General features: G+C 42.5%; 39 protein-coding genes and 1 rRNA gene (1 of these 40 running past the window's edge). 23 read left to right on the top strand and 17 right to left on the bottom strand.

The features are described from left to right. The first annotated feature begins 3 nt into the window (after positions 1 to 3). Positions 4 to 118: ribosomal RNA gene (gene rrf, locus L1267_RS12535) — 5S ribosomal RNA — on the top strand. 356 nt (positions 119 to 474) lie between these two features. Here rrf and L1267_RS12540 read toward each other — a convergent pair. From L1267_RS12540 to L1267_RS12565, 6 genes are all read right to left on the bottom strand, one after another. Next, complete coding sequence (locus tag L1267_RS12540) at positions 475 to 630, bottom strand: hypothetical protein (protein ID WP_235383071.1); 156 nt, start codon at positions 628 to 630, stop codon at positions 475 to 477. Further along, a complete protein-coding gene (locus L1267_RS12545; RefSeq protein ID WP_235383072.1) occupies positions 623 to 1,339 on the bottom strand; it encodes a hypothetical protein in 717 nt (238 codons plus the stop codon). Before L1267_RS12545 ends, L1267_RS12540 begins: the two co-directional genes overlap by 8 nt. Positions 1,340 to 1,430: 91 nt before the next feature. Further along, positions 1,431 to 2,708, bottom strand: a complete 1,278-nt coding sequence (locus tag L1267_RS12550) for a LysM peptidoglycan-binding domain-containing protein (protein ID WP_235383073.1) — start codon at positions 2,706 to 2,708, stop codon at positions 1,431 to 1,433. Positions 2,709 to 2,826: 118 nt separating this feature from the next. Beyond that, on the bottom strand, positions 2,827 to 3,366 hold the full coding sequence (locus L1267_RS12555; protein WP_235383074.1) for a hypothetical protein: 540 nt from the start codon (positions 3,364 to 3,366) through the stop codon (positions 2,827 to 2,829). An 85-nt stretch (positions 3,367 to 3,451) separates the two neighbouring features. Continuing rightward, a complete protein-coding gene (locus L1267_RS12560) occupies positions 3,452 to 4,756 on the bottom strand; it encodes a sensor histidine kinase (protein WP_235383075.1) in 1,305 nt (434 codons plus the stop codon). 3 nt (positions 4,757 to 4,759) lie between these two features. Beyond that, entirely contained in the window at positions 4,760 to 6,163 is a 1,404-nt protein-coding gene (locus L1267_RS12565) for a sigma-54-dependent transcriptional regulator (protein WP_235383076.1), read from the bottom strand. A gap of 230 nt (positions 6,164 to 6,393) precedes the next feature. Between L1267_RS12565 and L1267_RS12570 the strand changes: the two genes are divergently transcribed. The 3 genes from L1267_RS12570 to L1267_RS12580 are packed head-to-tail and all read left to right on the top strand — an operon-like array spanning position 6,394 to position 10,758. Then, the gene (locus L1267_RS12570; RefSeq protein WP_235383077.1) at positions 6,394 to 7,647 is read left to right on the top strand and encodes an efflux RND transporter periplasmic adaptor subunit; all 1,254 of its coding nucleotides are present in this window, start codon (positions 6,394 to 6,396) and stop codon (positions 7,645 to 7,647) included. A gap of 11 nt (positions 7,648 to 7,658) precedes the next feature. Continuing rightward, entirely contained in the window at positions 7,659 to 8,360 is a 702-nt protein-coding gene (locus tag L1267_RS12575) for an ABC transporter ATP-binding protein (RefSeq protein WP_188729333.1), read from the top strand. A gap of 1 nt (position 8,361) precedes the next feature. Then, on the top strand, positions 8,362 to 10,758 hold the full coding sequence (locus L1267_RS12580) for an ABC transporter permease (RefSeq protein ID WP_235383078.1): 2,397 nt from the start codon (positions 8,362 to 8,364) through the stop codon (positions 10,756 to 10,758). A gap of 578 nt (positions 10,759 to 11,336) precedes the next feature. Here the strand turns inward: L1267_RS12580 and L1267_RS12585 are convergent. Further along, positions 11,337 to 11,864, bottom strand: coding sequence for a sugar O-acetyltransferase (locus L1267_RS12585; RefSeq protein ID WP_235383079.1), 528 nt, complete (start codon positions 11,862 to 11,864; stop codon positions 11,337 to 11,339). A 155-nt stretch (positions 11,865 to 12,019) separates the two neighbouring features. On the opposite strand from L1267_RS12585, the gene L1267_RS12590 reads away from it, so the two are divergent. Both L1267_RS12590 and glmS read left to right on the top strand, forming a co-directional pair. Next, positions 12,020 to 12,790 carry a DeoR/GlpR family DNA-binding transcription regulator gene (locus tag L1267_RS12590; RefSeq protein WP_235383080.1) on the top strand — a complete coding sequence of 257 codons (771 nt, stop codon included), beginning with the start codon at positions 12,020 to 12,022 and terminating at the stop codon, positions 12,788 to 12,790. Positions 12,791 to 12,885: 95 nt separating this feature from the next. Next, positions 12,886 to 14,706: a glutamine--fructose-6-phosphate transaminase (isomerizing) gene (gene glmS / locus L1267_RS12595; RefSeq protein ID WP_135923059.1), complete on the top strand. Its 1,821-nt coding sequence runs from the start codon at positions 12,886 to 12,888 to the stop codon at positions 14,704 to 14,706. Positions 14,707 to 14,749: 43 nt separating this feature from the next. On the opposite strand, the gene L1267_RS12600 is transcribed toward glmS, so the two are convergent. Next, entirely contained in the window at positions 14,750 to 17,053 is a 2,304-nt protein-coding gene (locus L1267_RS12600; RefSeq protein WP_235383081.1) for a TonB-dependent receptor, read from the bottom strand. A 214-nt stretch (positions 17,054 to 17,267) separates the two neighbouring features. On the opposite strand from L1267_RS12600, the gene L1267_RS12605 reads away from it, so the two are divergent. After that, complete coding sequence (locus L1267_RS12605; RefSeq protein WP_235383082.1) at positions 17,268 to 18,470, top strand: helix-turn-helix domain-containing protein; 1,203 nt, start codon at positions 17,268 to 17,270, stop codon at positions 18,468 to 18,470. Between the two features lie 26 nt (positions 18,471 to 18,496). Here the strand turns inward: L1267_RS12605 and L1267_RS12610 are convergent, their stop codons facing one another. Then, entirely contained in the window at positions 18,497 to 19,966 is a 1,470-nt protein-coding gene (locus L1267_RS12610; protein ID WP_235383083.1) for a M20 family peptidase, read from the bottom strand. 272 nt (positions 19,967 to 20,238) lie between these two features. Here L1267_RS12610 and L1267_RS12615 point away from each other — a divergent pair, with 272 nt between their 5' ends. Beyond that, positions 20,239 to 21,366, top strand: a complete 1,128-nt coding sequence (locus L1267_RS12615) for an alpha/beta hydrolase (protein WP_235383084.1) — start codon at positions 20,239 to 20,241, stop codon at positions 21,364 to 21,366. Between the two features lie 169 nt (positions 21,367 to 21,535). After that, positions 21,536 to 22,837, top strand: coding sequence for a DEAD/DEAH box helicase (locus L1267_RS12620; protein ID WP_235383085.1), 1,302 nt, complete (start codon positions 21,536 to 21,538; stop codon positions 22,835 to 22,837). Positions 22,838 to 22,898: 61 nt separating this feature from the next. Here L1267_RS12620 and L1267_RS12625 read toward each other — a convergent pair whose 3' ends face one another. The 3 genes from L1267_RS12625 to L1267_RS12635 form a co-directional block, all read right to left on the bottom strand. After that, the gene (locus tag L1267_RS12625; protein WP_235383086.1) at positions 22,899 to 26,114 is read right to left on the bottom strand and encodes a S41 family peptidase; all 3,216 of its coding nucleotides are present in this window, start codon (positions 26,112 to 26,114) and stop codon (positions 22,899 to 22,901) included. Positions 26,115 to 26,282: 168 nt separating this feature from the next. Next, positions 26,283 to 26,528 carry a DUF3297 family protein gene (locus tag L1267_RS12630; RefSeq protein ID WP_171040424.1) on the bottom strand — a complete coding sequence of 82 codons (246 nt, stop codon included), beginning with the start codon at positions 26,526 to 26,528 and terminating at the stop codon, positions 26,283 to 26,285. A gap of 85 nt (positions 26,529 to 26,613) precedes the next feature. Beyond that, positions 26,614 to 27,078, bottom strand: coding sequence for an energy transducer TonB family protein (locus L1267_RS12635; protein ID WP_135923052.1), 465 nt, complete (start codon positions 27,076 to 27,078; stop codon positions 26,614 to 26,616). 179 nt (positions 27,079 to 27,257) lie between these two features. Between L1267_RS12635 and L1267_RS12640 the strand changes: the two genes are divergently transcribed. The 3 genes from L1267_RS12640 to tkt all read left to right on the top strand — a co-directional run bounded on the left by L1267_RS12640 (position 27,258) and on the right by tkt (position 32,597). Next, a complete protein-coding gene (locus tag L1267_RS12640; RefSeq protein WP_235383087.1) occupies positions 27,258 to 29,342 on the top strand; it encodes a TonB-dependent siderophore receptor in 2,085 nt (694 codons plus the stop codon). After that, complete coding sequence (locus L1267_RS12645) at positions 29,332 to 30,477, top strand: DUF1624 domain-containing protein (protein ID WP_138557853.1); 1,146 nt, start codon at positions 29,332 to 29,334, stop codon at positions 30,475 to 30,477. The genes L1267_RS12640 and L1267_RS12645 overlap by 11 nt, the downstream gene beginning before the upstream one ends. Before the next feature lie 119 nt (positions 30,478 to 30,596). Further along, positions 30,597 to 32,597, top strand: a complete 2,001-nt coding sequence (tkt, locus tag L1267_RS12650) for a transketolase (RefSeq protein WP_235383088.1) — start codon at positions 30,597 to 30,599, stop codon at positions 32,595 to 32,597. Positions 32,598 to 32,718: 121 nt separating this feature from the next. Here tkt and tal read toward each other — a convergent pair whose 3' ends face one another. Then, complete coding sequence (gene tal / locus L1267_RS12655; protein WP_054552268.1) at positions 32,719 to 33,672, bottom strand: transaldolase; 954 nt, start codon at positions 33,670 to 33,672, stop codon at positions 32,719 to 32,721. A 231-nt stretch (positions 33,673 to 33,903) separates the two neighbouring features. On the opposite strand from tal, the gene L1267_RS12660 reads away from it, so the two are divergent. The 7 genes from L1267_RS12660 to L1267_RS12690 all read left to right on the top strand — a co-directional run bounded on the left by L1267_RS12660 (position 33,904) and on the right by L1267_RS12690 (position 42,882). Beyond that, positions 33,904 to 35,556, top strand: a complete 1,653-nt coding sequence (locus L1267_RS12660; RefSeq protein WP_235383089.1) for a ribulokinase — start codon at positions 33,904 to 33,906, stop codon at positions 35,554 to 35,556. Then, a complete protein-coding gene (locus L1267_RS12665) occupies positions 35,553 to 36,248 on the top strand; it encodes an L-ribulose-5-phosphate 4-epimerase (RefSeq protein WP_235383090.1) in 696 nt (231 codons plus the stop codon). The genes L1267_RS12660 and L1267_RS12665 overlap by 4 nt, the downstream gene beginning before the upstream one ends. Before the next feature lie 23 nt (positions 36,249 to 36,271). Beyond that, a complete protein-coding gene (gene araA / locus L1267_RS12670; RefSeq protein ID WP_235383091.1) occupies positions 36,272 to 37,771 on the top strand; it encodes an L-arabinose isomerase in 1,500 nt (499 codons plus the stop codon). 130 nt (positions 37,772 to 37,901) lie between these two features. Then, positions 37,902 to 38,486, top strand: coding sequence for an HAD family hydrolase (locus L1267_RS12675; RefSeq protein WP_235383092.1), 585 nt, complete (start codon positions 37,902 to 37,904; stop codon positions 38,484 to 38,486). Between the two features lie 71 nt (positions 38,487 to 38,557). Continuing rightward, the gene (locus L1267_RS12680; protein ID WP_235383093.1) at positions 38,558 to 39,769 is read left to right on the top strand and encodes an aldose epimerase family protein; all 1,212 of its coding nucleotides are present in this window, start codon (positions 38,558 to 38,560) and stop codon (positions 39,767 to 39,769) included. Between the two features lie 12 nt (positions 39,770 to 39,781). After that, positions 39,782 to 41,728, top strand: coding sequence for a family 43 glycosylhydrolase (locus L1267_RS12685; protein WP_235383094.1), 1,947 nt, complete (start codon positions 39,782 to 39,784; stop codon positions 41,726 to 41,728). Positions 41,729 to 41,862: 134 nt separating this feature from the next. Continuing rightward, on the top strand, positions 41,863 to 42,882 hold the full coding sequence (locus L1267_RS12690; protein WP_235383095.1) for a succinylglutamate desuccinylase/aspartoacylase family protein: 1,020 nt from the start codon (positions 41,863 to 41,865) through the stop codon (positions 42,880 to 42,882). A 214-nt stretch (positions 42,883 to 43,096) separates the two neighbouring features. On the opposite strand, the gene L1267_RS12695 is transcribed toward L1267_RS12690, so the two are convergent. After that, positions 43,097 to 43,531 carry a DUF4019 domain-containing protein gene (locus tag L1267_RS12695; protein ID WP_235383096.1) on the bottom strand — a complete coding sequence of 145 codons (435 nt, stop codon included), beginning with the start codon at positions 43,529 to 43,531 and terminating at the stop codon, positions 43,097 to 43,099. 494 nt (positions 43,532 to 44,025) lie between these two features. Between L1267_RS12695 and L1267_RS12700 the strand changes: the two genes are divergently transcribed. Beyond that, positions 44,026 to 44,976: a GGDEF domain-containing response regulator gene (locus L1267_RS12700; protein WP_138557851.1), complete on the top strand. Its 951-nt coding sequence runs from the start codon at positions 44,026 to 44,028 to the stop codon at positions 44,974 to 44,976. Positions 44,977 to 44,979: 3 nt separating this feature from the next. Here the strand turns inward: L1267_RS12700 and L1267_RS12705 are convergent, their stop codons facing one another. The 3 genes from L1267_RS12705 to L1267_RS12715 form a co-directional block, all read right to left on the bottom strand. After that, complete coding sequence (locus L1267_RS12705; RefSeq protein WP_235383097.1) at positions 44,980 to 45,399, bottom strand: hypothetical protein; 420 nt, start codon at positions 45,397 to 45,399, stop codon at positions 44,980 to 44,982. Positions 45,400 to 45,531: 132 nt separating this feature from the next. After that, positions 45,532 to 48,951: a LamG-like jellyroll fold domain-containing protein gene (locus L1267_RS12710; RefSeq protein ID WP_235383098.1), complete on the bottom strand. Its 3,420-nt coding sequence runs from the start codon at positions 48,949 to 48,951 to the stop codon at positions 45,532 to 45,534. Positions 48,952 to 49,305: 354 nt separating this feature from the next. Next, the gene (locus tag L1267_RS12715) at positions 49,306 to 50,268 is read right to left on the bottom strand and encodes a glycoside hydrolase family 43 protein (RefSeq protein ID WP_054562986.1); all 963 of its coding nucleotides are present in this window, start codon (positions 50,266 to 50,268) and stop codon (positions 49,306 to 49,308) included. 599 nt (positions 50,269 to 50,867) lie between these two features. Here L1267_RS12715 and L1267_RS12720 point away from each other — a divergent pair. From L1267_RS12720 to L1267_RS12730, 3 genes are all read left to right on the top strand, one after another. Continuing rightward, complete coding sequence (locus L1267_RS12720) at positions 50,868 to 53,684, top strand: TonB-dependent receptor (protein ID WP_235383099.1); 2,817 nt, start codon at positions 50,868 to 50,870, stop codon at positions 53,682 to 53,684. A gap of 273 nt (positions 53,685 to 53,957) precedes the next feature. Next, positions 53,958 to 55,295, top strand: coding sequence for an MFS transporter (locus L1267_RS12725; RefSeq protein ID WP_235383100.1), 1,338 nt, complete (start codon positions 53,958 to 53,960; stop codon positions 55,293 to 55,295). Between the two features lie 77 nt (positions 55,296 to 55,372). Further along, on the top strand, positions 55,373 to 57,671 hold the 5' portion of the coding sequence (locus L1267_RS12730; RefSeq protein ID WP_235383101.1) for a glycoside hydrolase family 127 protein. 146 nt of this gene lie beyond the right edge of the window; only the first 2,299 of its 2,445 coding nucleotides appear in the window; its start codon is at positions 55,373 to 55,375; its stop codon lies off the right edge, out of view.

Consider the following 57,671-nt stretch of genomic DNA (forward strand, 5'->3'; position numbering starts at 1 on the left):
TTGCTTGGTGACAATAGCGTTTTGGACCCACCTGACCCCATGCCGAACTCAGTAGTGAAACGAAACAGCGCCGATGATAGTGTGGCATTTGCCATGTGAAAGTAGGACATCGCCAGGCTCCAAATTAGAGAAAGCCCGATTCGAAAGAGTCGGGCTTTTTTGCGTCTGGAGCTGTCAGCCATGTAGGTTGGGTAGAGCGGAGCGAAACCCAACACGAGTTAGCGAGTTGCAAGTTAGCAAGGGTAAAGTTGAACTGTGTGGTTGTTTAGTACAGAGCCTCCCTCAGCAACAAACCCCGTAGGAGGCACTTCAGTGCCGAATCTAGACCATAACAAAAACATTCATGGCTAAAGCCATTCCTACGTGATAAGAATCTCAGACGTCAGATATTAGATGTCAGTTGATCTACCGGGTTGTTAGGTAACTGAGTCACCCTCAGCAACAAAACCCGTAGGAGGCACTTCAGTGTCGAATTCAGACCTTAACAAACACATTCACGGCTAAAGCCATTCCTACAAGTACACTTTGCCTAGAGCCTCCGGCAGAGGGAGACGCAGCAACAAACACCCACACCGCGCGGCTGATCGCTGACTGCTGAAAGCTGATAGCTGATAGCTCGGTGTCACTCACACTGCTCTATCTCTTTTACATCACCACGGCCATCGCTTAGGTAGCATTGTTCTAGCAACGAGCAGTAGCAGATCTCGGTTTTGATATTAAAGCGTTGGTCATTTACCTTGTCCCACTGAGTTGCATTGAAGCCTGTTTTCTTAAAACCAAAAAGATTAAGTTCAGCGCCTGAGGCTAATAATCGGTTATTACTAACGCCGGTATACAACCAACCAAATTTTTCAAAGAAATTTATCTCTGGTGACTCACTTTGCAACTTATTTAATTGCTCTTGGTAAGCATAGATATCAAAGCAGCAGTTCTTTATTACTTGAAATATCTCTGTATACGACTTTTCATCGTGGAAGAATTTTACATATTTAATAATGGCTGGGCCTGATCCTGAATTTTTAATGTAAAAAGTAATTTCTTCAGAATTTTTTTCTTCATCAAAATTCCCCGTCATCACTTCGAGCCATGGCCAGGTTGCGGCTTTTACTTGTCGTTCTGCGGCGCTGGCTTGCAAGTAAGTGGCATAAAAGGAGGCAGCGGAGATAATAATGGCACAGAGTGCGAGAAATAGGTTTAGCCGCTCGTTGGTAAACCATGCCTTGCGCTGGTTGCTGGCTGGTTGAGTGTTTTGCTGGGTGGTCTTTGTTTGCTCTTCAACGTTAGTGTCTTGTTCTGATTTAACGGTTGAACAACTTGCGTCCTGTTGCTGATTATCCATAATTTTTAGTTGTTGTTTTTATAGACTAACAAAGATACAACTTTAATTGGATAGATAAAAGAGACAGGGAGTAAAACTCCCTGATTTGGTATTAACTATTTGAGATAAATACGGTGAGCTTTTCACCCACTCTTAAGCTATCTCTTGAAAGGTTATTCCATTGTTTGAGTTTAGTGATACTGACTTTGTATTGCTTTGCTATCTTCCAAAGGCTGTCGCCAGATTTCACCTTATACTCGATTTGTTGATCAGCTAATTGCGGCAATATCAGTTTTTGACCAATACGAATGGTGTTTGTTTTTAGGTTATTGAAGGTTTTCAGCTGGCTAACTGTTACTTTATAGTTCTTTGCAATCACACTTAAGCTATCACCGCGTTTAACTGTGTAATGCTGCCACTGGCTATAATCATTGCTTTTTTGGTTAGCTAATAGAGTTCGATAACTTGCCTGCTGATCTTTTGGGACCACAATATGTGGCGCATCAATCACTGCTGGGTATCGGATAACGCCATGGTTTAGCTCTTCAAGCTCTTGCCATTTCGCTTTGTCTGCCAAGATCATTGCACCAGTTACTGGTAAGGTCGCAATAGCCTGCTCATTCTTAATCGCAGGGAATATCATTTTTTGGTGCTTTAATAATTGTGCTGCGGCCAGTAACTTAGGCACGTATTGTTTGGTTTGCGATGGTAGCTTTAAGCTAAAGAAGTCCGTCGACTTACCTTGTTTTTTATTACGAGCAATTGCCTGTAATACACGCCCTTCACCAATATTGTAGGCAGCAATAGCATGATACCAATCGCCATCAAAGCGTTTATAAAGGTATTCCATAAAATCCAAAGCTGCGCGGGTGCTGTCGATCACATCTTGGCGACCATCATACCAAGGGGTAATTTTTACTTTAAAGTATTTGGCGATTGAGGGGGTGAGTTGCCATAAACCCGATGCATGTTTGTGCGAATAGGCACTGGCATCAAAATCGCTCTCTATAAGCGGCATTAGAGCGAGTTCTATTGGTAAGTCACGGTTTTCTACTTCTGTAACGATATGATACAAATACGGCGCTGCACGGCGGCTTATTTCTTCCATGTAATTTGGATGAGTAAGGTACCAAGCAATGCGCTTTTGCACATCTGGGTGACTTGAATCGCTAAACTGTAGTTGAATGCGAATACGCTGCCATACGTCATCAAGTTCACTTGGTTTGAGCGGTGTCACCGCGTCTACTTGTGCTGTTTTAGCTTCTGCAACCACAGTGCCTGGATTGGCTTTGATGATGGGCTTCTTTTCGGGAAGTGACTCAGGGGCAGTCTGACAGCCTGTTACAATAAAAGAAATAACAACAAGGCCTAAAAATCGATTTAAAAACACGTATTAAAATACTCCGTTAACTTAGGTGCGGGTAAACTAAAGCGCCTAAGCTTAACATAGGGTGAGCTAAAAATGACCATTAGATTAACAGCTCGCTAACTTACTCACCCAATTGAAATTAAAACGAAATACTAACTTGTAACCCAGCATAACCATGGTTTTGTGCTTCCCAATAGCGGCTGTCTATTTCTCGGGCTCTGGCATAGATCTCTATTCTGAATGGCTTTGAGTCCACGCCCATACCCACACCGACATAGCCATCAATATTATTGTGGTCGTCATCATAGCGGTCGCTGTAGTCGTGGTCATCTCGGTCGTCGTATACGGCAAGCTCAATTAAATCTAAGCCCACTTCGCCATAGACAAAAAAGTCACTGAAATAGCCAAATTTGATGCCGCTATCTAAGGTGAGAAATGTCTCCCGATCACCTTTTTTAGTAAATACTTCTGCTGAGCCTAGTGCCGTTGTAAATGCTGCGCCGAAATTACTGTAGTTATTTTTAGCCATAACTTCGATGCCGGCTGAGGTGATTGAATCAGTACTATTATGCTCTGATTTAACAAACAGGTTCATATCTGGGCTGTCATAAATACCAGCAAAGCTTGTAGCAGGAATGAAGGCAAGTGATGAAAACAATGCTAAGGCAAGAAACTTCATATTGGTTAGTCCATTAAACGTTAATGGGTACATGATACCAAACAGCGCCTTAGCAAATTGTAAGTAAGTGTTCTAACTATGTAAGTTAACCGAACACGCAGCGAAAGCAGGCTCCTTGCTGGCGTTTGATATAAACCAGATCGCCGCCATGATTGAGCATGATCTGGCGCGATAAACTTAAGCCTATTCCTGAGCCTTGTTGCTTGGTGGTAAAAAATGGCACAAAAATCATCTCAATCACATGATCGCTGATACCTGTACCATTGTCGCTGACCTCTAAATACAGTTGCTGATTAGCATTTTGTGCAATGCTTACTTCAATGGACTTTGCTGACTCTGGACTATTTAACTGCTTAAGGACATCAAGGGCATTGGTAAGCAGGTTTATTATTACTTGTTCAACTTGGCCTCTATCTATCATCACTAACTGTTGGCTTTGCACCGACAAATTCAACGTAATATTAAGCTGCTTAGCTTGTTGAGAGTGCAGAGCGACAACTTGCTTGGCAAGATCTGCCAGAATATGTGGCTGTAAGTGTGGGGCGGGTAAGCTACTAACCTTTTTAAATTGCGCTATAAATTCCCCTAAATGCTCGGTTCGTGATGCGAGTGTTGTTAGGGCGAGTTGCAAGTCTTGTTTATCTTCCTGATCATCAAAACTAAGTTCATTTGGTAGCAGCGCTGTACAAGTTTTTGCTAAAGAAGAGAGTGGTGTAATCGAATTAGCAATTTCATGGGTTAGTACTTTGGTGAGGCGCTTATAAGCTTGTTGCTCTTTTAATTGCAGCTGATCATGAATCGATTGCAAACTGATCACTTTACGAACTTTACCTTGTATTTCGGCAATACTGATCTGCACTGATAATGTATCGTGCTGCTCACCATTTTGCCATTGCACGGTATTACGGCTATTTTGTTTAGCATCTTGGACTAGGTTGGCTATTACACCTAAATCATCGATGTGCTTTACAGCTTGTCCAAGTAAACGGCTGACCGCCGGATTGCTTTCAATAATAGTGCCTTGTTCGTCACATACTAATACTGCTAAATCGATATGAATTAATAGCGCTTGTAAGAACTGGGCTTGTTGCTCTGCATTAAAACGCGCAGCCTGAATTTGTTGTTTAACCTGCTCAAATTGCTGCTGCATAGGGTGTTGGTCGCCAAAGCCTAATGTGCTGTCTCCATTCGCTAAAGCGCGAAACACCATATCTGCACGCCTTGTTTGGCGTTTAAATAAATTAAAAATTTGCGCGGCACATACCAAATTTAAAATAACTAAAAGTGCCGAAATTGCAGAAAACCCGCTTTGCTCTACTTGCCAAAACAAAGCTATTGATAAACCTATTAATGCAGCTAATAGACTGGCTAAGATAATAAAGTTTCGCATCGATTAAAGCCCGTATTTTTCTAAACGACGATACATGGCTCCGCGTGTTAGGCCGAGCGCTTTTGCTGCATGACTCACGTTTCCTTGAAAATGCTTTAAAGCTGCACGAACGGTTCTTTGCTCGATGATTTCGAGATCAAAAGTGTCGTAGTCAGTGGCGCTTGAAGAGAGCTCACTTGTGCTAACAGCAGTATTTGGTGAGCTTATCACTGAGCTTATATCGAGCTCTGAGCCTTCAGAGAGGATGACTGCTCGCTCAATTGCATGTGCAAGTTCACGGACATTGCCTGGCCAATGATACTGACTTAAACGTGTCATATCAGATGCCGTAATCGAGAGCTCACGTTTGTATTTATGTGCAAAGTGCTGCAAGTAGTAGTTACACAGTAATGGAATGTCTTCACTGCGCTCACGCAGAGCTGGCAAACGGATCTCTACGGTATTAACACGGTACAGTAAGTCTTGCCTAAATTTACCTTCAGTAACTGCTTGTTCGAGGTTTTCATTCGTTGCACAGATCAAACGAATATCAATATCGATGACTTTTGAACCACCAACCGGTGTTATTTGCCTGTTTTGTAGTGCTGCGAGCAGCTTAACTTGTTGGCTAAGCGGTAAATTACCTAGCTCGTCTAAAAATAAACTACCACCATGAGCCAGTTCAAATCGGCCAATGCGATCTTCCTTCGCGCCAGTAAACGCCCCTTTTTTATGGCCAAATAGTTCGCTTTCAAACAGGCTTTCGGCCAGTGAGCCCATGTCTAGGCTTATGAAGGGTTGGCTTTGGCGCTGGCTTGCATTGTGGATTGCATGGGCAGTGAGTTCTTTACCTGTGCCACTTTCGCCACTAATCAATATATTGGCATCTGTGTTGGCTGCTTTGTCGATCACCGAAAAAACCTGCTGCATGGCATCACTTTGACCTAAAAACTCAAATGGTTGATTGCCGATTGACTGCTGCAAGGCCTGCTTTTGTTTTGTGAGTTTACCAACTTGCTGTTTGTCTTTAGCGTGTGAAAATGCCGCCGCTACAGCACCGAGTAATTGCTCATTTTGCCAAGGCTTGGCAATAAAGTCAGAGGCACCAGCTTTAATTGCTTCGACCGCTAGCTGAATATCGCTGTAGGCCGTCATAAGCAGTACCGCAATGTTAGCGTCTTGGCTCATGATTTTTTTTAGCCAGTAGAATCCTTCTTTGCCACTAATTGAGTCTTGCGTGAAGTTCATATCAAGTAACACAACATCTATGGCCTGATCCGCCTCATGCTGTTCGTTAATGATACCTTCGATATCAAAGGGGTTATCTGTGGTTTTTACAACCTGATAATGCTGCTTTAAAAGTAATCGTGCGGCGATGAGTACGTCGGGGTTATCATCGACGATAAGAATTGATCCTGCTTGTTTCATAGCTATTTATTATTATTCCTTTATGGGAACACTAAGACTAATTGAAAATAGTAAGAGTGTCCATTTATGGACGATATATGGGTTTTGAAGTGTTCTATAAGCGGACACTTGATTATATGCACTCTTATTGGTTTTAATGTAAGTTACTGTAATTTAATAAAAATAAAAGTTGGCACAAGAGTTGTTTTATCTATAGGTAATTAGCACCTAGATAACTTAAAGGCGTCAACATGGATAAGAAAATTACACGCTCAAATAACAAAGCACTTTTTAAGAAATCAGTCATTGCAGCGGCATGCTTAGCTGTTGCGGCTGCAGCTTATGGTTTCACGCAAACTGAGCAAACAGGTCGTAGTCAGCAAGTAAGCGCGACAAGCTTAACGATTAGCACAGTACAACAAGGTGAATTTGTTGATGCTTTAAGTCTTCGTGGTCAGGTTATGCCTCGTACTACAATTTACCTCGACACCATTGCCGGAGGCCAAGTTGAAGAGCGACTTGTTGAGCAGGGTGAGTTTGTTAAAAAAGGCCAACCACTTGTGCGTTTAAGTAATACCAATTTGCAGCTTGATGTAATGAGCCGTGAAGCACAGGTGACTGAGCAGCTTAATTTTTTACGTAACACGCAAATGAATATGGAAACCAGCCGTTTAAACTTACGCCGTGATTTGCTTGAAATCGATCTTAAAATTACGCATTTATCGCGTCGCTTAAAACAGACTCAGCCGCTAGTGAAAACAGGTGTGTTAGCTCAAGAGCAATTATCTGAAATTCAAGAAGACTTAGCGTATTACAAAGCGCGTAAAGAACTAACCCTTGAGCGTCAAAAGCAAGAAAACAGCATTCGTGAAGTTCAAGTTGCCCAGTTAAAAGACAGTGCCGACATGCTAGAGAAAAATCTACAGTTTGCGCGTAAGAACCTTGAAAACCTACTCATAACAGCACCTGCCGATGGTTATTTAAGTGAGCTTGATGTTGAAATTGGTGAATCAAAAAGCCGTGGTGCTCGCCTAGGGCAGATTGATATTCCTAATGAATACAAGCTAGTTGTGAGACTAGATGAGTTTTACCTGAGCCAAGTTCAAACAGGTATGCAAGTGCTTATTGAACACGAGCAAGGCGAAATTTCGGCCACGGTTAGCAAAATTGATAGCCGTGTTCAGCAATCACAGTTTCAGGTTGAAGTCGATTTACCAAACGGCACTAGCAACATAAAGCGTGGGCAAAGCCTAGATGTACAGCTGATGCTAGGTGATAGCAAAGGCACTGCTTTATTACTTGAACGCGGCGCATTTTTTACCAGCTCAGGAGGTAACTGGGTTTATGTCATGGAAAAAGATGGCAACCGTGCAGTACGAAAAGACATTCGTCTTGGCAAAAAGAATCAAAACTATTATGAAGTGTTGAGTGGCCTAAGCGCCGGAGATCGCGTGATCACCTCTAGCTACAGCAACTTTGATAAAGCACAACAACTACAATTTTAAGGATAAAAACAATGATTAAATTAACTAACTTATCACGCGTATTCCGTACTCAAGATGTTGAAACAACAGCGCTTAATAACATTAACTTACATGTAAACGAAGGCGAGTTTCTTGCCATTATGGGGCCATCTGGTTGTGGTAAATCAACATTACTCTCTATTTTAGGTATGTTGGATTCGCCATCGGCAGGCAGTTTTGAATTTTTAGGTGCAGACATCGCAGGGTTTGGTGAAAAGCAATTAGCGACACTTAGAAAAGCGTCAATTGGTTTTGTTTTTCAAAGCTTTAACTTAATTGATGAATTAACAGTATTTGAAAACGTTGAGCTGCCATTACAGTATCAGAATATCTCAAAAAGTGAACGTAAGCAGCGAGTAGACGCAATTTTAAAACGTGTTGCAATCGACCATAGAGCAGATCACTTACCACAGCAGCTATCGGGTGGTCAGCAGCAACGTGTAGCAGTAGCCAGAGCTCTTGTGATTAATCCAAAACTCATCTTAGCGGATGAGCCTACGGGTAACCTTGATTCAAAAAATGGTGATGAAGTCATGGCGATGCTGCGTGAGCTAAATCGTGAAGGTACCACGGTAATTGTGGTTACTCACTCAGAAAAAGAAGGCAATTATGCTGACCGTTTAGTGCGCTTACTTGATGGCCAAGTGATGGTAGATAAAGCTAACCGTGTTCAACAAACAGCAGAGGTGGCATAACATGATTTTAAGTTATTTGATCACCGCGCTGCGCGCGTTTAAAAACCAAAAACAGCACTTTATTTTAAATGTTCTGGGTTTGAGTGTGGGCTTAGCTGCGGCAATTTTAGTTGCTTTGTTTGCAAAAAATGAGCTTTCGTATGATAGCCAACAGCCTCATGCTGAGCGTGTTTATCGCGTTGGCCAGGACTTCTCAAAACTCGGTTTATCTGTGGTGCCTATTTTTAATTATGTGCAGTCAAAGCAGGCCGAAGATTACAGCCAAGTTGAAGAAGTGTTCGGATTAACTATGGTCGAGTTGACTCGTGAAGCCATGGTTGATGTGAGTTACCGCAACCAAGGCTATAAGTTAAATGCCTTATATGGTGCTACAGCAAATATTGAAAACTTTATTGCTATGGAGACGATTGCGGGTGACTTAACAACAGCAATGAGTACACCAGACAGCCTCGCTTTAAGTGAGTCAGAAGCACTGCGCATTTTTGGTCGCACCGATGTGATTGGTGAAACACTTACGCATGAACAAGGACAGTATACAGTGCGTGCCGTGTTTGCAGACTTAAAAGACAACACTCACTTTGCCTTTAAAAACCTTGTTTATGTTAAGCATGATCCAAGCGATATAAACATCAACAGTAGTTATGTTTATATGCGTTTAGCAGAGGGCACCGATACAGATGCATTAGCTAAAACCTTAACAGAGCGATTTTTTAGTGGTTCGATGCTGGAGCAAGTTAGTTTAGAGCTGCATCCATTACTTGATTTGCACTTAACGGCTAAATCACCGTTTGAGATGAAAGCGGGTGGTGCTAAACAAGTGGTGATGATCTGTGTTGGTTTAAGCGTGTTACTTATTCTTATTGCAGGTTTTAACTTCATCAATATGACCGTCGCTCAATCGACTAAACGTGCAAAAGAAGTGGGTGTGCGTAAAGCGCTTGGCGCAAGTAAAGGCCAGTTAGTAACGCAGTTTTTATCTGAATCTGTGTTGGTATCAATGCTATCAATGGTGATTGCATGTGCTTTAGTGGAGCTATTTTTACCAAGCTTTAACCAATTAGTAGACCGCGAATTGGTCGTGAATTATGCCTCTGAATTTGGCATTGCCATTATTGTGGTCGCAATTGCTGTGGGCATATTAGCTGGGCTTTATCCTGCATTCTTTATTTCGTCATTCAGTGCAAAACGCGTTTTAAGTGGAGACTTACAACGTGGTAATACTGCAATATGGGTTCGTAAGAGCTTACTAACCTTACAGGCTTCACTAGCAATAGGTTTAATCATTGCCTCTATTACCTTGTTAAAGCAATTAACTTACTTACAAAGCTTACCTTTAGGCTATGAAACAACACAAAGATTGGTCATTTCAGAGTTACCTGTAGGCGAAGTATTCACAAAAGAAAAAAATGCCTTAGTTAATCGTATTAGTGCAATTCAAGGCGTACAGCAAACAACAGTGATTGATACCCGTTTAACCGTTTCAATCAATAATACACTTATGCCAACGTGGCCAAATGGTGAAGCGTCTGGCAGCTTAACGCCTGTAGTAGGTGCAAGCTACGATGTTGTAAAAACGCTAGGATTAAAACTGGTTGCTGGCCGTGACTTTAGCCGTGAGTTTGCTGGTGATTGGGCAAGCCGCGAAAATGGAGTAACAAGTACGGGTACCATTGTGACTGAATCTGTCGCAAGGCAAGCGGGTTACACTAACATGAGTGACATTATTGGTAAGGTAATTAAAGACTCAGGTCGTGGCGTAGATATGCGTGTTGTAGGTGTGGTTGAAGATGTAAAAGTAGGTAATGCGAAAGATGCCAACTCAAATATTATGTTCTTGTGTGGCTTTAACTTTTTATCACCTGTATCAGAATTAATTTTAACGATTGATCAGCAAAACTTGCCTTATATTAAAGCTCAGATCGCAGAAGTATTAGCAAGCACAGCCAATATCTATGAGCCAAAAATCAACTTACTCGCAGACAACTACAAAACTCTGTTAAAAGGTGATGAGCGAATTTCGAATGTGGTTTTAATCTTTACCTGTCTTGCTGTGTTCTTAACTTGTTTAGGTACCTTTGGCTTGGCTTCGTTTGCAACAGTGCGTCGTCAAAAAGAAGTGGCCGTTCGAAAAGTGCTAGGTGCATCTCGCATCAGTATCGTAAATATCATTGCTAAAGAGTTCTTAGTGCTGGTGGCGATTAGTATTGCTATTGCGTATCCAGTGACTTACTTGTTAGTTGGTGATTGGTTAGCAAACTTTAATGACCGTATTGAACAAGCTGCATGGGTGTATTTAGTTGCCGCCGCCGCGTTGGCCGCCATTACCTGGGTTACCGTTGCAAGTTTAGCCTTTAAGGCCGCAAGCACCAGACCATCACTTATCTTACGATATGAATAACAGTTAACTAACTATCAACGATAAGCCCAGCAATACAGCGGGGCTTTTTTACTTTTAAATACGACGCCATAAATGACAACCTACGTAGGACGTGCTTTAGCGCGTTAATATGTATTCTTTGTCGCCATAAATGACGACCTACGGTAGGGCGTGCTTCAGCTCGTTAGTATGTATTCTTTGCCACCATAAATGACAATCTTCGTAGGGCGTGCTTTAGCGCGTAAATATGAATTCTTTGTCGCCATAAATGACGACCTACGTAGGACGTGCTTTAGCGCGTTAATATGTATTCTTTGTCGCCATAAATGGCGACCTGCGTAGGACGTGCTTTAGCGCGTTAATATGTATTCTTTGTCGCCATAAATGGCGACCTGCGTAGGACGTGCTTTAGCACATAAATATGTATTCTTTGCCACCATAAATGATGACCTACGTAGGACGTGCTTTAGCACGTAAATATGTATTCTTTGCCACCATAAATGATGACCTACGTAGGACGTGCTTTAGCGCGTTATTATGTATTCTTTGCCACCATAAATGATGACCTGCGTAGGACGTGCTTTAGCGTAAATATAGGGTTAAAGTTCTTTGACCTTCACCGCAGGGTTACCTGCTACTAGGGTATTTGCCGCGACATCTTTGGTAACTATTGCCCCTGCGCCAATTACTGAATTATCAGCAACTTTAATACCCGCAAGTATAATAGCGCCTGCACCAATCCATACATTGTTGCCAATGTTAATCGGCGCTACAAAATTAGCTTTTGCTAAACGCTCAGTAGGGTTTACCGCATGCGATACTGCAAGAATTTGCACATTAGGGCCTATTAAGCAGTCATCGCCTATCGTAATTTGCGCATCAGATAGTGGCGCATCAAGCATTGTACAGTTAATATTTATGAAGGTTCGATCACCTATTTTAATACCACCGCCATAATCACAATGAAAACCCGCTTCTATAACAACCTGCTCGCCACACTGAGTAAACATGCCTTTTAGTCGTTTTAAATTGCCTTTACTTGGGCTTTTGGCAAATAAACGGCAAATTTCATGGGCATTTTTTCGTTGTTCTAGTAAGGACTTATCGAGGCTATAAAACTCTTTCATGGGGCATGTTCATGGTTATATTTGCCAATAGCTTAGCGTGTTGGTGATGAAGATCAAAATTAAACCTGTGTAGGTTAACGATCATTCACTTGTCATTTATATTGTTTCGTTTAAAATCTCACAACTTTCGAAACGAAACTTATGTGATTCACTTTATGACAAAACGAAACACTCAACAACGTCGCCATACAATCTTAAGCCAAGTGAATGAACTTGGTGAAGTTGCTGTTGAAGCGTTAGCTGAGCAGTTTCAAACTTCTGAAGTGACGATACGTAAAGATCTGACAGCCCTTGAAAAAAGTGGCTTGTTGCTACGCCGTTACGGGGGCGCTATTGCACTGCCGCAAGAAATCGTTGCAAATAGCAACGAGAAAAGCGACTCGCTTCGCAAAATGGCAATCGCACAGGCGGCTGCAAAGCTTATTAAAGACCATAACCGCATCATCATTGATAGCGGTCGCACTACAGCAGCGATGATCCCTGAGCTTGCTAGTAAGCGTGGTTTAGTGGTGATGACAAATGCTATTAATGTCGCTAACCGACTGCTTTCATTAGAAAATGAGCCAACATTATTGATGACCGGCGGAACTTGGGATCCACATTCAGAATCGTTTCAGGGTCAAGTCGCGGAGAATGTTCTTCGCTCTTACGACTTTGACCAGCTCTTTATTGGTGCCGATGGCATTGATGTTGATAGAGGTACTACAACCTTCAATGAATTAGTTGGGCTTAGCCAAGTGATGGCTGAAGCTGCTCGTGAGGTTGTGGTGCTGGTTGAGTCAGAAAAAATTGGCCGAAGAATACCTAATTTAGAACTGCCTTGGCAGCGTGTGACCACAGTTATCACAGACAACAACCTAAGCGAAGATAAACGCGAGGCGATAAAAGCGTGTGGTGTACAGCTGATCTGTGCAGAAATTGAATAACCCGTAATAAGACCGACAACACCTTATTACATTAAATTTATGACAACACATACCGCCCAAAGTAAAACGCTTTGGCATGTGCAAAAGGAGAGATTATGTGTGGAATCGTTGGGGCTGTTGCAGAACGCCCAGTAAATAAAATTCTTGTTGAAGGGCTAAAACGCCTTGAATACCGCGGCTATGACTCGGCAGGCGTGGCTTTACTTAAAGGTAATAAGCTTAACACGGTTAAAGCTGTGGGTAAGGTTGCAAATCTTGAAGCGGCACTTAACGATGCAGCTGTTAATGGCACTACCGGTATTGCACATACGCGTTGGGCAACCCACGGTGGTGTAACCGAAGCCAATGCTCACCCACATATTTCGAACAGCGAAATTGCCCTTGTTCATAACGGTATTATCGAAAACCATGCCAGCCTTCGTGATGCATTAAAAGGCGACGGTTATGAGTTTTTATCAGAAACAGATACAGAAGTAATGGTGCACCTTATTCACCAACTTCGCCAACAGCACGATACGCTATTAGCATCAGTACAAGCAGCTGTTAAGCAGTTTGAAGGCGCATTTGGCACCGTTGTTTTTGATAAAGCGAACGACAACGAAATCATCGTAGCGCGCTCAGGTAGCCCACTGGTGATTGGTTTAGGTCTTGGCGAAAACTTTATTGCCTCTGACCAACTGGCTCTATTACCTGTTACACGCAGCTTTATTTACCTTGAAGAAGGTGATGTGGCTCGTATTACCCGTGACAGTGTTGAAATCTTTGATGCAAATGGTGATGCAGTTGAGCGCGAAGTGATTGAATCAAACATTACGCAAGATGCATCAGGTAAAGGCGAATATCGTCACTACATGCTGAAAGAAATTTACGAGCAGCCGCTTGCTGTACGTAACACCCTTGATGGTCGCCTTCACAATGACACTGTCGCGATTGATGCCTTTGGCGAAAGCGCTCAGCAAATCTTTAAAGACGTAAAACACGTGCAAATTATTGCCTGTGGTACTTCATACCACTCAGGTATGGTTGCGCGTTATTGGCTTGAACAATTTGCTGGTGTGAGCTGTAACGTAGAGATTGCCTCTGAGTTCCGTTACCGCGAATCATTTGTACATGACAACAGCTTACTTGTGACCATTTCACAGTCTGGTGAAACAGCCGATACGCTTGCTGCACTTCGTCTTGCAAAACAGCAAGGTTACATGGCTTCAATGACCATTTGTAACGTACCTGGTTCATCATTAGTACGTGAATCTGATTTAGCCTTTATGACTAAAGCGGGTGCTGAAATTGGTGTTGCATCAACTAAAGCCTTCACCACACAACTTGTTGGCTTATTAATGCTTACGGCATCTATTGCCCAAGAAAAAGGCTTAGATCAAAGTGCGATTGTAAATGCAATCAAAACACTACCTAACAAGTTAGAAGAAGCATTATTGCTTGCTGAGGGTATTGAAGATTTAGCTGAAGAATTCGCTGACAAGCACCACTCATTGTTCTTAGGTCGTGGTTCACAATACCCAATCGCGATGGAAGGTGCACTTAAGCTGAAAGAGATTTCATACATTCACGCCGAAGCATACGCAGCGGGTGAGCTTAAGCATGGCCCTCTTGCGTTGATTGATGCCGACATGCCAATCATTGTTGTGGCACCAAACAACGAGCTACTTGAAAAGCTTAAATCAAACGTAGAAGAAGTACGTGCCCGTGGCGGTATTATCTATGTATTCGCAGACAAAGACTCAGCGTTTGAATCTGACGAAACAATGCGTGTAATCAACGTAAACCATGTAGATGACGTGATTGCTCCAGTTGTATATACAATCCCGCTACAGCTGCTTTCATACTATGTTGCGGTTATTAAAGGCACCGACGTAGACCAACCTCGAAACCTAGCAAAATCGGTGACGGTTGAATAAGTTAAAGCATCGAGAGCCGGCTAATTAGCCGGCTTTTTTGTGTTTAAAAAAAGTTATAAGTGAATGAAACACCGTATGTTCTTGGTGGGGCATACATGACATCACTGAAACTTAGTTCAGACGTTGCTTTATCTGCTTTACTAACTTCAATTTCTTCATCGAGCAGGTTTTTAGTCCACAGCATGACTTCCCATGTGCCATCTGTAGAAACAATGCCTATCTGGCTATTCACTAAGTTACTGGTACCAAGTTCGGTGGCTGATAAGTTACGCGCATCGCTTTGAACTTTACCGCGGTACGAATAATCAACCCCAGCAAACAGATCCCAATTTTCAGTGAGCGTGGTTTCATAGTTTACGCTGACGCTGTTCGTCCATTTTGCGGCTCCCGGAAGTTGGTTACCTGTACAGTCGTCAATGGCATGGCAGTTTTCAAATTCATCAAAGGTTGCATCAGCATAGCCAATAGCCGCATTCACAGCTAATTGCTTCGTTACTCGATAGCTTAATTCAGCCTCAATACCTTGACTGGTTGCCGATGGGCCATTAACGACTCTGTTGGTGCCATTATCGTCAATAACGCGGGTTTGAATATCTGAGTAGTCTAAGTAAAAAGCAGCCATATTCAGACGCATGCGGTGATCAAATAAATCACTTTTAAGGCCTAATTCGTAACTGACAACGGCTTCACGGTCAAAACTCATCTGTGGGTTTAAAGGGTTGCCACCAATTGATTGTAAAGATTGTGGACGGAAGCTATAACCCCCTTCTTTATAGCCTTTCGATACTTTACCGTAAACGTGGTTGTTGTCGTTTATTGTGCCATTTAAGCCGACAGTCCATGATAAAAAGTCATCTTTAAGGGTCTGATTTGTGGTTGGAATATCAATGTAATTGAGCAAGTACACGCCCGGCAAAGATGTTTCCCAGCCGCGTTGATAAAAGCTCATTTGTTTTTCTACATCTGAGTATCGTAAACCTAAAAAGCCGTTAATTGCTTGAGTGAAATCATAATTAACATTTGCAAAAATGGCGCTGCTTTTGGTTTGTAATGTGCCGCCATTGATAGGGCCGCTACCCGGTTGCAAGTTAAGGCTCTGCGGGTAAGGTTCTGGTAAACCTGTTGGAATGCCATATATCCCAGTACCACTTAAAAAGTTTTGGTCATTTACAGCCTCATTATCTAAATAGAAAAAACCAGCTACATAGCGTAATGACTGATCCGTTGGTGATAAAATCTGAAACTCTTGCGTGAATTGTTCGTTATTTTCGGTTTCGGTACTGAATACGATATCAACGGGAGTTGAGTCCATGTCTGTGCCAATAGTTGAGTCGTACACCTTTTTAGCCGTGATGGATTTAAACTCAAACCCAGAATCAAATTGGTAACTGAGCGTTGTATCTAAGCCCCAGTTTTCTCGGCTTACAAAGTAGCGCTCAGGGTTTACAAACACTTCATGAATATCATCGGTAATAAAATCTTCTGGTGTCATGCCACTTGGGTAAAGACCTAAATAGCCAAGACCTAATTCATAGTCAGTGAGTTTATTAGCAAGAGGAATACTCTTGTCTTTTAAATATTCAGCGCTGATATCAAGGGTTAGTTTATCTGTTGGGGTGTAACGAACTTGCGCGCGACCACCATGACGGTCCTGTGTTGAAAACTCGCTGCCATCGGCACTATTTTCAACATAACCGTCTCGCGAAACATCAAACAAAGAAATACTCGCGGCGAGCACGTTTTCAATCAGAGGCCCTGTTAAATACAGGTTTGTTTTACGAAGGCCATAATTGCCTAAGTCGACTTTTACTTTACCTTCAACCATATCGGAAGGCTTTTTGGTTGTGATATTAATAACCCCTAAATTGGTATTTTGACCAAATAAAGTGCCTTGTGGGCCACGTAGTACTTCTACTCGCTCAATATTACTGAGCTCTTGGTTAAACCCTGTTGCTCGCGAATACACCACACCATCGACGTACATACCCATGCCCGGGCTGGTGCCAGAGTTAAATACGCCATTAGGGCTTGATGGAATACCACGCATGTTGATGGTGGTTGTAAATGGAGAAGTAGTGACCATGCTCAAGTTAGGAACAGACTGCTGAATATCTTGGATATTTTGAATATTTCCGCGGTCCATTTGCTTACTGCCGAGCACCGATATTGCTAGTGGAACCTCTTGTAAGTTTTCACCGCGTTTTTGCGCTGTCACAATGATTTTTTCGAGTGCTAATTGTTCTTGTTGTTCGCTATCCTGAGTTTCAGCTGCTAGGCTCACGATAGGCAACAAGGTTAATAAACTGGTTATTGTTTTTGCCAGTTTGTGCTTTTTAAAATGACCCACCAAGCTCTCCTTTTGAAGCAATTAATTATTATTTTTTTCTGGTAAGTTAATCTTTTAAGCGATAAGTTTTGTTAGTGCTTCCGGCTTTGCAAAATAAGAGAAATTAGTTTTAAAATTTTTACTAATTTGCAAATTCGTAATATTAAAAAGCCCGTATTTAGCTGCTTTGGCAGCTGTGAGATTAAAATAAAAAGAATAATAAAAGTGTATCACTATGGCATTAAATGCGTTTTTATCTAGCCCTTTGACTATTCAGCCGTTCTCTCTTTTTATCGGCGCATGTATGTGTTTTAGCTTTGGTTTGTCGTTTTTTTTGTGGCGTGCAGGGCCCGGCTCTGCGGGGGCAAAAAATACCATGGCCTTGGTTAGTTTATTGATTTCAATGTTGGCTTTAGCTGTCATCATGCAAGCTGAGATACCAGCCCTCAGAGGGCAAGTGTATTACCTCGTCAGTATTCAAATGCTGACGGGTCCTTTGCTGTATTTTTATGTGTTGTTTCAAACAAGGTCTAATTTCACTCTTCAAGCGACGCATTTATGGCATTTGAGTCCGCTACTCATTTTTACACTCATTTGGCATTGGCAAATGCCCGTTGAGCTTAATCACAGCTTGGCTTTACCCTGTTTTAGTAATGAGTTATGCGATGTTTATCGACAAAATCGTTACCTTCATAAGGTGGCTGCTTGGGTCAGTAATTTAGCTTATTGCTTTATCATCATTGGGATTCTTAAATCTTACCAAGTGCAAATTAAAAGACGTTTTTCTAATATTGAAGAGATCAATTTACGCTGGGTCACCATGATTTGCTGGTGTTATATACTCGGTACTCTCTTGGCTATTCTATTTGAAGCGGGTTATTTCCTAGGAAATGAATTTAATAGTGGTCATATGCATGAACTTGCGATGCTGGTGACAACTGTTTTAATTGCTCATTACGGGGTGAGACAAGTAACAATCCACGCTGAAGAAAATGAAGAGCCCCAAAACCAACCAGCGGCAAATGTATCGAGCAGCAACAAAAAGTACCAAACAAGCAGCTTAACTGAAGTAGATGCCGCTTCACTTTGGCAGCAACTGCAGCAATTGATGGTCACTGAACAGCCATATTTAGAGGCGGGTTTAAAAGTGAGCGATTTAGCTAAGCGTTTAGACGTCTCAGTAAGTCATGTATCCGAAACCATTAACGGTCATGCTGGGTTATCGTTTTACGATTTTATTAATAAGCAGCGAATAGAAGCCGCTATTCGCATCTTAGAAGATCCTAATAAAGCCCATTTATCAGCGACTGAAGTTGGCTTTGAGGCTGGTTTTAACTCGGTTTCAACCTTTTACAGCCACTTTAAAAACTATCAAGGTTGTACGCCTAAACAATATCGCAGCAATAAAAATGCGGCTACTGTGAGTTTAAAAAGCTAAACCCACAGTGTGGGTTTAGCGCTTAATTAAAGGTTTTGATCACTTTGCTTGATTAAGTAGCTATAAAATTGCACCGCTTTAGTTAAGTTCTCGATGCTAATTTTTTCATTTGTACCATGGAAACCGGTTAGCTCTTGTGAAGTGAGCGTCATGGGTAAAAAGCGATAGCTATCCTCAGCAACTTGTTGGTAGCGACGACTGTCTGTTCCCCCAACGGTTAACCCGGGTACAACTACCAGATCGCCATGAATGCTTTGTGCTGCATTAGCAAGTAGTTTAAATGCCGGGCTTTCGCTGCTTGATACAGGTGATGGTTCAAATTGTTCAACAATGCCAATCTCAATACGAGGGTCATCAATCACTGCATTAACGTAGGCAATGATACTCTCGACGGAATCGCGTGGGTGAATTCGAAAGTTAACTTTTGCTTTAGCTTCGATGGGTAATACGTTTGATTTCTCACTGCCCGATAACATAGTAGGTGCTGTGGTTGTGCGGAGCATGGCATTCGCAGAGCTCATTTCACTCATTTTATTTTCGATAAGTGAGCCAAATAACCATTTGTTAGCAAATAACACGCGGCTTGAAAAAGGCATGTGGCGAGCCATTTTATCGTAAATTTGCGCCGAAATACCTTCAAGGCCACCGGGCACTGGGGCATTTTTTAAGTTTACAATGGCTTGCGCTAAGATACTTACTGCCGTTTCTGAGGGAGGCATTGAGCTGTGACCACCCTTAGCATGTGCGATTAGCTCAAGGGTTAAATAGCCTTTTTCGGTGACATTAATACTTGCCACTTTTGGCTCAACACCAGGGATCATACCATCAAGTACAAATGAGCCTTCATCGAGTGACCATTCAAGGGCAATTGCTGCATCAGCAAAGTAATCAGCAATTGCTGCTGCGCCATATTTACTGCCAATTTCTTCATCATGCGTTAGCGCAATATAAATATCTCGATGAGGGCGATAGTCTTGTGCAAGTAAATGAGTGATCGCTTCCATGAGAGTGATTGCAGAGCCTTTATCATCAAGTGTTCCGCGCCCCCAAACATGTTCACTATCAATGGTGCCAGCAAAGGGTGGGTGGCTCCATAGAGACTCTGTGCCTGCAATTACCGGAACGACATCATAATGGGCAGATAATAAAATCGCTTTTTTATTCGCCTCGCTACCACGCCAATGAAAGAGTAAGGTGTAATCATTAAACTTCTTTAGCTCAAGTTGTTGATGAACATCGGGGTATGTTTGCTCTAGCCAAGATATAAATGCGCTAAATTGCTGGTAATCAATATCAGAACGATACTCTTTTGAAATCGTTTTAAATTGCACCGCTTGAGATAAGTGTTCAGCAATCTGCTGACTGTTTACAGCAATATTTGCTGCAGGTATTGGGGTGATTGCAGCGGGTTTGAATTGCCAAGTGCGAAACAACACAATCGCAGTTAGCAGTAGCAAAGCTGCTGCAAAACCGATGAGTATTTTTTTTATTGTCATGATTTATTTCTCTATTTAGAAAAGTACTGAGTGAGTGAAGCTTAAAAATGGCTGGCTTACTTCCGGTTTTGCAAACTGAGAATAAATTCTATAAAAAATTCTATTTTGGTTGTTGATAGGAGGTTAAGTCTCAGAAAATGGTGCTCTTTTTTTCTTCGTTTGTACCTGCAATTCTGTTAGCTTAAAAAATTACCAATATTTCTTAAGGATAAGTCGTGCGACTATTTAAGTTATTCTGTATTAGTGGTTTTTTACTCTGTACTAGTCATGTAATGGCTCAACCAACTGCAGATGATGCGGTTACAAATTACAGCCAACATACGCATACTATCGAATCAAGTAATCTTAGTGAGCAACGCACTGTCGTTGTGCAATTGCCAAAAAGCTATCAAACACATCCAAACAAAAGGTATCCCGTTATTTACCGTTTAGATGGGGCCGGTAATTTACCATTGATTAATGCTGTGCTTGAGCGCTTACAACAAGATGATCAAGCGCCAGAGGTGATTGTAGTAGCAATTGAAAGCACTAATCGACTTAGAGATTTTTATCCTACAGTGAACAAAGAACTACAAGGGCCTGTTGGTGAAGGCGGTGGTGCAGCAAAGTTTTTAGCTTTCGTAGAGCAAGAACTGATGCCTTTGGTTAATAAACAGTATCGTACTCATGATTATAGAGTTATCGCAGGAGCCTCTGCTGCGGGTGTATTTGCTCTTTACGCAATGCAAGCTGACCCTGAGTTATTTCAAGCGCACATTGCTTATAGCCCTGCGGTATGGTGGAACTATGGCGCCCCTGCAAAGAGTCTAAATACCTTTGTTACTAAAGCCAAAAGTATTAACAGCTATGTATATATGAATATCGGCGAAGAAGCCGGCATTATGCGCGAAAGGTACGATGATATGCAGCAAACTATGCAAAATAGTAAGGTGCAAAATCTGCGCTTTAAGAGCGATGCCTTTGCAGGTGTTTCGCATAACCTAACCTCAGCTGCTGGGGCATTTAATGCGTATCATGGTTTATTTTTATCTAAACAGATGCCTTTGAGTGCATTGGGCGATGATGTTTCATCAATTGATGCTTATTATCAACGCTTATCACAGCAATGGGGCGAGCAAATAGCGCCACCAGACCGCGCTGTTAGGTTGCTAGGTTACAGTTTAACGGATAACCAGCAATTTGAGCGGGCTATTGAGGTGTTTAAGTACAATATCAAAAACTACCCTAAATCAGCGTATGCACTGTCAGCTTTGTCATATGGCTATGAAATGCAAGGTAATATTCGCCAAGCATTAGTTCAAATCGAGGCTGCAATAGCCGTAGCTGATGACTCGTATCCTTACCTAGATTACTTAAAAGAAACAAAAACGAGGCTACAAGCACAGTTGAGTAAGGTTTAATAATATGGCCAACTTAGCTGTTGGCTTTTTAAAGCGCCCCTTTAATATTGAGCAATTATCATAAACCAGTGACTGTTATCTAAAAGGTATTTAACTCACTAATTCCTACTTACCGGGCAATAAATGCGCTAAAATCGCAGGCTATTTTAGTTATGAGCCCACACCTTTTATGACCTCAACCGTAAACCCTAGCAATTTCAACGAGCTTGGTCTTATTCCTGAGCTACTTGCTCGATTATCTGATCTTGAATACACGCAACCGACACACATTCAGGCAAAAGCAATTCCGAGTATTTTGGCGGGCAGTGACTTAATTGCAGGAGCGAATACCGGTTCAGGTAAAACAGCGACATTTGCTTTGCCTATGTTGCAAAAGTGCTTTTTAGGTAAGGCAGTTAAAAAAACACAAGGCAAAGGTAACTTTGTTTCAGGACTTATTTTAGTGCCAACGCGAGAGCTAGCTGTACAAGTAGCTGATAGCGTTAAATCATATTCTGCAAACTTTAATGGTGCGATTAAAACCGTTGCTGTATTTGGTGGTGTGTCGGTTAATACGCAAATGCAAGCATTGCGAGGCGGTGCAGATATTATCGTTGCAACTCCTGGTCGTTTACTTGATTTGATTTCAAGCAATGCCATTAAGCTTGATAAAGTAAACACCTTAGTGCTTGATGAAGCAGACCGCATGCTGAGCCTAGGTTTTACCGAAGAGCTTGCTGAGCTATTAGCGTTTATGCCCGCTAAAAAACAAACTATGCTGTTTTCTGCAACGTTCCCAGAGCAAGTTACACTATTAACCCAAAAATTGTTAAATGAGCCTGTTGAAATACAAGTTCAAAGTAAAGATGAAAGTACCTTAGTACAGCGCGTATTTATGGTAAATAAAGGTGAGAAAACCACGGTTTTAGCGCACTTGATAAAAAACCATAAATGGCGCCAAACGCTGATTTTTGTGAATGCAAAAAAAGATTGTGAGCATTTAGCAAATAAGCTTGAAAAGCGTGGCATCAATGCACAAGTATTTAACGGTGATAAAGGCCAAAGTGAGCGTACTCGCGTAATCGAAAAGTTTAAAAATGGCGAAATCGAGGTATTAATTGCCACTGATATTGCAGCCCGAGGTTTAGATATTGCTAAATTGCCTGTAGTGATTAATTTCAATTTACCGCGCAGTCCTGCCGATTACATGCACCGTATTGGCCGAAGTGGTCGCGCCGGTGAAGTAGGGTTAGCGTTATCATTGATTGATTATGAAGACTTTCATCATTTTAAAATCATCGAAAAGAAAAATAAATTTCGTTTAGAGCGTGAAGAAGTGCCTGGTTATACCTTAAATAAAGCGAACCTTGATGCCGCACAAGCACTTAAAAACGACAAGCCCGTAGCTAAACCTGCGGGAACAGGTAAGAAAAAGAAAAAAAATAAAGCTAACCAACAAGACGATGTTTGGAGTGGCTGGAAGAAACCTTAATAGCCTTAAAATAAACCCCGCATTGCAGCGGGGTTTTTTCTTTTTAACAACCAGTTAAGAATTAAAAGTCAGTCGGCGCTGGTGGCACGGTGAGTGGCTTTTTCGGGTTGTCTTTTAGCTCTTTTAATAGCTCTTCTACGGCACGTTCAATCGATGTATCTTTACCTTGGTAGATTAACTCTGGGCGATCAACAACCTTGATATCAGGGGTGACACCTTCGTTTTCGATGATCCAGTTGCCATCGTTATCTAAAATGCGGAATGTGGCCGCGATAACTTGGCCGCCATCGACAAGGCTTGGATTACCTGAAATACCAATTAATCCACCCCAAGTACGGGTACCAATGAGCTTACCTAACCCTGCTTGGCGGAAGTAGTAAGGAATAGCGTCACCGCCTGAACTTGAGTAACCATTGATCAGCATGGCTTTTGGACCATCATGAGCAAATTGTGGTGTTTTAGTTGGCTCAACACCACGGCGCTTCCAATAATTAAGCGGTTTACGGGCAAGCCAGGTGATCATGTGCTCAGGAATAAAGCCGCCGCCATTGTATCGGTCATCAATAATCATGGCGTCTTTGGTGGTTTGCGGCATGTAGTTTTTGAACATGGCGCGGTTACCTTCGTAGGCTGTATTTGGTAAGTGAACATAACCAATACGGCCATTTGATAGCTTATCAACGTAGGCTGCACGAGAGTTAACCCAATCTAAATAACGCAAACCTTGTTCGCTCGCTACAGGCTTAACGGTAACTTGCCATGCACCTTTGCTGCGCGGTTTACTGTTAAGAACTAGCTCAACTTGCTCACCTTGGGTGTTCTCTAGCAATTCGTAGAAGTTAGCTACGTCTTTTACTGAGCGGCCATTTACGGCAATGATGTAGTCGCCGTTATGTGCTTTTACCCCTGTTGTACCAAGTGGTGAGCGGAAGTCTTCATGCCAGTTTTCGCCTTGGAAGATTTGCTCAATTTTTACGTATCCAGATGGATCGCTGGCAAGTTTTGCACCTAATAAGCCGTGCTTTTTACGCTCTGCTTTAGGCATATCACCCGACTGCACATAAATGTGGCCTGAGTTAATTTCACCTGCGATTTCACTGAGAATGTAATCTAAGTCACTACGGTGTGAGATAGCATCAGCCATAGGTTGATACTTGGCTAAAATTGCGTCCCAATCTTGGCCGTGATGGTTTTCGTCGTAGAACCAATCACGTAATGTACGCCAGCCTTCAACATACATTTGCTGCCATTCAATTTGTGGCTCAATTTTTAAGGTCATGTTACTAAGATCTAGCTTATTCGCTGATAGGTCTTGTTTTGCTTTTGGCTCAATTAAGCTGTAATCGTTACCCGCATGCACTAACAGGTGCTCACCATTGCTCGAAATAGTGTAGCTGCTTACCCCTTTAGCCACAGTTTCAAGCTCGCTGTCGTGAGCTGTGCCTATTAATTGTAGGCCGCCATTAGCCAGTGTTAGCACGCCATCTTTTACAGCCGTTAAACTGCGATAATCCCCAGCCGGTGCATTTAAAGCGGTTACACGCTGCATAAAGTCGCTGCTTTGCAGGGTATTACTGTTTTTCTTATCGTCATCTTTTTGTTTATCGCTGACGATCGCTGTTTCATCACTTTGTAGTGCGATAAGTGGTTTGATACTGTCATTTACGGCAGCGGCATAAATACGCGTTGCACGATTAAACATGTAGTCAAACTCGTAGCTGCTAAAGGCTAAGTTAAAGTCGCGCTCAGAGCTGAAGTACAGGTATTGACCATCAGGAGAGAAAGTTGGGTTTTGCTCATTGGTCATTTCATCCGTTAAGCGAGTCACTTTCTTTTTATCAATATTGTAGTGCCACAGTGAGGCATAGCGGTTTTCATTGTTTTTTACATACACAATGTCTTCGCTATTTGGCGACCAAGTATACTGGCGAATACCTTCTTCATCGTAGATGCTGGTATCAATTTTGTGCTGTTTACCCGATTTTGCGTCTATCCACCAGAGTGTGTGATTCTTATCTGCAAATAACAGTTTTGAGCTATCAGGTGACCAAATTGGTGTAAAGCGCCAAATAGTGCCGTTGCTGGTTAGCTGCTTAGTGGCATTGTTGTCGCTGCGATCTTTTAAGTAAATTTCGTATTCGCCGCTTTCATCGCTCATATAAGCAATATAACGACCATTTGGCGACCAGCTTGCGTCAATCTCGCGGCCTTTTGCTGTGTAAGATAAATTACGTGTTGGGCCTTGTTTAACCGGTACGCTAAATAGCTCACCGCGGGCAGTAAAGAGTGCACGTTTACCATCATGAGAAATCGACATTGAATCGATAAAGTCACTCACATTTTTTGTGTACGGCATTGCGTATTGACGCACACCAGCAATGTTAATGCTCAGCTTAGTGCTTTTTTGAGTTTTTGGGTCAAAGCGATAAAGGTAACCACCATTTTCATAGACAACAGCATTTGGGCCAGCTGATGGCCACAGTACGTCAAAGTCTTTATGGTTGGTTAGCTTCTTAGGCTCAGCACCTTTTTGGTATTGATACAGGTTAAGGGTGTAATCACGGTCAGACACAAAGTAAATGTTGTCGCCAACCCAGGTTGGTTGCTGATCGGTTGCGCGGTTACTAGTTAGCTGCTCTGAGGTATCGTTTTTTAGATCGTAAACCCAAACATCTTGTGCGCGACCGCCTCGGGTGCGTTTCCAAGTACGAAATTCACGGTCAATCGGGGTGTAAACATATTTGCTACCATCTGGCGAAAGCATACCGCCGCCCGTTTCAGGGATAGCAAGAGGCTGCTCAAGGCCACCGTCAGCAGGCACCATGTATGGACGACCCATACGTTTACCCCACGGTGTGCGGTTAGCACGAAATACCACATTTTTGCCATCTGGTGTCCAATCGAGAACACGATAATCAAAACCACCGCGTGGTGGCATTGGGCCAACATCGTTGTAGTAGGTCAGTTGTTTTAAGCCAGAACCATCGCTGTTAATTACATAAATTTGGCGGCTGCCATTGTATTCGGCTGCAAACGCAATGCGTTTACCGTCAGGTGAAAACTTCGGAAAGGTTTCAAAGCCAATATGGTCGGTTAAGCGTTTGCTCTCGCCTGTTTGCGTATTAGCAATGTAAATATCACCACCGTACACAAAGGTAACATTTTGATTATGAATATCTGGAAAACGCAATAAGCGCGTGTCTTTTGTTTCGTAAGCTGATGCCCAAGGTGCCAGTGTCGCAGCCATGGCCAGTGCCAACGTTGTTAGTTTTTTCATGGGATTACATCCTATTTTGGGAACTGTTACATCATAACAATTCAGTTTTAAATAGCGATGCAGTTGCGATGAACGCAGTGTTACAAAATGTGTCTAAAAATCAAACGATGGAATGGGGCTATGTATTTAGGGGAGTGTCGGCTAAAGCAGGCTTTAGCCGACAAATCATTACTTGTAGAATACTTCTACAGTGCCTTTTACTTTTAATAGTAAAGGTTGGCCGCGGCGATCTAGCGCTTTTGGAGAAGCGATTTTGATCCAGCCTTCGCTGATATTATATTCTTCAACGTCAAAACGCTCTTTGCCGTTAAGTTTTACACCAATTTCATGCTCGAAAACTTCTTCCACATAAAATTTACTACGTGGGTTGATAGAAAGTTGGTTTGGTAATTCTGGTTTTTGTGTATCAGTCATAGTTGCGATCTGCATTGAATAAATTGTGCGCCATTGTAGGCAATACCTGGCATTGGCTCAAGTATCTAAATGGCAAATTTATTGTTTACTCGCAGGCTTGTTCTGAATGTTCAACACACATGGCTACGGCTTCACTCTTTTTATCGAAGTCGTGTGTTAAGCAGTAGTCAAAACGCATGGTTAACTCAATCACCTGTTCATCGGTGCGTTCAGGCCAATGCCAGTCTCTCACTATTTGTCTTGCAGCTTTTCTTACTTCTTTACTAAAACGCTTAGGTGCTGAGTTTTCGATATTAAGGTTTTTTACGTTGCCTTCTGGCGTTACCTGAAAGTTGACAACTGCACAGCCACTGCCTTGTCGATTTAGCAGTCCCGTTGGGTACTGTACATGAGTCATTGGTGGCAGCCGTTGCCAACTAGGCGTATTCGTAGTGGTATCGAGAACTTGCGCTTGAATATCTACAAATGGAAATTTACGAGATAAGTCTGGGTTTGCAAGCGTACTTGCTGATAAACAGATAAGTGAGAATGAAAAAATAATTTTATTCATAGTTTTCCCTAACTTGATTGTTTTTTATTCATTTTTGATACTAGAGGTGAATTTGCATTATGTAAACAAAAAAAGATAGGTAAAAATTCGGAACAAAGTGATTTGTTATACTATATCAATCTATTTATTTGTGTTATTTTATAACAAAACATATCTATCAATTTCTACAATTAAGCCTTATGAAGTACCCAACTCTTAGTTTAGCATTAGCTGCGGCGTTTGCAGCGAATACATATGCAGCTGATAACAGCGATATAGAAACGATCACCATTGAGCATAAACAAGCGTTCCGTGGTGATATTCCAACAAAAGATTTACCACAGTCGATCACCACATTAAGTAAAGACATGCTCACCGATAACGGTATCACTAAGTTTCGTGACGCACTGGATTTTTCTGCCAGTATCAGCCGTAAAAATAATGGCGGGGCGCTGTGGGATAGCTACTCAATACGTGGTTTGTCGGGTAACGAAAATATGCCGTCTGGATATTTAGTTAATGGCTTTAGTGGTGGTCGCGGTTTTGCAGGCCCGCGTGATGTATCAAATATTGAATACATCGAAGTATTAAAAGGGCCGGGCTCAGCTCTTTATGGTCGCTCGGAGCCGGGTGGCACAGTAAACATTATTACTAAAAAGCCACAGTTTTATCAGCAAGGGCAACTTCAAGCCGAGTTAGGTAGCGATGATCACAAGCGTATTCAAGGTGATTACACTAATGGTCTAAGCGATGATTTAGCATTTAGAATCAATGGTGCATGGCAAGATAGCGACAGCTTTAGAGACTATGTTCACCATGACAAATTCGTCATTACTCCTTCGCTTTATTATCAAATTAACGATAACTCATCACTGACCTATGAGTTTGAATACGTTGACCAACAGCAAATGTATGACCGCGGTATTGTGGTGCTAAATGGTGATTTTGATACCGTGCCTGAATCGCGCTTTTTAGGTAATCCAAATGATGCGCCAACTAAGGTGCACTCACGCGGTCATCAATTAAATTACAGCAACGATCTAAACCAAGATTGGAGTTTGTTATTAGGTGCCAGTTACCGTACTGCAACATTAACGGGTTTTTCGTCAGATGCTGAGCTTTCACCATCGCGACAGTCATTATTTGATGATGGCAGAACCTTAACTCGCCAACATAGATACCGTGATTATGAGTCTGATGATTTATCACTGCGTTTTGAATTAAGCGGTCACTTTGATGTTGCCGGTATCACCAACCATGTACTGATTGGTGTTGATGGTTACGATTATGAGCTGCGCACTGGGCTTTATCGCTACCGTGGTGGTAATGGCACTTACACCATTGATATTTATGAGCCAGAGTACAGCACTACTGAAGGCCCTGAAGTGGGCATGCAGTACGAAAATAACGAACAGCAAAATGCGTACGGTATTTACCTGCAAGACCAACTAGATCTAACCGATAACTTAAAAGTGATGTTAGGTCTGCGTTTTGATGAAATTGAACAAGATATTTTTGAGACTAAGTCTGGTGTGGCATCAAACAGCAAAGAAAGTCGCATTAGTCCACGTTTTGGTGTGGTTTACGCACTTAATGACGACATTAACCTTTACTCAAGCTATTCAGAAGGCTTTTTACCACTGAGTGGCACCGATGCCGAAGGTAAGCCATTTGGTTTTGAAGAAAGTGACTCGTTTGAAGTGGGTGTTAAGTTTAGTTACGCCAATATCAGCGGTACGCTTGCTTATTTTGATGCAAGTAAGAGCAATATGCTGGTGGCAGATCCAGTAAATGTGGGTTATTCAGCACCTGTTGGTAAAGCAAATAGCACAGGTTTTGAGTTAGACTTAACAGGGTCATTGGGTGATAACACTGAGTACACCCTATCCTATGCTTATGTTGATGCCGAAACTGCCACAGACAGCATAAATGTTGATTGGTTAGTGCCAATTCCTAAAGGCAGCCCACTTGTGAACGTACCGAAGAATAATCTTTCGATTGGCTTAAACCATGACCTAAGTGTATTTGCACAAGACATAAAGGTTGGCGGTCATTATCAATATGTGTCTGACCGTTTAGGTGACCCTGCTGATTTAACCTTCCGATTACCTAGCTATCAAACCGTTGGTTTATTTGCTAAATGGCGAGCGACTGAACGTGCAACTGTGTCACTGAATGTTGATAACGTGTTTGATGAGCAGTATATCGCCAGCTCTTACAATGCATTGTGGGCCTACCCGGGTGCGCCAACACAATTCAAATTAGGTTTAAGCTATGACTTCTGAGCAAGTTAAAAGCCGTATTCACAGTATCGACATCATGCGTGGTGTCGTTATTCTGCTGATGTTACTTGATCACGTGCGAGAGCGGTTTTTCTTGCACATGCAGGTGGCCGATCCTATGGTGGTTGATACCACTTCGCCGGGGCTTTTTTGGAGCCGCTTTGCTGCGCACTTTTGTGCGCCAACCTTTATCTTTTTAACCGGTTTGTCGGCGTGGCTTTATAGTCACCCAGCAAGTGGTGTGGCGCGCTCGGCTCGAAGCTTTTTAATCAAGCGAGGGCTATTTTTAATCGCCCTTGAAGTGACCCTGATTTGTTTTTCTTGGATGGGTTACTACCACACCATTTGGCTACAAGTGATGTGGGCGATTGGCCTTTGTATGCTGGTGTTAGCATTACTGATTAAGCTGCCACGCAACCTATTGCTGGTGCTTGGTTTAGTTATTGTATTTGGTCACAACTTACTGACTCCAATCAGCTTTACGCCCGATGAGTTTGGTTACTCGCTGTGGACGATTTTGCATGACCGAGGCTATCTATCACAAGGCGGTTTTATCGACGTCAAAATTAGCTACCCAGTGCTGCCTTGGATTGGCGTAATTTTGTTGGGTTACTGTGCAGGTCCTTTATATGCACACACTCAATCGGCAGATTCGCGTAAACGAGCATTACTACTGTTAGCCCTGTTATGTGTGGGATTATTTTCGCTGCTGCGTGGTTTTAATATCTATGGCGAAACCTTGCCGTGGCAAACGTTTAGCACCACAACCGAAACCATGATGTCGGTGTTTAACGTGACTAAGTACCCACCATCACTGAGCTTTTTGCTGATCACGTTAGCAGGCATGTTTGTTGGCTTATGGTTATTTGAAAGACCATTAAACCGCTTTACTAATGCGCTACGTGTATATGGCTCTGTGCCTATGTTCTTTTATATTTTCCACCTCTATGTACTGCTATTTATGTATCAAATAGGCATGCTGATCTGGGGGGCAAATCAAGGACAATATTTAGGAGTCAGTGATATATCAGGTATTTGGTTTATTACTTTGTTGTTGGCAGTAGGGCTTTATTGGCCAACCAAGAAGTTTAGTGAATACAAGAGTAAGGCTAACAAGCCTTGGTTAAAGTATTTATAATTAACAAATAATAGGTTGCTAGCTCCCGTTTATACGGGGGCTGGCGGTTTATTAAGTTGCTATTTGGGTGAGTTTTTGCGATATTAATTATATTATAATATTAACAGGAAGCTAATAAGATGACTCTGCCTAGTTCTCAATCTGCAAATGCTATTCGCATACTTGCTGTCGATGCTGTTCAACAAGCTAACTCTGGCCACCCAGGTGCGCCTATGGGTATGGCTGATATTGCAGCGGTATTGTGGCAAAACTTTCACCGCCATAACCCATTAAACCCAGACTGGTCTAACCGTGACCGCTTTGTGTTATCAAATGGCCATGGTTCAATGCTTCAATATGCATTGTTACACCTAAGCGGTTATGACGTAAGCATCGAAGATATTAAGCAATTCCGTCAGCTTCACTCTAAAACACCGGGTCACCCAGAATATGGTTATACTCCGGGTGTTGAAACAACTACGGGCCCATTAGGTTCAGGTATTGCTAACGCAGTTGGTATGGCAATCGCTGAAAAAACCTTAGCAGCGCAATTCAATAAGCCAAAGTTTGATATTGTTGATCACTTCACTTACTGCTTTATAGGTGACGGCTGTTTAATGGAAGGTATCTCGCACGAAGCATGTTCGCTGGCGGGTACGTTAGGTCTAGGCAAGCTAATCGCATTTTGGGATGACAATGGCATCTCTATCGATGGTGAAGTAGAAGGTTGGTTCACCGACGATACGCCTGCACGTTTTGAAGCTTACGGCTGGCAAGTTATTCGTGATGTTGATGGTCACGATATGAATGCAATTGCGGGTGCAATCGAAGCGGCACAAAGCAACACCACGCAACCAACACTAATCTGTTGTAAAACAGTGATTGGTTTTGGCTCGCCAAATAAATCAGGTAGCCACGACTGTCACGGTGCACCACTGGGTCACGACGAAATCGCAGCAGTACGTGAGCAGCTAAACTGGCCGCACCCTGCATTTGAAGTTCCACAAGAAGTTTATAACGAGTGGAATAATCAAGCGAAAGGCCAAGAGCTTGAAGGTGCATGGCAGCAAAAGTTTGCAGCTTATAGCAAAGCACATCCTGAACTTGCAAAAGAATATACACGTCGTGTTCTTGAAAAAGCATTACCAGCTAACTTCGCTGAATTAGCTGATGAGTACATTGCTAAATGCCAAGCCGACATGCAAAACATTGCGACACGTAAAGCATCACAAAATGCGATCAGCTTCTTTGCTAACCAGCTTCCTGAACTAATGGGTGGCTCTGCCGACCTTGCTGGTTCTAACTTAACCTTATGGCCAGAAGCAAAAGGTTTACAAGATGCAGCTGATGGTAATTACGTATTCTATGGCGTACGTGAGTTTGGTATGAGCGCAATCATGAATGGTATTGCATTACATGGTGGCTTTATTCCATTTGGCGCAACTTTCTTAATGTTTATGGAATACGCACGCAACGCAGTACGTATGGCAGCATTAATGAAAGCGCAGAGCATTTTTGTGTATACCCATGACTCTATCGGTCAAGGTGAAGATGGTCCAACTCACCAACCAATTGAGCAAATCGCTAACCTTCGCATGACACCAAATATGACTGCATGGCGTCCGTGTGATGAAACTGAAACTGCGGTAGCTTGGCGCCAAGCGTTATTAAAAGAAACCGGTCCAAGTTCACTTATCTTCAGCCGTCAGGGTACCAAAGCAATGGCACGTGATGCACAGCAAGTTGCTGACATTGCAAAAGGGGGTTATGTACTTGTTGATAGCGAACAAGCTGCAGAGCTTATCCTTATTGCAACGGGTTCTGAGGTAGAACTAGCTGTGAATGCGGCTGCTGAATTAACAGCACAAGGCAAGCAAGTTCGCGTGGTATCTATGCCATCAACGAATCAGTTTGATAGCCAAGATAAAGCATACCGTCAAAGCGTGTTACCAGCTGGTACACCTAAGATTGCTGTTGAAGCTGCACACCGTGACTTCTGGTTCAAGTATGTTGGCCAAGATGGTGATGTACTAGGTATGGAGACATTTGGTGAGTCAGCGCCTGGCGCAGTATTGCTTGAGCACTTTGGTTTCACAGTGGCAAACCTAGTTGCAAAAGCAAACGCATTACTTGCTGAATAATGTGACTGGCGAAAAATTATCGTAATCGCAACACGATAAACCTACATTTGTGATGATGTGTAGGTAATAAAAAAGCCCGCAAACTTTGGTTTGCGGGCTTTTTGCTGCTTAAACAATCGGTTTAAACTAATTCGCTTAAGATTGACTCTAGTTTTTCTTGGTCAATTGCGAATTGACGAATACCTTGGCTTAGCTTTTCAGTAGCCATGGCATCTTCATTCATTTCCCAGCGGAAAGCTTGCTCAGTCATGGCTGCTGGCGCTTCAGCTTTTTCTGTTGCTGGTAATAGTTTTTGAGTTAATGGTGCGTCAGTTGCAGCTAGTTCAGCAAGTAACTTAGGGCTGATAGTTAAACGGTCACAACCTGCTAATTCTTGGATTTCACCGATGTTACGGAAGCTTGCGCCCATTACAATCGTTTCGTAGCCGTGCTTTTTGAAGTAGTTGTAGATATGCGTTACTGACTTAACGCCCGGATCGTTAGCACCGTCGAAATCAGCGCTTGCATCTTGTGCTTTGTACCAGTCAAGAATACGACCAACGAATGGTGAAATTAGGTAAGCACCTACTTCGGCACAAGCGCGTGCTTGAGCAAATGCAAATACCAGCGTTAGGTTACAACGGATACCTTGCGCTTCAAGTACCTTGGCTGCTTGAATACCTTCCCATGTTGAAGCAATTTTGATTAACACGCGCGATGTGTCGATACCTTGCTCTTTATATAAAGCAACAAGCTCAAGTGCTTTATCAATGGTTGCTTGAGTATCAAATGATAAACGCGCATCAACTTCTGTTGAAACTAAACCTGGCACTTGCTCCATTAATTTAGAGCCAATTAATACTGCTAGCTTATCAGCTGCTTTTGTTACAACTTCAGCTGCGTCACTGCTTTGTGCTTTTGCCCATGATACGGCTTCGGCAGCAAGTGGGCGATATTTCTCAATTTGAATCGCGTTTAAGATTAGTGATGGGTTTGTTGTAGCATCTTGCGGCTTATATTCGTTGATTGCTTCAAAATCACCCGTGTCAGCAACAACGGTTGTTACTGCTTTAAGTTGTTCTAATTGACTAGACATAGTTATCCCATTCTTATCATACAAAAGTTAATGTAGTGGCTTTAACCTATTATTTGTGCTGAAAAAACAATCTAATCATCCAGAAAAACTGCGCAATTAATCGCCCGTCAGCAGCAAATAATCCTGTTAATAATATTTTTATAATACCTTTACAATCTGGTATTGTTGATATTATCATACAAATAAAGATAATGACTAACAATGTTAGTAAGCAATTAGTGAAAGGTAATTATGTCTCGTTATACGTTGGGATTAGACTACGGGTCAGACTCGGTAAGAGCATTACTCGTTGATGTTGCGACTGGTGAAGAACTTGCCAGCCATTTAGTAAACTACCCGCGCTGGGCACAAGGTTTATATTGTGACCCAAGTAAAGATCAGTTTCGTCAGCATCCACAAGACTATATTGATAGCCTTGTAGAAGTAGTTAATGGTCTTTGGTCACAAGTTCCAGCGGGTACTGCAGACAAAGTAGTGGGTATGAGCTTTGATACGACAGGCTCAACACCTGTAGCAATTAATAGCCAAGGTACACCACTGGCATTAACTGAAGAATTTGCAGAAAACCCAAATGCGATGTTCATTTTGTGGAAAGACCATACGTCTATTAAAGAAGCAAATGAAATCACTGCAGCTGCAACTAACAACGATGTGAACTACCTTTCACACATGGGCGGTATCTACTCTTCTGAGTGGTACTGGGCCAAAGCATTACATATTTTCCGCGTTGATAGCAGTGTTAAAGCAGCCACATATTCATGGGTTGAGCACTGCGATTGGATGACCGCGCTAATGTGCGGCACAACACACCCTGAAGTCTTAAAGCTAGGGCGTTGTGCAACGGGCCACAAACAAATGTGGAACGAGCAGTGGGGCGGTTTCCCACCAAATAGTTTCTTCAGCAATATCGATCCACTATTAGATGGTGTTGTTGATACGTTAAATGCAACTACAGAGCCAAGCGACCAAGTTGCTGGCAACTTAACTGCTGAGTGGGCCGAGAAGCTAGGTTTACCACAAGGTATCGTGATTGGTTACGGTGCATTTGACTGTCACATGGGCGCAGTAGCAGCCAATGTTCGCCCTGGTGTTCTAACCAAAGTAATGGGTACTTCAACTTGTGACATCACAGTAACGTCTAAAGAACAACTAGGTGATACTTGCGTTAAAGGTATCTGTGGTCAAGTTGATGGCTCAGTAATCCCTGGGTTAATTGGCTTAGAAGCCGGTCAATCTGCATTCGGTGACTTATACGCATGGTTCAAGAACCTAGTACTTTGGCCAACTCGCCAACTTACAAATCTATCTGACGCTGAACAAGCGTTAGTTAACAAGCTAGAAGATTCAATCTTAGTTGATCTATCAAAAGCAGCTGCAGCACTGCCTGTAACAAGCAACGATGTAACGGCGCTTGATTGGGTAAATGGTCGTCGTACGCCAGATGCTGACCAAAGCGTTGCCATGGCATTAACAGGCTTAAAAATGGGCACTGATGCACCTAAGTTCTTCAAAGCGCTTGTTGAAGCAACTGCGTTTGGTGCACGTGCTATCACTGAGCGCTTCCGTAGCGAAGGCGTACCAATCGAGTCAGTGGTTGTTATCGGCGGTATCTCTAAAAAATCAGACTACGTAATGCAAACCTGCGCTGATGTTTGGAACTGCCCAATCGACGTTTTAGAAAGTGAGCAAAGCTGTGCATTGGGTGCGGCAATTATGGCTGCGGTTGCTGCGGGTGAGCACGCAACAGTGGCAGATGCTCAAAAAGTTATGGCGTCGTCTGTATGTCATCAGTATTTACCAAACCCTGAGCGCGTTGCTGTGTATGACGAGCTTTATGCCAACTACCAAGCACTTGCAAGCTATGTAAACGGAGACAAAGCATGAGTTTTACTGAACTAAAACGTGAAGTCTATGAAGCGAACATGGAGCTGCAACGTCGTGGCTTAGTAATTTATACCTTTGGTAATGTATCGCAAATCGACCGCGACAGAGGTGTGATTGCGATTAAACCAAGTGGTGTATCGTACGACCAAATGAAAGCCGACGACATGGTGATCGTTGACCTTGAAAACAACATTGTTGAAGGGTCTATGCGTCCGTCTTCTGACACAAAAACACATGTTCATTTATATCGCCACTTTGATTCAATTGGCGGTGTAACACACACGCATTCGACCTATGCAACTGCATGGGCGCAAGCAAAACAAAGCATTCCTTGCCTTGGCACAACTCACGCTGACTATGTACACGGTGACATCACCTGTACTCGTGAGCTAACCGATGAGCAAGTGAATGGCGATTATGAATTAGAAACCGGTATTCAAATTACTGATGCGTATCAAGACCGCGATCCGAAAGCTGCACCTATGGTGATTGTTGCGGGTCATGCGCCTTTCACGTGGGGTAAAGATGCCGCTCAGTCTGTATACCATGCCGCGCTACTCGAAGAGATTGCACGCATGGCGTATTTAACACGCACTTTAGATCCACACGCAGCTGAACTTAAAAAAGCAGTGATGGATAAACATTATCTACGTAAGCACGGTAAAAACGCGTATTACGGTCAGAGCAAATAGCAAGAATTTAGAGGATTATTAACATGACGACGATGACGAAAGAAGTCTGGTTTGTTACCGGCTCACAACATCTTTATGGTCCTAAGGTGTTAGAAACGGTTGCCAAAGACAGCGAAGCAATTGTAGCGGGCTTAAACAGCGAAGCTAATCTACCAGTAAACTTGGTATGTAAGCCTACCGTTAAGTCACCTGAAGAAATTCACGCTGTTTGCCAAGCGGCAAATACGGATCCTAACTGTGTTGGCTTAGTATTATGGATGCACACTTTCTCACCTGCGAAAATGTGGATTGCTGGCCTAAGCGAATTACGTAAGCCTTGGTTACACCTTCATACTCAGTTCAATGCAGCCCTTCCTTGGTCTGATATCAACATGAACTACATGAATACGCACCAAAGTGCACACGGTGACCGTGAGTTCGGTTTCATCGGTACCGTAATGCGTAAAGAGCGTAAAGTTGTTGCAGGTCACTGGCAACGTGCTGACGTACAACAGCAGTTAGATGACTGGTGTCGTGCGGCAAAAGGTTGGGCAGAAAGCCAAACACTTAAAGTTGCGCGTTTTGGCGACAACATGCGTCAAGTTGCAGTTACTGAAGGTAACAAAGTTTCAGCGCAAATTACTTTTGGTTATGAAGTACACGCGTTTGGTGTCGCTGAGCTTGTAAAAGTGGTTGATACTATCACTGAAGAAGAAGTTGATGCACAGTTAGAGCTTTATAAGCAAGACTACGTAATTGCTGACGAAACTCTACAAGACGATTACGCAGTGAAAATGCTACGCAACGAAGCACGTTTAGAGCTTGGTATGGAGCGTTTCTTAGAGAAAGGCGGCTTTAAAGCATTCACTAACTGTTTTGAAGACTTATCAGGTCTTTCTGGTCTTCCTGGTCTTGCTACACAGCGACTAATGTCGAAAGGCTATGGTTACGGTGGTGAGGGTGACTGGAAAACAGCTGCGATGGTTCGCATCATGAAAGTAATGGGTGAAGGCCGTGACGGTGGTTGTTCATTCATGGAAGATTACACTTACAACATGGGTGAGACTGACCAAGTACTTGGCGCGCACATGTTAGAAGTGTGTCCTTCAATTGCAGCGCAAAAACCACGTCTTGAAGTTCACCAGCACACTATTGGTGTGAAATGTGATGTAGGTCGTTTATTGTTTACTGCAAAACCGGGCGCTGCAATCAACGTATCACCAATTGATATGGGCAACCGTTTCCGCATCTTAATCAACGAAGTAGATACAGTGGCTCCGCCAGCTGATTTACCTCACTTACCTGTTGCTTCAGCGCTTTGGGAACCAAAACCAAATCTAGCTGTAGCATCAGCTGCATGGATCCACGCCGGTGGTGCACACCACACTGCATACAGTCAAGCAGTAACAACAGATATGATTATTGATTTTGCTGAAATGGCCGGCGTTGAAACGATGATCATCGATAACGATACGACGATCCGTGGTTTCAAAACAGAGCTTCGTCATAACGCAGCTTATTACATGCTAAAACGTGGCCTGTAAAACGAATATTTAAAGTACTTGGGCATGTGTTTAGCATGCCCTGTCAAATTTTGTTGTCGATTAAGCCAGTGATGAGCCTTGCTCCTCGCTGGCTTATGCTATTGTGAAGCGAAACTTTTTAGGAGTAGATATGATCGATTTAAGCGCCTACCAAGGCATTATTTTTGATATGGATGGCACCTTAATTGACTCAATGGGCAGTCACTTACAGGCATGGCAAAAAACCTGTGAAGTCTATGGCTATCCATTTGATTACGACTACATGTATAGCTTGGGTGGCATACCGACCGTTAAAACCATTGAAATGCTTAACGAAAAATTTGGCTTAGAGCACGATCCTCTGGTTGTGGCAAAAGATAAACACCAGTTTTGGGTTGATTTACAGCACCATCCACAGGTGATTGACGAAACCGTTGCTGTACTTGAGAAATACCATGGTGTATTACCTATGGGCGTGGGCACGGGTGCTGACCGCGAACATGCAATTGATCATCTAACAGATACTAATTTAATTAATAAAATTGGTGCCTTAGTGACTGCAAGTGATGTAAGTAAAGGCAAGCCAAACCCTGAAACATTCTTAAAAGTAGCAGAGCTTTTAGGTGTTGAACCAAGTAAATGCGTAGTGTTCGAAGACACGCAAATTGGTTACCAAGCGGCCAAAAGTGCGGGGATGGATTGCATCATGGTGAAAGACGGCAAAATCCAACTTTAGCGATTAAATTTGCAATGACACCCTTATTTGTATTATAAAACTATAAATACAATTACAAAAAGGTTATTCATATGTCATTGCAATGTGTTTTCCAAGGTTTAAAAACAACTCATCAAACAGCCGGTTCGAACACGAAAAAGTCGCGCGGGCTTTATGCATTGTTGGTGACATGTGGGATTACCCTTACACCAGCGTGTGCTCATCAAGGAGACAATATGACGACTTCCCCTTCAGCATCAATGACAGCCTATGGCGTACTTGCTGACCAAACACCCGTTAATCAAGTAACACTGACGAACAGCAATGGTATTAGCGTTGATGTGATCAACTACGGTGGCATTATCACGCGTATTGAAACACCTGATGCAAAAGGCGAAATGGGTAATATTGTACTGGGTTTAGATAACCTAGAGGCATACACAAAAGCGACAACTTACTATGGTGCAATCATCGGTCGTTTCGGTAACCGTATCGCAAACGGTAAATTCACCCTAAATGGCACTGAATACCAATTAGCGACTAACGATGGTGACAACCATTTACATGGTGGTGTGCAAGGTTTCGATAAAAAAGTGTGGAACATGACACCGTTCACGACGCAAAACAGCGCAGGTGTTACCTTAAGCTTAGTGAGCCCTGATGGCGACCAAGGTTACCCGGGTGAAGTAACGACCGAAGTGACTTACACACTAACCAATAACAACACGCTAGATATGCAGTTTATTGCTACAACAAGCAAGCCTACCATCATCAATATGACGCAACACAGCTACTTTAACCTAGCGGGTAAAGGCGACATTCTTGATCACCAAATGCAAATTAACGCAAAAGCAATTACCCCTGTGGATGGCGGCTTGATCCCAACTGGTGAGTTGATGGATGTGGCAGGCACACCGTTTGACTTCCGAACTGCTAAAGCAATCGGTCAAGATATCAAAGCAAGCAATGAACAACTGAAACTTGGTAAAGGTTATGACCATAACTTTGTGCTTAAAGACACGCCAAGTAATGAACTTATTGAAGCGGCGACGGTTTACGAAGCAAACTCTGGCCGTACGTTAACAGTTTACACAGAAGAGCCTGCGGTACAGTTTTATTCAGGTAACTTTTTAGACGGTAGTACTCAGCAAGCGTCTGGCTTAGTGCATAATTTCAGAAGTGGTTTTTGTTTAGAGCCACAGCATTTCCCTGATGCACCAAATCAGCCAACGTTCCCAAGCACAACATTATTACCGGGTGACGTGTATTCAACACGCATCGTGTACGAATTTGGTACAAAATAAAGGAACACAATCGTGAAAACAACAAAGCTTAAAAGCACAATGCATAAGGCCGGTTTAGCCAGCCTATTTGCCTTGTCTTTTGGCGCTCTGACGGGCTGTCAGACTACGGCTGAAGACAACACAGCCAAAGCAGATGTCGCAGCCACAGCAAAAGCGCCAATTCAAGATAATGGTATTTTTACCAACCCACTTTTTCCTAATGGTGCCGATCCATGGCTTGAGTACTGGGATGGTAACTACTACCTAACCACAACAACATGGACATCTGAGTTAGTGATGCGTAAATCACCAACTCTAGCTGGCCTTGCTGATGCAACACCTATCAATGTTTGGTCTGATTCAAACCCTGAGCGTTGCTGTAACTTTTGGGCGTTTGAATTCCATCGTCTAAAAGGGCCAAACGGCTACCGTTGGTACATGATGTACACAGCCGGTACTGATGGCACTTTAGATAACCAACACTTAAACGTATTAGAAAGTGCCGGTGACGATCCTATGGGTCCATACGAATACAAGGGCGCATTAATGCCTAACGTATGGAACATCGACGGTAACTACCTAACATACAAAGACAAGCTATATGTGATCTACTCACAATGGCAGGGTGATCAGCAATTAAACATTATTGCTGAAATGGAAAACCCATGGACTCTGAAGAAGAACTCACCACATACGGTGATCACGCGTCCTGAGCTAGATTGGGAAATCAGTGGTCGTAAAGTAACTGAAGGCGCTGAAATTTTACAGCACAATGGCCGTACGTTTATGACGTACTCAGCAAGCTTCTGTAATACTCCTGATTACAAACTAGGTATGCTTGAGCTTGTTGGTGACGATCCACTTAAAGCGAGCAGCTGGAAGAAATACGATAAGCCAGTATTTGAGCGTACAGAAGAAGTGTTTGGCCCAGGCCATAACGGCTTTTTCACATCGCCAGACGGCACAGAAGACTGGTTAGTTTATCATGGTAATGATTCGGTAGAGCACGGTTGTAGTGCGACTCGTTCATTACGTGCGCAAAAATTTACTTGGAATGACGACGGCACACCAAGCTTTGGTAAACCATTAACACCAGGCGTTGAAGTCGCACCGCCATCAGGTGAATACGGCCCACTAGTAACGCGAGTGCAGGGTCAGCGCTATCAATTAGTGAATGCAACAAGCGGCTTATGTTTAGACATTGCAGCTGATCCACAAGATGCACGTGCAGTACAACGTCAGTGCGCTAGCACCAATGGTCAATGGGTTATTGATGCAACAACAGATGGTTTTGTTCGTTTAGCTAACCGTGAAGACAGCAAGTTCTTAGAGCTTGAAAGCTGTAATGACGCAGATAACGCTAAAGTACAATCTGCAGCATGGCGTAATAACTTCTGCCAGCAATGGAAAGTAGCACCAAGCACAGATGGTAATGTATCTATTACTAACCGTTACACAGGCAAGCCATTAGCGGTTGCTGGTTGTTCTGCTGCACAAAACCAAGCGGTTTTACAGCAAAGCGACGCAACAGCGTGTGGCGACTGGCAATTACGCCCTATGGGCAGTGTTGTAGTATTAAGCCAACAAAGTGGTAAAGCACTTAGCGTGGCAGATACAGTTAAAGCAGGTACTAATGTTGAGCAACAAGCTTATACGCATAAAGATGCACAGCAATGGTTCTTCGCACCAACTGATACAGGCTATGTAAGCCTTAAACAAAGCGCTGACAGCGAGTTCTGTGCTGCGGTAGCTGATAACGCCTTAGTACCAGGTGCCAACGTAGAAATGGCTTCGTGTGCAGCGAAAACAGCACAGTGGCGTATTGCTCCGGTAGAAGGCGGTGGTGTTATGCTTATCAACCGCTATACAAAGCAAGCACTTGGTTTAAGTAACTGTGGTTTAGCTGAAAACACTAACTTCGCACAACAACCTGATTTAGGTAATAAGTGCCAAGTGTTCCATCTGCGTGAACCAAATTAAGTTATAAGTAAAAAATCGACTCAACCAAAGCCACTTCATTTATGAGTGGCTTTTTTGTTTTATTTTCAATGTGAAATTGATAGTATTGTTATATCATAACATTTTTTTTGTAAGTTAATTTTAAAAGGACATTTATGGACAAATTATTGTCGGTTCTAATGTGTTGTTTGCTCTGTACTCCTGCGTGGGCTTTAAACAGTTTCAAACTTAATAATATAGCAACTGAGCCGGGTACAATTAACTCGTTTTTTGTAGAAAAAGGCAGTGTGAATTTACCTGTTACTGTTATCCAAGGAGAGCAAGAGGGCCCCGTTTTACTTTTGACTGCAGGTATTCATGGCGATGAATTCCCTGCTATGTTTGCTTTACAGCGGTTAAAAAATGAAATAGACGCAAAGCAGTTGAAAGGAACAGTCGTTATAGTTCATTTAGCTAATTTAGCAGGTTTTCATGGACGTCGAATTGCGTTGAGTCCATTGGATGAAAAAAACTTAAACCGAGAATTTCCAGGTGATATTAATGGTACACATACAGAGCAAGTAGCAGCCTTATTGACAGACGAGTTTATCAGCCGAGCGGACTTTTTAATTGATATGCACTCTGGACGAACTAGTGGCACTTTATTACCGCATGTTTATTCACCTTTCGTGGGTGATAAAAAACTCGATAAGCTTACCTTTGAGTTCGCTAAAGCAACAGGAATGCAGCACATTGTAATGTATGGAGAAAGACCGAGAGATCCGGAGAACTCAATTTCATATCCTAATACAGCGATGACCCGTGGTAAACCAGGTTTAACCACTGAGATTGGGCACTTAGGTCAGCGCAACGAAGAAGATATATTAGCTGATTTAGAAGTTGTTCATAATGCAATGAAGTTTTTAAAGATGTTGCCTGGCTCAGCAAAAGAAAATCCTGCACCAGAAATTTATAACTCACTAACATCAATAGCTAGTCCAGCTGATGGATTTTTCACTGCATCCGCAAAAGTTGGAGATAAAGTCGAAGCGGGAGATACAGTAGCTAGAATTACAGATTACTTTGGAGAGCCAATAGCAACCTTAAAAGCACCTGTTTCAGGCATCGTTTTGATGATAAATCAGAGCCCTCCAATTAAAAAAGGCGAGACACCTGTAACAATAGCAGTTAAATGATTGGTTAGTTGAAATTACTAATACCCAAAGCCACTTCATTTATGAGTGGCTTTTTTTGTGGCTGAAGACTGTAAGTTAGCGAGAGTAAAGTTCCAAGCTGAGCGGTGGGGTTGTTATGTGTGGCGTACCTCTCAGCACTTGCTCTGTTCATTTTTGGGTAGGTTGGGTAGAGCGAAGCGAAACCCAACATAATCCATCCACACCTTCATGACCCTTAATTAATTAAATAACCTAAAGGCTGCCATTGGCCACTATTTTTACTCAGACTCAGAGTTTCTAGGGCATGCTCCTTATTGGTGAAGCTTGTTTGAAATTGAACCACTAAATATTCGCCATTAGGCATTCCGGGTAGTGATGAATATTCTTGTACATCAAAATAAGTACGAGACATTACGCGACCAAGGGGAATACGAAGTTGCTCTAATGCTAAGCGCCATTTTGGCTCTGGTGTGGTTGTCTGAAATATGTGATCTGTTTGCTGCCAACTCTGCAAGTATTCGCCGCTATCAACAAGCTTAAGCCATGCTCTTGCTGTTTCAATTGAAGTTGAATCTTTTGCTTGAGCAAAAAAGCTCATCCATAAACATGTAATCAATAAACATGCTTTAAACGTAAATCCATTTACTGAAACTAATAAAATGTTACGCATAGAATGACCTTACTTAATTCATGGGATGCAGCCATCTTACGTTTGGGTTGGTTAAATTCTATACTAAAAAAGTGCTATGAGAGGGTTGTTGAAATAGCGAATCAATACTTATTTCTTATTTTTTGTTTTTGCTCGTTTTAACTGAGAGTGAAGTGTTTAGGTTTACTTTAAATTATATGCTTTTGTTTTTTAAATATAAAAACTATGTTTCTTTACTGCTTATTTTTTAAAGTAAGCGCTTAAAATATTGTGTTTTTAATGGTTAAGGAAGTTTCGTATTTGCTTGATCGATAATTCAGAGCCCGCATTTTCACTGTGTTTTGCCCCTTTTTAGGGAGGTAAGAGGGAGTTAGCGATGGGAGAGTTACAAGAGTAAAGTTGGCTTTGGCCAGAAATATACTACCCAAATGTTGGGCCTTAGCTATTTGCCGTCACTTGAAACCCCTGATAATGCAAACTACCTTCAACGATGAACCAGCAAGGGTAAACTTTATATGGATAGTTCGCTTAATTCGTTACGAAAAAAAGCTGAAAAAGACCTGAGTAAAGCAACGCTTGATAGCAATGTTGTTTTGGTTGAAGACAGTGATCTTGATTTTACTATTATCAACAAAGTGTTATCACCTCAATATAATGTTAGCCGCTTCTCAACAGCTGAAGCATTGTTAGAGCAATTAGGTGATCTAAAAGTATCACTTTTCTTATTTGATTATCGGTTGCCCGGTATGGACGGTATCGACCTATGTCAAACCATTCGTAGTGTTCCTGCGTTTGAGCATACGCCCGTAATCATGTTGACGGGCGAAAATTATACAAACTTTGAATATAAGTTTTGGGACGCAGGATGTAATGATTTTATTGCTAAACCCTACAGTGCCGTAACACTTCAAAAACGTGTAGAAAAAGAGCTGAAATACAGTGCTTTGCTTGAGCAACATAAAGAAGCATCAATGATTGACTCGCTCACGAAAGTTTTTAATCGACGCTATTTAGAAGTGGTGATGAATCAACTGAGTGCAAGGTACGAGTCACCCGAAGTCTCTGTGTTATTACTGGATATTGATTATTTTAAAAAATATAACGACCGTTATGGCCATTTGGCAGGTGATGCAGCGCTTGTATCAGTTACTAACACTGTGAAAAGAGCATTAGCACGCGACACTGATTTTATTTCACGTTGGGGTGGTGAGGAGTTTGCTGTTGTTCTTCCACACACTAACTATGAAGGCTGTCAGTTGGTGGCAAAACGAATAATAGACCTATTGCACGAAGAGCATTTACCTCATGAAGATTCACCCTGTGGCTACTTAACTATTTCAATTGGCGGGGTGACTGTTCCTGAATCTCCAAGAGATTGGAAGACACTTTTCTTAAAGGCCGACGAAAACCTGTACGAAGCTAAAAAGAGCGGTCGTAATCAATACTGTTTAAAGCCAGAGGTCTGAACTTTATACCAACACATTCATCAATACACCGGGATCGCTTATACCTGCTTCTTTTAGCGCGTCGCTAATTGATTGGCTAAGAGACATTATTTGCGTATGGATTTCCATGACCATTTTGGTCTGTGTTTCAACTTGCACTTTAACCGCTTCATCTTCTTGGTTTTTAAGTGCTTGCAGTTTGGCTAATTGCTCTTTGGCAAGTTCAAGCTGTTCTTTGAGTTTTTCTAGTTGTTCAACCATTTTGCGGATATGCGCAGGGAGTTCGCTAGATACTTCTTCTTTTTGTGTGGGCTCTACTTCACGACCAGAGAGTTTATTCATCTCTTGGCTGCTGAGTTTGTAGCCGACTTTGGAGTTGGTATTACTGCTTGCTTTATCTGCATTTGAGATAGTTAACGCACTTGATAATGAGTTAATAGCCATAATGATTGAGTTAAAAGGTAAAGATAGCTATGTATCGGCAAGGGGTACGTGAGCTTTAGAAAAAAAGCCGGCTTTTTTAACCGGCTTTTCCAGACAACAAATAGTTGAGGTGAGGCAGCTCACCTCACTTTGTTACTCTTGTGCAGCTGCTGCATCAAAGAGTGCTTTTATTTCTTCAGCGCTAATTGCACCGTTGAAAATTTTCAGTTCATCGATAGCACCGTGGTATGGCGTATCCCAGTAGTTAACACCGAGAGCAAACTCATTTGTTTCACCAGGAACCGTGAATACACGTGGGAAGCCATCGGTTTCTAGCTGTAATTCACCGTTAACATACATCTTCAACACATCACCGTTCGTACCATCAACAGTGAATGCAACATGTGTCCATTCTTTTGCTGGAATACGGCTATCTAGTTCAGCATTATCGAAGAAGGCACCGTTATTTGCCCATAAACGAGTTAGCGCTGAGCCTGCCATCGATGGTACATAACTTAACCATGCGTTTGCACTTGCACCTGCGAAGAACGCTGTAGTGTAATCAGTGAAGGTTTCAGGTTTTAACCACATAGATACTGAGTAATCATTGGTCGTGATTAAGTTATCCGGTAAACGAACACCTGAACCTTCTAGGAATACTGCTTGACCCATGATACCGTCAACAAAAGTTACGTTACCACCAGTATTGTTGATGAAACCACCCGTTGGTTTACCCGCTGCATACGCACCGTTTAATGCACTTAGGTCACCTTCGAAGCTGTATTCAGCAGGTGCAAGTGATTTTAAGGTTACATCGAATGACTTAGTATCAGTAAAGTCTTTGTACTTAATAGTTGCAGTTAATGTCACTACTTGGTCGCCAGCAGAGGCGCTAGGTTGAGTAACAACAGCTGTGCCATTAACCGGTTTTAAGTACTCTTCGTTGTTTGACGTCCAGCTAATACCAGATACAAATGGACCTACACGCGGTAACTCAAAGCTTTCACGTACTGCCGATACATCACCTAAATCAAGCGCATCAGTAATGAAGCTCTCAAATTTAGTCGGATCTGTCAGGTTATTGATAGCCGCACCATTGATATCTAAGCCGTTTAGCGCGTAGTCATAAACGATGAATTCATCAATTTGACCTTGGAAAGGTAAGTCCCAACCGTAGTTCACACCCAGCGCAAAGTTACCTGTTTGTGTGCTAAAGAAGTCAGGGCGAGGCATCGAACCTGCACGTACACCATCACGATAAAGTGTTGCAGTGCCATTAGCATAAGTGATGGCAATATGATTCCAATCCATTACCGCTGGTGAGTCAGAGATGATTTGGTTCCACATATCTGTGCCATCATCAGCTAAGTAACGACTCCAAAGCATTGGTGTTGTTGTAAAGTGTGTACTACCTGGGATCAAGCTCATCCAACGTGCATCAGAGGTTGCCGCGAAGAATGTAGGCGTGAAGTTAGTCAGTACAGTTGGCTTAAACCAATACGAAATAGTGTACTCATCGCCTGTTACTAATTCATCAGGTAAACGTACGCCCGTTGCACCGTCAAAGTTAAATGCTTTACCTGTTTGACCTTCTGCGTATGCAGCTGTACCAGCACCCACATTAAACATGTTATTATCTGTTACGCCCGCATCATCAAGGTTACCTAAACCATCACTGAGTGAATCTTCGAATGCATAGTGTGCAATCGCATTTTTAAACTCTGGTCGCGCTTCTAAATTTACATTAAATGTCTTGGTTGCGCTCTCGCCGTTTAAAGAGATATTAGCAGTTAAAGTAACTGCTTTATCACCGCGATCTGGCGTTGGAATAAATACCGAACCTTCACTGGTGATGTAGTACTCATCACTGCTTTCCCAGTTAATTGCAGCACCGTCTTTACCTTTTGTTGGTAATGAGTAGCCTTCGTCTGCAATTGATAATTCAGTTTTAATATCTAGCGCTTCTTGAACAGTACCTAGCACGTTTGCAGTATCCGTAATTTCATCACGTTTACTTGCCCAAATGGTTGCACCTTCGCTTGATGTTGCAGATACAGTGACCGCCATCGCTTTAGTTGCATCATCCCATTGCCATTTAGCCACACCAAAGTACGTACCAGAATCTAACTCAAGCTTAATATTTGAGTCATCAATCATGTACCAGATACCAGGATCATCACCGGTTACTGAGTGATCTTCGTTTAAAGCAATATGCATTGAGCGAATAGCATCTGTATTTACATCGTTACCATGGTTGATAAATTTGTAATAACCATAAAGCTCATCTGCCACAACCATGTTGTCGCCTTCAAGCGGCACATAACGTTGTGGAGAAGCCATAGGCCAACCTAATGAGTTAATGAACATTTCATGTACGCGAACTTGGTGCGCTTCTGAAATGGTTGGGAACTCAGTCGATGTTTGCGGGAAACGCGTATGCGTAACTAAGATATGACGACCTGTCGCTTCATCGTAGTAAGCAGAGTTATGGCCCGGTGATTGGTAGCCCCATGCTGGTGCTGTTTCGCCAAGTTCTTGCGTGTACTCAAAGCCGCCCATTAGTTTTTCGCCGACCTCCAGACCGCCGATAGCTGCAATGTCATTACCTGCGTTATCTAGATAAGGGCCATCCGGTGTTTTTGAGCGAGCAACACGGATGTTGTAGCCACCATTAAGATCAAAACCAGCAACAGAGAAGAATAGGTAGTAGTATTCACTTTCTGGGCTGTACATGACAAATGCACCTTCTATCGCACGGAAGTCACCGCCAACTAGCTTTTTACCATAGCCTTGACCTGCTTCTGGCATACCTGTTTCTTCGTCCATTGCTAGCACGAAAATACCGCCAGAGTATGAGCCGTAAACCATCCAAAGTTTGCCATCAGCATCATAGAAAGCTGCAGGGTCAATGGCGTTAGGATCAACGGCACCATTCCATGTTGTCTGGCCATTATCAAGTGGGTAAGCTGCAAACTCAGCTTCTGTACGATAACCGCTGCGTAAGAAAATACCTTTGTTTGTATACGGACCTTCGATATTGTCAGCTTCAGCTAAACCAAGGTAAGAGCGGTTCCAGCATACTTCATCAACAACATCTGGTGTATCAGGGTTATCTTGTGCACAATGATTATAGTAGAACCAGAACTTGCCATTTGGCGCCTGAATAACATCAGCAGCCCAGTTTCCTGTGAAACCGTCTGTCCATTCAATGCCTTCGGCAATTTCACCTGTGTAGTTGTAATCAAATAATGGGCTTTCATTAACGGCTTCGTTAGCTGAAAGACTCGAAATCATTTCCCAGTTCAAGAGATCAGTCGATTTAGCGGCAGCAAGGTGTGACCCGAAAATATAATATGTGTCGTCGACTTTAACGACAGAAGGATCGTGCACGCTTACATTGGTAACCATTACACTACCTGATTCAGTGTATTCAACACTGCTGCTTACAGTCGGTTTTGCACTTTGCGGGTCGGCAACCGCTGGTGCTGTGTCAAGCTTAGTACCATCTTCTTTGCCACAACCTGTCACAGCCAAAGAGCAGGCTATGACCATGGCTAATTTATTTAATTTCATTTTATGTGTCCTCTTGAAACTGGGATTCATTTTTTTATTCGATTGTTGTCAATAAAATTGCCGCGCGCCTATATCAAACTAATAAGAACGTAGTATTGTAATTTTATAGTACGATTTAAAATGTGCAAATACTTTTGCAAAGGTAATTGATATGTAAACATGAAGTATCAATGTTTACAATATGTACAGCGTGATTTTAATTTTTTCAAGTTGCCATTTTTGGCGTTTTTTTCGCTGTTTTTGCGTTATTAGGGAAGTTTTTTGCTTATCTGAAAGTGGGGATTTTCCGTTAAATTTGCTTATTTGTATTACATTTGAGCATTAAAAAGGGCTCTTAAAGAGCCCTTTTTGATATTACTTGTCTTGTTTACTCAGACCTTCAGTGGTCATGATAATGCGCTTAAGTGTGCCATCTTCGTTGTAGTAAAGTGGCTCAATCGCCACTGAACGACGAAAACGCCCGCCACTTGGTTTGCCATCAATCGGTGGTACGGCACCCGTATGGTAAATAAAGTAGTCTTTACCTTTGTATTCGATAATTGATTGGTGGTTGGTTTCGCTGTTACCGGCTATCTCATTCAAGATACCTTTATATTCCCACGGTCCATGAATGCTTTTGCTCATGGCATAACAGATCTTCTCTGGGAACTCACACGCGTACGAAACATAGTAATTGTCGTTTTTCTTATGAACCCATAGCGCTTCGGTAAAGTTTGGTAAATCAAGCGTTTTAATTTCACCATCAAGAGACAGTAAGTCGTCGCTCAGCTTTACGTATTTTGGCATTAGGTTACCAAAGAACATATAAGTATCGCCGTTTTCTTCTGTATAAATAGCCGGGTCGATATCGTCCCAATCATTTGGCGTGTGCTTGGTCATATCATCAGTAACAAGCGCATGGCCAATGGCGTCTTTAAATGGGCCTGTCGGTGACTTAGACGTTGCAACACCAATTGCAAAACCTGGTTTTGTATCGTTGTGGCGAACTGTGGTAAAGAAATAGAAAGTGCCATCACGCTCAATCATGTGTGAAGCCCATGCTTCACCTTTAGCCCATTTAAAGTCTGTTGCTTTCATGATTGGGCCGTGTTTTTTCCAGTTCACCATATCTGTTGATGAAAAGGCTAACCAGTCGTGCATTTCAAAAAACACGTCATTATTAGGGGCTTCATCATGGCCTGTATAAAGGTATACGGTGTCATTGTGAACAAGTGCCGCAGGGTCTGCAGTAAATACATCGGTAAATAATGGGTTTTGTGCAACAGCTAAGCTGCTCGAAAAAAGTAATGGTAGCGCCAACGCTTTCAATTTCTTCATGAGTGTCCTCTGTGACTAATAATTGTTGTTCGAACTGCAGCTTTTGTACTTAGAGCTCGCTCTAAATGACCAGATAATACACAGTGTATGCCTGATTATACTGAGTAACTGATTGTTTACATCGAAACAAACCAGTAAAAGTGCAGCAAAAAATAACTCTATATTGTATTATTGTATTTTTATCATAGTAGCATCAAAATACGCCGGGTAAATAACTTGTTAGCCCTTTTTTGTCGCTCTGGATGAACTAAAGACAAATTAAACAAGCAAACAAATAAACGCTAAGTGACTGATAATAATGGGTCTATATAAATTCCCAAAATAAAAACGCAGCCCTTTTTGAGTTTGTAACGTGTTATAATTACAACGTTTTTTGTAAACATAATGGCACTAATTTTAATTTGGCTTTTTGAGTTGACTGTTAAATAATCATACAATATGATTAAAGTTCAGACAGCAATGTATTAACATAATAAAATGTAGACACACTCGCGCACCGTTTTGACAACACACGATGCACAATGCAGTGGTCACTCTTCGGTAACTGAATGGGGAAAGTTCAGCGGACCGATATAACTATAATTTGGAGAACACCGCTTATGTTTAAAAGAACACACATAGCCAGTGCTGTAGTTATGGCATTTACCTGTCAATTTGCTTTTGCACAGGAGGAAGCACCAAACACTCCTGAGAATAACGTCGATGAGATGGAGGTTATTCAAGTATCAGGTATTCGCGGCAGTTTAAACAAAGCGCTAGATGAAAAACGTGCAAGCGTTCAAATCGTGGATGCAATTGTTGCTGAAGATATTGGTAAATTCCCTGATAACAACGTAGTTGAAGCACTACAACGTGTGACAGGTGTACAAACAACAGGCCGTGGTGCTGGTGAAGTAAGTGCGGTTTCAATCCGTGGTCTTACTGATGTTAATACCACAGTTAATGGCCGCGCTATCTTTACAGGTGCGGGTCGTGATGTGGCGCTGCAAGACATTCCTGCAAGTTTACTTTCAGGCGTAACAGTTTATAAAACCCGTTCGGCGGATCAAATTGAACGTGGTATCGCAGGTGCGATTGATATTAAAACCCACCGTCCTTTCAACTTCGAAGGTGAAAAAGTTGTTTTAGCGGCACGTGCGATTTACTCAGATCAACCAGATGAAGTTGATCCAAATATCAGTGCATTACTTTCTAATCGTTGGGAAATCGACGGTGCTGGTGAGTTTGGTGCACTTTTCAATATTTCTTATGCTGAAACACATTACCGCGATGACACCATTACAGCGGGTGCAGCGTTCCCATTTTTTACTGATAAACCACAGTACAACTACTCACCGTACTCACGTGTACCAAACGAATTTTGGACTCAAGGTACTGAGTTAGGTCTACCGACAGCGGCTGGTTCTACTTTAGACGTAAATGGTGAGCCAACTGAATACCTATTAGCACGTGATGCTATTTTTGGTACTTCATTCACTGGTCTTCGTAAGCGTCCTGCTGCGTCTGTCTCTTTACAGTGGGCACCAGATGAAACCCTAGAAATCACAGCTGAAGGTTTCTACACAGGTTACGAAAACGAATCGCAAAACGCGATGTGGTTCTCAAATACATTCGAAAACGGTAACGGCTTCATTGAAACACCAACTGTGTTTGATGGCACTAATGTGGTTAAAGAAAAGCAAGCGATTGGCGCTGGCGGTTTCCAAAGTGGTGACTTTTCATATGGTAAAACAGATAGCTACTTATATGCGCTAGGTGCAGAGTGGCAAGCAAGCGATTACCTAACCATTAATACAGAAGTTGTTTACCAAGACAGTGAGTACGAAACAGATTTCTTCGCAATGCGTTTTGATCGTGTAGCGACGGGTCTTGACGTTGATTTTAATGATAAAGACGGCGTACCAGGCATCGCGTTTTGGGATAACCCAAACACAGCGGTAAACGAAGCAGATATGGCTGCTATCGAAAACTGGAATGCTGGCACTATTTATGACAATGGCGGCGGTAACGCGGGTGATGCATTAACTTTCACATTTGATGCTGAATACCTAATTGGTGGTACTTATTTTGATAAAGTGAAATTCGGTGGCCGTTACGAAAAACGTACTGCGCAAGAGTACACGCGTGGTCAAGATACTGGCATTGCAAACACATCTGTAGCTAGCTTAATTGAGCAATTAGCTGCAGCTGGGGCATCTGGTGATGGTTCTGGTATTGTGTTCCAAGTTGATGATTATTTCGATGGCCGTGCTGACGTCTTCGACAGCTTTGTAACTGCTGACGGTGGTTACATGCTAGATAACGGTGATGCTGTTCGTAGCGTATACGGCCTTGAAGCTGAAGACGTATACAAAACTTTTGATATCGAAGAAAACTCATACGCGCTATATGCCACAACTAACTTCTTCTTAACTGAAGATATCAGCGGTGAGTTTGGTTTACGTTATGTAAGCTACGAGCAAGATATGGATTTTATTGCTGAATCTGGCGGCATGAACTCAAATGTATTTGAAGAAAGCTCAGCAAGTGCTGATAGCAGCGCATTACTACCAAGCTTAGTACTTAACTGGAATATCACTGATGATGTAGTGGGCCGTGTAGCGTACACAGAAACATTACGTATGCCTAACTTTGCTGACTTAAACGCGCTGCAATACTGGTACGATCCATTAACAGAAGGTGCTACATACGGTACTGGTACGGGTGGTAACCCAGAGCTTAAACCAACAGAATCAAAGAACTATGACGTATCACTTGAATGGTACTTCGCAGATACAAGTTCACTTTACGCAGCTTACTTTTACCGTGAAATTGAAGGCTTAGTTGTTGCGGGTCGTAAGCAAGTAGTGCGCGAAGGCGATGATGGCGTAACACGCCCATATGTATTAAGTGCACCAGTGAATGCTTCAAACGGTGAACTGTCTGGTTTAGAAGTTGGTTTAGTTTACTTCCCAGAAAACTTACCAGAGTACTTAAACGGTTTTGGTGTGCAAGCAAGCTATACGATGCTTGACTCAGAGCAAGATACACCTGAATTCAATGAGCTAGGTGAAATCTCTGGTTATGTTGATTCACAAATGGCAGGTGTTTCTGATGAATCGTACAGCATCGTAGGTATCTACGAGCGTGATTCATTCGATATGCGTTTATCTTATGTATGGCGTTCTGAGTTCTACACAGGTAACGAAGCGGCAATCTTTGCTAACCCGATTCAGTTTTGGAATCGTCCTGAGCAAAGCTTAGACTTCCAATTTAGCTACAATGTGAATGATGACTTTGTTGTAACCTTTGATGCAACAAACATCCTCGACGACGTATATCAAAGCTACTACGGTGAAGGTAACGACAACCTATTTAACTTTGGTAACGGTATCTACTCACGTACATTCGCACTAGGTGCGCGTTATTCTTTCTAAATTTCTTTTATAGACCTAAAAACCCCGGCTTAGCTGGGGTTTTTTATTGCTGAAAAGCAAGCGTTTGTTATCGGTCGAAAAGAGTTGCGATTTAATAAGTATGATAATACTATGAATTAGATTAGCATTAAATTTACAAAAATAACGAACGCTATGGCCAAGCTGTGTAATATCTAAGGCTGTAAATTTATTTGATACGCAATGTTGAGGGTTTTCGACATTGCTTGAAATAGTGAGTTGCGACTCATTATTGACCAATTAGGGTGTTGTTGTATGGAATCTCAAAAGTTATCCGTTGTAGAAAAGGTCGGCTTTGGCGCCGGCGACATGGCAGTAAATGTCATGGTTGCAGCGTTATTCTATTTTATGTCTTTCTTTTACACCGATATCTACGGACTTGATCCGGTTGATATGGGTGTGTTGTTCTTAGTGGCGCGTTTTGTTGATGCCTTTACCGATCCATTAATGGGGGTGATCACCGACAAAGTGAAAACCCGTTGGGGTCAGTTCCGGCATTGGTTCTTATTTTTATCTGTGCCTTATGGTTTATCGGTCGTACTGTTATTTAACACGCCTGATTTCGACTACAACATGAAGTTAGCTTGGGCTTATGCCACGTACTTGTTTGCGACCTTGATGTTTACCGGTGTTGCTATTCCTTATATCTCTTACATTGGTGTATTAACTGCCGATCCTAAAGAGCGTTTGTCAGCTAATGGTTACCGTATGTTCTTCGCTAAGATTGCCAATGTGGTGATTGTATTTTCAGTGCCGCTACTTGCCTCATATTGGGGAGATGGCAGCTTGTCGTATGGTTATAAACTGGCAATGGCATTGGTATCGGCATGTGCCGTAGCACTATTTTTGTTTTGCTTCTTTACTACTCGCGAACGTATTACCCATGAGCCACAAACCGAAGGCGTACTTACGCAATTAAAAGTACTTATTAAAAACGACCAATGGTTACTACTGTGTGCAGCATGTGTGCTTGGTACGCTTGGCTATGCGATTCGTGGCAGTGTTGCTATGTATTACGCAACCTATTACTTAAGTGTACCAGATTTAGCAGGTGCCTTTACCAGTGCAGGTATTGCAGCATCTATTGTCTCAATGGTGGCAAGTACGTGGATCACCCAGCGTTACTGTAAAATGAAGCTATTCCGTCAATCACAAATTGCCGTGCTATTTATTTCATTACTAATGTACTTTGTAGTGCAGCCTGGCGATGTAATGACGGCGTTTGTGCTTTATATCATCTTGTCATTTGTGGTTGATTTACATGCGCCAGTGTTCTGGTCTGCCATTGCTGAAGCCGTTGATTACGGTGAAATTAAAGACGGCGTTCGTGCATCGGGCCTATCGTTTGGTGGTATTTCATTCTGCCAAAAAGCCGGGGGCGGTTTAGCGGGCTTAGCTGGTGGTTTATTACTGGCATTTTTTGAGTACAAGCCTAACGTTGAGCAAACCGAATTTACCCTAATGGGCTTAGCACTGATGCTAACTATCATTCCTGGTGTATTCCACGCCTTGCTAGGTCTGATCTTGAAAAAATACAAAATTACCGATGAGTACTATACGGATATGGTTATTCATAAACGCCTACCAAAATAACCACTCTTTAAACGCACACACTAAATAAGTGTGTGCGCTTTGCTCTTTAAAATAACAATTCGCTGGGAGACAACAGTATGAACACATTCAAAGTTAGCTATTTGGCAAGCGTTTGCGCTGCAATATTAACTGTGACCGGTTGCAGTGAGCTGCCAACAGACAGTAAACAAGCCGCTTCTGTGGAGCATGCTGAACATACCAGCGAACAACATTTATTTGCCCTAAATCAAGTAAGTTTAAGCGCCAGCCCGTTTTTACATGCGCAGCAAACGAATGTGCGTTATTTATTAGCTCTTCATCCTGATCAGCTGCTTGCTCCTTACCTGCGTGAAGCCGGCCTTGAGCCAAAAGCGCCTAACTATGGCAACTGGGAAAGCACTGGCCTTGATGGCCATATTGGTGGTCATTACCTTTCTGCCTTGAGTCTTGCGTGGGCAGCCACCGGTGACGAAGAATTAAAGCAGCGTTTAGATTATATGCTAAGCGAGCTGGAGCGCGCCCAACAAGCCACAGGTGGTTACTTAGGTGGTATTCCAAATGGCGATGAAATGTGGCAGCAGATTGAAAAGGGTGAAATCAAAGCCGACTTATTTAGCTTAAATGACCGCTGGGTACCGCTTTATAACATCGATAAAATTTTCCATGGCTTGCGTGATGCATATGACGTAGCCGGTAGTGATAAAGCCAAACAAATGCTATTTAAGTTAGGCGAATGGTTCTTAGCGACCACTGCAAAGCTAACTGATGAACAAGTTCAACAAATGCTGTATTCAGAGCATGGTGGCTTAAATGATGTGTTTGCTGACATGTACTTTATTAGTGATGATGAGCGCTACTTAAAGCTAGCCCGCCAGTTTTCTCATAACATCATTATCGAACCTTTATTACACAAAGAAGATAAGTTAACGGGCCTGCATGCCAATACGCAAATTCCAAAAATTATTGGCATGTTGAAAGTAGCAAATGCCAGCGATGATGAAGCATGGCAGCAAGGTGCTGACTTTTTCTGGAATACAGTGAGCCAAGAGCGCTCAGTATCAATTGGCGGTAACTCAGTACGTGAGCATTTTCATGATAAAAGTGACTTCACGCCAATGGTTGAAGATGTTGAAGGCCCAGAAACCTGCAACACTTACAACATGATGAAACTGAGTAAGTTATTGTTCTTAAAAACCGGTGATACGCGTTATTTAGACTATTATGAGCGCGCCACATATAACCATATTTTATCGTCACAACACCCAGAGCATGGCGGTCTTGTTTACTTTACCTCAATGCGCCCTGGGCATTACCGCATGTATTCGTCAGTGCAAGATTCAATGTGGTGCTGCGTAGGCTCAGGTATTGAGAATCACAGCAAATATGGTGAGCTGATTTATAGCAATACCGGTAAAGAGCTATGGGTGAACTTGTTTATTCCAAGCACGTTAAATTGGCAACAGCAGGGTTTGCAGATCACGCAAGACAGCCAATTTCCAGATGATAACAAGGTTTCACTGACCGTGAATCGTTTGTCTGAGGGGCAAAGTGCTGAGTCGGTAATTCATATTCGTAAACCGTCTTGGCAGCAAGGTGAGCTGAGCTTTACTTTAAATGGACAAGCTGTAAGCGCAACCGAAAAAGACGGTTATTACAGTATCAGCCATGCATGGCAAAGCGGTGATAAGCTTGCCTTTGAGCTTAGTCCTAAGCTTTATACTGAGCAGCTACCTGATGGCCAGCATTATTACTCTGTGATGTATGGGCCTGTTGTAATGGCTACCAAAGTACAAGCATTTGCAAATGAGCAGCTTAACTTTGTTGCCGATAATAGCCGCATGGGCCACATCGCCGCAGGGCCGACCTGTCCGCCAGAAGCTCTGCCAATAATGCTGAGCGAGCCAGAAAAATTTATTGCCGATCTCACTCGTAAACCGGGCCAAGAGCTCGCATTTATCGCCGATAAAAATGTGGCGATTGCCAAGCAAGGTATCGATAACACTAAGAGCACAGAGCTAATTCCGTTCTTCCGCTTACACGATAGTCGCTATCAAGTGTATTGGCCGCAGCAAAGCGAAGCTGAGTTCACGCAATTTGTTGCCGATGCAAAAGCGGCTGAGCAAGCGAAAGAGCAGCTTCGTTTATTAACCGTTGATCAAATTACGCCGGGTGAGCAACAACCTGAAGTCGAACACGACTTTAAAGGTGAAGGAACTCGTGCGGGTGTTAATAATGGTCATCATTGGCGCGATGCGACAGGTTGGTTTGAGTATCAGCTTAGCAACCCAGAACAAAAAGCGGTTGCTTTGCGTGTTCGCTATTTTATTGGCGATGTAGATCGTCATTTCTCAATTAATTTAAATGGTGAGCAATTAGCTGCGGTTAGTTTGCCTGTAG

Source organism: Pseudoalteromonas sp. OFAV1 (genome assembly GCF_021532595.1).
Classification (GTDB): domain Bacteria; phylum Pseudomonadota; class Gammaproteobacteria; order Enterobacterales; family Alteromonadaceae; genus Pseudoalteromonas; species Pseudoalteromonas lipolytica_C.

Coding starts and splice junctions, on each gene's coding strand:
- L1267_RS12630 (WP_171040424.1), bottom strand. CDS start 26,528: ATGACTGATACACAAAAACCAGAATTACCAAACCAACTTTCTATCAAC.
- L1267_RS12640 (WP_235383087.1), top strand. CDS start 27,258: ATGAAGTACCCAACTCTTAGTTTAGCATTAGCTGCGGCGTTTGCAGCG.
- L1267_RS12700 (WP_138557851.1), top strand. CDS start 44,026: ATGGATAGTTCGCTTAATTCGTTACGAAAAAAAGCTGAAAAAGACCTG.
- L1267_RS12680 (WP_235383093.1), top strand. CDS start 38,558: ATGTCATTGCAATGTGTTTTCCAAGGTTTAAAAACAACTCATCAAACA.
- L1267_RS12575 (WP_188729333.1), top strand. CDS start 7,659: ATGATTAAATTAACTAACTTATCACGCGTATTCCGTACTCAAGATGTT.
- L1267_RS12580 (WP_235383078.1), top strand. CDS start 8,362: ATGATTTTAAGTTATTTGATCACCGCGCTGCGCGCGTTTAAAAACCAA.
- L1267_RS12590 (WP_235383080.1), top strand. CDS start 12,020: ATGACAAAACGAAACACTCAACAACGTCGCCATACAATCTTAAGCCAA.
- glmS (WP_135923059.1), top strand. CDS start 12,886: ATGTGTGGAATCGTTGGGGCTGTTGCAGAACGCCCAGTAAATAAAATT.
- L1267_RS12585 (WP_235383079.1), bottom strand. CDS start 11,864: ATGAAAGAGTTTTATAGCCTCGATAAGTCCTTACTAGAACAACGAAAA.
- L1267_RS12645 (WP_138557853.1), top strand. CDS start 29,332: ATGACTTCTGAGCAAGTTAAAAGCCGTATTCACAGTATCGACATCATG.
- L1267_RS12660 (WP_235383089.1), top strand. CDS start 33,904: ATGTCTCGTTATACGTTGGGATTAGACTACGGGTCAGACTCGGTAAGA.
- L1267_RS12705 (WP_235383097.1), bottom strand. CDS start 45,399: ATGGCTATTAACTCATTATCAAGTGCGTTAACTATCTCAAATGCAGAT.
- L1267_RS12635 (WP_135923052.1), bottom strand. CDS start 27,078: ATGAATAAAATTATTTTTTCATTCTCACTTATCTGTTTATCAGCAAGT.
- L1267_RS12690 (WP_235383095.1), top strand. CDS start 41,863: ATGGACAAATTATTGTCGGTTCTAATGTGTTGTTTGCTCTGTACTCCT.
- L1267_RS12620 (WP_235383085.1), top strand. CDS start 21,536: ATGACCTCAACCGTAAACCCTAGCAATTTCAACGAGCTTGGTCTTATT.
- L1267_RS12545 (WP_235383072.1), bottom strand. CDS start 1,339: ATGGATAATCAGCAACAGGACGCAAGTTGTTCAACCGTTAAATCAGAA.
- L1267_RS12605 (WP_235383082.1), top strand. CDS start 17,268: ATGGCATTAAATGCGTTTTTATCTAGCCCTTTGACTATTCAGCCGTTC.
- L1267_RS12675 (WP_235383092.1), top strand. CDS start 37,902: ATGATCGATTTAAGCGCCTACCAAGGCATTATTTTTGATATGGATGGC.
- tkt (WP_235383088.1), top strand. CDS start 30,597: ATGACTCTGCCTAGTTCTCAATCTGCAAATGCTATTCGCATACTTGCT.
- L1267_RS12725 (WP_235383100.1), top strand. CDS start 53,958: ATGGAATCTCAAAAGTTATCCGTTGTAGAAAAGGTCGGCTTTGGCGCC.
- L1267_RS12615 (WP_235383084.1), top strand. CDS start 20,239: ATGGCTCAACCAACTGCAGATGATGCGGTTACAAATTACAGCCAACAT.
- L1267_RS12710 (WP_235383098.1), bottom strand. CDS start 48,951: ATGAAATTAAATAAATTAGCCATGGTCATAGCCTGCTCTTTGGCTGTG.
- L1267_RS12720 (WP_235383099.1), top strand. CDS start 50,868: ATGTTTAAAAGAACACACATAGCCAGTGCTGTAGTTATGGCATTTACC.
- L1267_RS12565 (WP_235383076.1), bottom strand. CDS start 6,163: ATGAAACAAGCAGGATCAATTCTTATCGTCGATGATAACCCCGACGTA.
- tal (WP_054552268.1), bottom strand. CDS start 33,672: ATGTCTAGTCAATTAGAACAACTTAAAGCAGTAACAACCGTTGTTGCT.
- L1267_RS12555 (WP_235383074.1), bottom strand. CDS start 3,366: ATGAAGTTTCTTGCCTTAGCATTGTTTTCATCACTTGCCTTCATTCCT.
- L1267_RS12695 (WP_235383096.1), bottom strand. CDS start 43,531: ATGCGTAACATTTTATTAGTTTCAGTAAATGGATTTACGTTTAAAGCA.
- L1267_RS12610 (WP_235383083.1), bottom strand. CDS start 19,966: ATGACAATAAAAAAAATACTCATCGGTTTTGCAGCAGCTTTGCTACTG.
- L1267_RS12665 (WP_235383090.1), top strand. CDS start 35,553: ATGAGTTTTACTGAACTAAAACGTGAAGTCTATGAAGCGAACATGGAG.
- araA (WP_235383091.1), top strand. CDS start 36,272: ATGACGACGATGACGAAAGAAGTCTGGTTTGTTACCGGCTCACAACAT.
- L1267_RS12625 (WP_235383086.1), bottom strand. CDS start 26,114: ATGAAAAAACTAACAACGTTGGCACTGGCCATGGCTGCGACACTGGCA.
- L1267_RS12570 (WP_235383077.1), top strand. CDS start 6,394: ATGGATAAGAAAATTACACGCTCAAATAACAAAGCACTTTTTAAGAAA.
- L1267_RS12715 (WP_054562986.1), bottom strand. CDS start 50,268: ATGAAGAAATTGAAAGCGTTGGCGCTACCATTACTTTTTTCGAGCAGC.
- L1267_RS12560 (WP_235383075.1), bottom strand. CDS start 4,756: ATGCGAAACTTTATTATCTTAGCCAGTCTATTAGCTGCATTAATAGGT.